Raw genomic sequence first — 57671 nt, 5'->3', positions numbered from 1 at the left:
TTGATTCTTTTTTGTGCATCATATGACATTTTGAATACAGTTTACTACACTCATCTGAGTAGATAAATGTATTTTTTATTTAATATTACATGTGTCAACAGCAAAAAGAAAGAAAATTCCAATTTTCAGAAAATCTTGGGAAAATCTAAAGTCAGAAGAAAAGGATCTTCGAATGAGATCACTAGAGGTTGTTTCAGAAGCACGTACTACAAAAAAGTCACTGACAAAGATTGCAAGACAAAACAAACTCTCAGTAAAAATGGTTCTCAATCATACCAATGCTTTCAAAAAAATAAACAGAAGATGGGTTGCAAAGAAATTTGACAAGATTTCACGCTCCATGATAATTAATGAAAAAGGGAAAAAAATTTCAATCGAGATTAATGATTCAAGACATGCCAGTACCGTTGGAAAATATCATAACGCTGTAAAGGAATTCAAAAAGGGCAACAAGAAAAAATTATCAGAGTTTTCCAAAAAGAAAATCAGAGACAGCAATGGAAAGTTGCACTCTTTTGAAACTAGACCTAAAAAAATAATTTCTGTTGAAGAGAGAGTAGAAGAACCTGAATTTGTGGATGTGTATGAATTTGAATAGTGATGTAGTTTTACCATTATCTGTTTTCTCAAATGAAAGAATTATGAAATTACTTGATATTACAAAATCAGAAATCTACAGTGCTCAAAAATGGATTGATGATTTATTCCATCAAACTAAACGTGAATCAAAAATCAAAAAACAAAGATGCGAGATTTGTAATTCAAAAGAGGATCTTTGTGATTTAGAACTTCATCATGTCTCAGGAAGAAAGCATGACTATCGAACAATAACCGTATGCCTTGTTTGTCACCGATGGCTATCAGACAGACAGAAAACATGGGACAAAAGATGGCTGAAAAAGAATCAGACAGAATTTGTCATACAGGCATTTTTTCTTTTGGGATTGCAAAACATTTTGGAATTAAAGACAATCAAGACAGGAAACAGTATTTACTCAAAATTAGCCTATTCGTATAATGAAAAGATAAACGTGCTTTTGGAAAGATGGCAATGACCAGATTACCTCTCTATTTCAGATGCTACACTGAGAAAAAAGGCAAAAAAAGAGACAAACCGCGCCTAAAACTCGAGGTAAATCAAAACCTCGTTTTAGTTTTGGACACTGAGACAAGATCTGATGAGTTTCAGGGGTTGGTCTTTGGCTCTTGCGGTGTATGGTCGTTTGGAAAACTGCGCCATTTTTGTATATTTTATGACGACAATTTATCAAAACAGGACATTGAGAAAATCACAAAAATTGCATCAAAGCGTAAATGTGAATTACTCTCAAGGAAAGACTTTGTCGAGCAGGTATTCATTCCAAATGTCTATCGTGTAAGGGCAATTTGCGTTGGATTTAATCTCCCCTTTGACTTGTCGCGACTTGCAACATATTGTGGAAAATCAAAACTGCAACACAACGGATTCTCATTAAAATTATCTGAGAACAAAAGCAATCCTAGAATTGTAATTAAAAGCCTTGATGGAAAATCAGCATTCATCCAGTTTGCATCTCCATCTAAAACAGAGACTGAGAAAAAATCTGGAACCTATCGCGGTTGCTTTGTTGATCTCAAGACGTTTATTTTCTCGCTTACAAACGAATCGTACAATCTAAAAAACGCTCTAATTGACTTTGGATCTCCATATAGGAAATTAGAAACAGACGAACACGGAGTCATCTCCAAAGAATATGTTGATTACAACATCAATGATACTCTAGCTACACATGACCTGTACTTGCAAGCAATGAAGAGATACATAACTTATCATATCCGCAAGCATGAAAGTGAATTGTACTCTCCGGCATCAATTGGAAAATCGTATCTGGAGCAAATTGGAATAGTACCTTTCTTAAAACAAAACCCAAGTTTTTCAAGGGAGCTGTTAGGTTATGTCATGATGACGTATTTGGGGGGCAGAACTGATTGTATGATTAGAAAGACTCCGACCAAAACATCCTACATTGATTTTACAAGCATGTATCCTACAATCTACGTCTTGTTACAGATGGACAAATTCCTAAAAGCAAAAAAGATAATCCATCATAAATCCACAAAGAAAACTCAAAGACTACTTGACACTATAACCAAACAAGATGTGGCAAACAAAGAATTCTGGGGAGAATCTGTAACCATTTGCAAGGTAGTTCCAGATGACGACATACTGCCTGCCAGAGCAAAATACAACACACAAAATACAACCAATATAGGCATAAACTATCAAAAATCCCTTGATGGCACTGCCATTTGGATTACACTGCATGACTTGATAGGCTCAAAATTCTTATCTGGAAAAACTCCACAGATTCTAGAATCAATCACTTTTGCTCCAGAAGGAATACAGGAGAATCTCAAGGAAATTGAGATCTTTGAAGGGATTATCGTAAAACCTGATGAAGATTTTATTCAGAAAATAATTGAAAAGAGACTGGAGATAAAAAATAACATCATCTCATTAGATGATTCCATCTCAAAGTTAATTCAGAATCATCTCAAGATAGTTGCAAATTCTTCATCCTATGGAATTTTTATTCAGCAAGATATCGAGCATCCAGACAAAAACAACGACGTTTCTGTGTATGGCTCTGATGAGTCATTTGAAACTAGTGTGGAGAGAATAGAGAAGAACGGTACTTTTTTCAATCCAGTAATGGGTGTTTTTCTGACATCTGGCGCCAGACTAATCTTGGCAACAGCCGAGTCACTTGTTTTAGAGAATAACGGATACATGGCATACTGTGACACTGATGCAGTTTTCATTTCGCCAAAGCATGTGCAACTGATTCAGGATTTTTTCAAACTATTAAACCCGTACAAGCATGACGTAGAGATGTTCAAGATTGAAGACTATGAAGATGAAAACAAGGAAAAACATCTTGCAGACAATGTCTGGTTTTACGGAATTTCAGCAAAGAGATACGTCCTTTATGGATTTGAAGATGGTGAGATTGTAATCTACAAGTATTCTTCACATGGATTAGGACATTTGGAAGGAGTAGACCATGAGCAATGGTGGAAAGACATTCTAGAAGTTCACTATCATCCAGAAAGAAAAGACGAGATTATTTCAAAATACAAAAACAGACCTGCAATTTCTACACTACGAGTAAGCACTTTTCCAATCTATGAAAGATTTTCAAAACTAAACAAGGGAAAATCCTACTCGGATTCGATAAAGCCGTTTAACTTTTTCAATATGGGAACTGCTACGCAAAAAGATCCTCAAACTGGAGAACCAATCATACCTATGATTCCCAAAGTCGATTCATCAAAACACAGCCAAGTACCATACATGGAATTCCTTGATCATAAAACAGGCAAGATCTATCCGCATGAAGGCTCACTTGATTCAAAGGAATACTGGAAAATGCTTGATCATGTCTTTGAGGATTACATCAATCATCCTGAGGCAAAATCAAACGGGGATATCGGAGTTTTAGAGCGCAAACACATAGAGATTGACAAGAATTCCATCAAGTACATCGGAAAAGAGGCAAACAATATCGAATTTTCAATGGTAAGAGGCGTCTTTGCAGAAGACAACAGTGAGTATGTGAATGAACAAAAGAAACTGCGAGAGATCATTGCTAGTTTGACTCTGGAAAATGCACTTGAAATTGGACTGGATAGAAGGGAGTTTTACAGGTTGAAAAAGAAACTAGAAAGCGATAAGATGATTGTGCTTAGAATGAAAATATTAGAAAAATTGTTCAAGAAGGATTTCTCGAAGAATTAACTTCAAATTGTGTAATTGTTTGTTGTAAAATAATTTTCAAACAATACCACTGATATACAAAACTAGTTTCTGATTCGATAAAAATCCATTAAATATACGATAAACCATCATGATTTAGAAAAAGTAATGACCCTTCAACAAGAACGAATAAAGAAAATTATGGAATTAGACAAAGACTTGACTCTTACTTATGATAAAGTACTAAATGGTGTTGAAAATGACAAACAATGTCAAAAATTCGAATATTTTCAAGACGAGCCAATCAAATTAATTAAAGAACAAAAATTAGGCATTGAGTTTTTCACTCTTCTGGGATTCATCTTTACTTTTTATTATGATTTTAAATTGTGGATTTCAATATTAAGAAATTATTTTAAATATCTAAAAAATAAAAACGATAAGCCTAAACTTAGCGGAGTTACTGTCACTCGAAAAACATATAGATTTATTTTAAAATATTTTATTCAGACACATATTCGTCGACAATTAGTTAAACTTCATAAAATTTACTTAAGAGAGATATACACACAAACTCTTAATGAACAATCATCCTATGAAGTTGATGAACTTAGAAAAAGAAGTACAGATATAAAAAATTATTATGAAACATTACCAAGTGCCAAACGTAGTATAATTCCAACAATTGCAATTAGTTCTTTAATTATAGGTTTATTGCAAATGCCTTTGATTTATGATACCGTGGTAATTCCTTTAGAATTAGTTCCCATATCTTATGCTTTACCTCTAGTCATAATAGTTGGAATAAGTGTTACATTTTTTATCACACTTCCACTAATGAAAGCATTTAGAATTAAAAGATCTTTATTTCTTAATACTAAATCATTCTATCATTACGCTGATCTATATTTAGGAGATGTCGATATAATTTATAAAAAAAGTATTTACAAAAAAGAGAATGATTTGTACGCATCTTTAGAATACGAGAATCATAAGCCTAGAGAAATTCCTATTGACAAAATTCTTTTAATAGTTATTGGAAGTGCAATTTTCATCATGATGACTTCTGCTATGATATCTGTTATACAGGATGATCTGAAAAATTCAGCAATTATTTGGTATGAACATTTAGGAACTTGGATGATGTCTCTTGTTTTGGGAATATTTGCATTTGCGTTGTTTTTACTACCAATATTAGAACATAAAAAACGAATGCAACTGAATTTGATTTAGGATCCATTTAACAATAATTTTTATAAAAAATTTATTGAGTTTCTCTTTCTTGCATTTAATTTACGATGTTTTTAAAGAGATCATCTAATGGTGTATCAAGTTCATGGGACATTTTCTCTCTGTTAAGGGTTAGGAACATAGTTAATTGATTGAATATTACAAATTATTCATGGACGAATATCAAACTCAGGTAATTGGACTATTGAAAGAAATAGTATCCAAACTAGACGATATTAACACTACAATTATGGTTTGGTCTGATTAATCAGACCCGATTTTTTCTTCAATTCGAATACATGATTATCCTGTACCAATTGTCACTCCATTTGTACTAAAAACATGAATGAGTATTCCAATCAATAACGGAATGGTAATTATGCCTGTAAGAAATGTAATTTGAGACCATTTCAATATTCTACCTTTATCATCTATTTGTTGTTCTGTATTTTTGATACTTGCCAAATATTCTTCAATCATTCTTTTATCAAAAACATCTGTTTTCGCATTGGAAAATTTCTCTATGTTTGTTGTGTTGGGATTCCCATCTTTTAAGAAAAATGGGTTAGTTCCCATAGGGTATGTTTGGTCTCTTATTTTGTATGCTAAAATATTGAGTACCACTGTTGTTATCATCAATACAACACCACTCAGCAAAATTATCAATAAACATGAAAACCCAGAATACGATGAATCCACAGTTTTTAGAAGAAAAGCCCCTATTCCTAACAATAATGTCGATATCATACCAGACATTGTTATCATATTACTTGTCTTGGTATCAAGTCGATCTTTAGAAGTAATTAATCTAGTAAACTGAGATTTTAATTCGTCAAGAAATTCTTTTTCAGGCAATATTCAATCAAATAATATTCTTAAATAAAAGGTCTCATATTTTATGATACTATGTCTAGTGAAAATGACGACATTGATTTGGAATTACCTAAGACTAGAAAAGTAATCAAAGAATCATATTTCTCAGAACCTGATGATTCTGACAGTTCTGATGATTCAGATACTGATGATTAAAATTTAGACGCGTTATGAATTAACGTATCCCCTTATCTTTTTCTTTAATCTTAATCTTACAGACATCGACAGGGGTCTTGTCGTCTAGTTCCATGTGCGGTCTAACGTAATTATGATAAATTTGATAGCCATCAATGATCGAAGTATCATCGCCTCTACAAGAGAATATTTCTCAGATAGGAAAAATTAGGGAATATGTCAGGAAAGCGACTTTGAATGCAGATAGAAAAATGAATTTGGTTAGAAAATATGTGGTCTATTTCAGAAAAAAACAGCAGGAAATTTAGTGTTAATTTCTATGACTTTCCTTAACGAAGATAAAATATGATTAAATAATTGTCACATATTAACTGAGTATTGAGACAACAACCTCGCAAAAAAGTTTGTTATGTCATAATGCCTTTTTCAACACATATGAAAATCTCTTCTAATAAATGGAATGAGATTTATGAACATTTTTTTAAATCTGCTATCGAATCGGCAGGATATGGTTACAGATGCATTCGATCCGAAATAACAACTGGATCATTTACTAAGGAAATTATTGAAAATTTGAAGAATGCTCATCTAGTTTTGGCAGATATTACGGGGTTTAATGGAAATGTTATGTGGGAATTAGGTGTAAGACATGCTTTATCAACAAGAACAATAATTGTTACCAACAAAGATATTAAAGCAAAAAAATTCATTTCAGATTTAAGCATATATGGAGTTGTAGAATATTCTATCAAAAGCCCAAAACAAATCATAGAGTTCAACAATAACATCAAAAAGATATTAAAGAAAATTAAAGAAAACCCTGAAAAAGCAGATAATCCTGTTTTCGATTTTCTAAAAATTGAAGATCTTGTGATGAAAACTTTTGAGAAAAAACAAATCAGGAACAAATTAACAGGTTTACTTTCAGAACTATTTGAAAATCTACGAGTAGCTGAAATTCATATAGATGGAGAAAACCCAATAACTAAGGACTTTGTAGGATTTTATAGATTTAATAAAAATGCAATTGATGAATTAACATCTACAAATTATATCTATACAGAAGGCTTGAATGAGGAAATGTCTGTATTGGCAAATTGGATTCATCATGCAAATACAGCAATGCAAACATTAAGTGATTTTATGGATGCAAAGCGTAGTGATGAAGACAGACAAAAAATAGCAGATCAAACCATAATGTATTGTAAAGAAATTAAAAAACGTGTTGAAAAATATATCCCTAGAGTTAATAAAATTCTAGACACATATGAAAACATAGAGTTGGATGTAACACCAAATGTTTTAATCAGTAAAGAAGAACATCGAAAGTTACTAAAATAATTTAATCGATTTTTATTGTCTCCCGACAATTCATAACTTCCATATCATTCTCTAGTCAATACCAAAAATAGCAGTGAGTTACGCATAGTTTGAGGCTTTACCTTTTTACTGATTATCGATAAGTTCTTTTTACATTGTACAAATCTATTTTTTTCTAAACTGAGAGTTTTTGTGACATTTCTAAGCCTCTGTCTATATTCCCAAAAATGTAATGCTCCCATCGGGATTTGAACCCGAGTCTTTGGCTTGAGAAGCCAAAATGCTTAACCGGACTACACTATAGGAGCTTGATACAAAACCAATTAAATCTCAATTTAAAGGAAATGTTTTGACTTTGCATGAATTTGTAAAACTTTGTGAGTTGGTTCCTTTATAGAAAAATCAAAAGCATTGAATTCATGGATGTTAAAAAATTCCTTTCTGAACATGAATTGACTAGTTTTCCAGTTGGTTTGGGTGGATGCAGAACATCTGAAATTAATGATGATTCATGTGACTATGATGTTTTTGTCTTTGATGAAAAATCCGGACAAGAAATCGTGCCATATGAAAATGAATTTGTTATGATTCATCATGCGTCATTTTCTGAAACGCAGTCAAAACAGCTTCTTCAATATGATAAACTTCAGATCATTCAGGACGATTCCTGGGAACTCAGGATGCTTCTATCAAAGATTAATGAAAAGCGTTCTTCACTTTATGCTGATTCTGCCAAAAATTCTTTGATTGAATCATTATTTTGTTGTCAAAAAACAAAAGAATCGATTCAATCTTCTGATGTTTTTGGTCCTTGTTGGCAAAAATGTGCTACTTTTAATTTGGCAGATGCAATCACTTCATTGAATCATCTGCGAATTAGTCCTTCTCATATGCTTGATCTTCTAAGAAGACTGGAAAAAAATCAAATCAATGAGCATATCTCGATTGTTACTCAAACTGTGGGAATTGAGCGAGCTACTCCCCCATTACTAGAAAGAATGCTAAAATCTACTATCGGGTTCTCCGATTTAATTGAAAAAAATAATCATTCCCAAATTATTAAACAAAAATACGAATTCTTTGTAAAAAACTCAAGGCTCTCTGACTGTTATTTTTATCTGGGGTGGATTAACAAAGAAAATTTCTTAAAAATCAAGAATGCCTTGAATCGAGGACAAGATCATATTCATATCTTAAAAGTTGCATTTGATCTGGAGGCTGATATGAATTTAGTTGAGCAACAAGCCAATCTCATACAAAAATCATGTAATGACATCCTTGGGATTCTTTGAAAAGGGAGTAATTTCTCGTCTTTTGTACTAACCTTTTAAAATAAGTAAAATTACAGAATTAGCATGGTAGATCAAGCATGTGGATGCGAAGCTGATAGCGGAGATCCAGAATATGAATGCGATTGTGCAATGCAAGGTCATTGTATTTGCAGTCATGACTGCAAATGCTCAACTAGCGTTTGCAAAGAAGCTGTCGGACAACTATAATTCGATAGTATCTTAAAATCTATTTTTTCTTTTTAATTAATCTTCATCTTCCTCAAAGCCCCAAGACTTTACTAGTTCTTTTTGGAACTTGTCAGCTTGTTTCTCATCTAAACCAAATCCACAATTCTTGTGAGTTGGAACAACTGTCATGCCATCTAGTTTGAATTCAACTTCGAACAAGTGCACTTTGGAACATTCGCACATTTCTGGAATTACTGCACATTTTCCTCTATATTTGCTTATTTGAATAACCTTTAACTATCCGTTTTGCCAATTTTTTTTAGATTTGAAAGGTTTGTTGTTAATTATTCCAATGTTTGCCGCTTTATTGTTAGGTTCAGTATCAATTCCATTCGCATTTGCGCAATTCCAAGCTGGCGGTGTGGATAAAGAAGGATCCTGGTATGCAGGCGAAGGTCTCAAACAAGGAGACTTCTTTTCATATTCAATGTGTCATGTGGACTACAAAGAATGTGCTAAATTTGAAATGGATCTGTGGATAAAAGGTGACAAACAAGTCGGAAGCGAAACCAAATGGTTAGCTGAAGTTGTCGTTTATGATGGCAACAAACGAATTGTAGGTGAAATGGAATTAGGAAAAATTGCGCCAGAACCTACAGGAGGCAGTGATGAATTAGGCGTTTACAGAGGTGCTTTCAAGTCTTCCGTGGTATGGCTTTCTGCATTTGCAACATCTGATTCCAGTTCTGGTGGAAAAGGTCCAAAAGAATTCAAAGCAACATCATGGGGTAAGATTGGAAACATTGGAGGCGAACAAGTACTTCCAAAAGCAATTGAAACAATTACTGTTCCAGCAGGTACTTGGGAAACTGTTCAAATGTATTGGAAGACTGGTGGCGTTGGAAGCAAAGTATGGATTGTAGATGATTTTCCATTTCCAATAAAAGCTAAAACTTACACACATGTGTCTGAAGGAATTCCGCCTACAGAATACGAATTCTCGTTGTTAGAATATAAAGAAAATGTACAAACTAGTCCTTTTGAAGGCATTGTGTCCACTTTGGATGAACTTGAAGCAGCAGGATGTGAAACTGATTTTGAAAAGACAGTTAGCATAAAAAAACCTACAAAGAACTTTGATTACCAAGTGCATATCTTCTATGGTCCTGAAGATCCAGTTGTGGGCTGTGAAATGGATTGGCTAATTAGTTTCATTAGTAAATATGATGATACTGAATACTTGAACCAAGTTCAATTTGACTTTCTAACTGTAGATGAAAATTTGAAACCTCTAAGATCAATTGCACAGGAAGAAGGCAGGAAGTTTCTCTATTCTCCATCAGGTCAACAAACTATTAGCATGATTGTAAAAGAAGATCCTGGCATTGCTCGTTATGTTATTTGGATTTATGGATTATCTCCTGAAGGAATTGCCCCGTCTGGAGCAGCTGATTATTTGGAGATTGAAGTTCCAATATTTGCAGCTGACGGTACAATTCCCGTACAAAAAATTCCTGATTGGATTAAAAACAATGCCGGTTGGTGGGCTGACGGTTCCATAGATGACAATTCCTTTGTACAAGGAATTCAATTCTTAATAAAAGAAGGCATCATGAAGATTCCTCCCACAGTTCAAGGCTCTGGCGGAAGCGCAAATAACATTCCATCATGGATTAAAAACAATGCCGGTTGGTGGGCTGACGGTTCCATAGATGACAATTCCTTTGTACAAGGAATTCAATTCTTAATAAAAGAAGGCATCATGAAGATTCCTCAATCTGTTTCAACACAAAAGCCAAGCGGATATCAACCAGAATCCTTGTTTGATTAAACGCTATCTAATGTCCTACATTCAAATTACGAAAACCCTGAAAAATAACACATCGACATGGTAGGGCTTTTCAAACATCCAAAACGCCGTCTAAAAAAATTACTAAAAGACGGTGAATACAGTGATGCAATAAAGCTTGGAAAAAGATTGGAATCCGAATTTTTGGATGATCATGATTTTATGTTCATTATGGGAAGTGTTTATCTAATTGTAGATGATGCAAAAAAAGCATTGCCTTATTTTGACAAAGCATTTGAACTTGACAACACAGATGTAGAAAATCTTACTTTGAAAACAAATGTTCATTTGGCATTGGAACAAAAAGATGAGGCAATTGATTGTTGTAAGCGTATTTTAAAATTGCAACCAGAAAATTCTGAAGCACAAGATTTGCTTGAAGAACTAGAAAGTCTCTGATTTGTAAAGTTTACTTGTTTTTCATCTTGTAAGCATTCTCCATTAACCAATTGCAAAACGCTGTAACATTTTCGTTAAATTCAGTCCAGATGTGTACTGAATGAGGTAGGATGTCTATCTTCCAATTATCTGTAAATACTCTTACCCCTTCTTTATTTTCATACATGTATGCGTCTTCTGTTTGAACATCTCCTAGAATCTCTTTTGCTTTTTGTTTAATTATTTCTCTATCTATTGGAAATCTCTTTAGATCATAATCTACAATTAAACTCAAGTCTCTTTTGCCATACATGTCAAATTCATCAATCATTCCTTTTTTTGGAAAATTCACGATTAGCTTGATATTGTATTTTTTTCCAACCTCTTTTCCAATTTCTACGATTCTTGCATATCCTAATGCAGGATTTTTCTTTAACAGAAATCTAATTTGTGCCAGATCTTTTTTTAATTGATTTTGAAGATCAGTAACTATTTCAGAAAATATCATTATTTTCTTAAACAAAATTCCTATTATAATCATTAATTTATCTCAAGATTGGTTTTTTTAGAACTAAGATTAATTCTATTCATGGCCATGCCTATGGATTTTGATGGATTGCGTACTGATGATGCATCAGAGAGAACCGACAATGTTGATGAATACCGAAGAACATGCATTGATTTTATTGAGGATATTTCCCATGATTATGAAGCGTGGGTAGACTATTACAAACTACCCGAAGATGAAGACAAGAGAAGGCGAGCAGGTATTCGTGCAACCATTACTAGAACTAATGAATGGATCGCAAAGGTTGCTCAATCAATCAAGGCAATAGATGTGGTGATGAATGATGGTATACAAAAGATGGCCGAATCCACAGCAGGTAAGCCCCTTGAAATAGGAGTCTTTGTTAATCGTAAATCTGGTTACACCGAAACACGCCCTGGTATTGTTGACGTAAATGTAAAGGGACATGGAAGAGATGGAAGGAAAATGAAATTGGGTTTTCATTTTAAAGATGATCGGTTTAGAATAGAGTCCACTTGTGATGCATACATTGATGAGAATGATTTGCCAACACAAGAGTTTGAAATGATGGATATACATTTGAAGCTTCATGCAGAAAATGCAAAACCACGTGATGTTATTTCATTTACTGTAACAATTAGCGAGGTTGAAAACGATGTTGAATTTGACAGACGCGGTGTTTCAACGATAGTCCATCTGGTGTAGTTTAGTTCATCGAACCAAGTCTTCGTTGAGATATTCTATGAACTTTCCAGTGTTTTCGAATTTTATCGAATTGATTTCTTTTAGATCCTCAAAGTTATTCATCTTTAGGTATTCATCTGATACTGTATACAATACGTCATCAATGTAGAATGTTCTGGCGCTTCCCATCCCGTAATATCTCGAGTCTTCTGATGAATGAGATATCGTTCCCATAATACTGAGTCCATCTATTTTATCTAAATCAAATACATAGAATCCACTCCAGCGATTATACTCTGGTGCTATCATCTTTGCACTAGAAACTTCATCTAAACTTTTTACATCGCTAGTAATTGGAAGTGAAAGGATGTCTCTTTTTTTATCAAAAAAGAATGCTTTGTGATTGTTTAGTGCTTCAGAATATGTGGAACTGTCTCCAATGACTATGTCGTCTACAACCTTTGGGTTCTTCACATCTGCTACGTTGAATAATGCAATTTTGATTCCTAGCTGCTGGACTCTGCCATTTTCAATTTCTTTGGTGTCTCTACCTACTCCAATAATGTGTTCATTATCGTATGGGTGCAAATAGTTTGAAAATCCTGGGATCTTCAATTCCCCGAGAATCTTTGGTTTGTCTGACGACAAATCAATTACAAAGAAGGGATCGATTTGCTGGAACGTTACCAAGTATAATCTGTCGCCCATAAATCTGGCTGAGAAAATACTCTCGTCAGGCGCAATATTGTCCAATCCTCCAACGATGTTTAGATTATCATCTAAGATATAGACTGAATTTGAGCGAACTGTCCCTTGATATTGAGAATAATGCTCTGATGTGGTTGCAACTCTGAATCTATCTCCGCTTTCATCCATGGAAAACTGGTTTAGTAATCTGCCTGGGACTGTGCCTTTTGCAATATGTTCTATTTTATCCTCGTCAATTGAAATCTTGTGAATTATTGTCTTGTTTGCTTCCTCTTGAATTTTTTTGTCGTATTTGATCAAGGCCTCTTTTATTTTCTCAAATAATTTTTCTTTGTCATTTTTATCCATTTCATTGTATGAATTTTGCATCAATTCTGAAATTTTTAGCCATTTAGTTGATGCACTAATTGAGGAATCGTTTTGGATTTGTTTGATTTTTTCTTGAATATCATTTGGCAATAATGGTACTATGACATCAAAGAATCTGTCTCTAGCCGAGTCTTCATAAAATCCGTATGGCATGTTTTGCTGATAAGTCAAGTAAAAATTGTTCTCAGAAACATATGTGGAGCCAGAATATCCCATAAGGAATGTTTCTGAATTTACTGTGTCTCCAAATATGTCGATTGCAGTTAATGTGTTAAAGTTTGAAAACTGTTCTACGTTATCAAAGTAAAATGCATCAGGTGTCAAAATTGGAACAGACCTTTCTAAAATTACGGGCAACCTTGGATATTGATAATCTATGTTGCTATTTGTTACAAAGTATGCATAGTCTCCGATCATTCGTGCATCAGTAAAATATCCATCAACGGAATAGTCTTTGAGAATAGTTGGATTCTCTTTATCTGAAACATCTACAATTAATGCATGTGTAACTTGACTGTACGAACGTCTTGGTACAAAGTCATAGAGTGGAATTATCTCATCATCGCTTTGCCCGTTGTAAAATATTACTAGCCTTTCTCCATTTAGAAACATGTTTTGAATATGTTGAGATTCAATGTCTAGTGCGATTTTGAGAATTATCTTCGCAGATTCTGCTGGATATGCATCGATAATAGTAAGAGTGTTTTGAGATACGATGTATACATATTTTGAATCATTTTTTAGATAGTCTGGCTCATCTACATTTTCAACTTGAACATTTGTAGTGGAATAGTCTGTGCCTCCAGATTCTGATTTTGTTACGGCGCCTGTAGGAATTGATGGTGCCGGTGTTGGCGCGCCTGTAAATCCCTCTGATTCCATTATTGCATCATCCGCCATCGCTCTTGTGGAAAATACTCTGTTGTCAAAAAACCCCCCTCCGAAAACCGCAGATTCCTCGAGAATCTTTTTTAGATCTTCTTGTGATGAAATCTTCTTGATATTTTGTGATCCTTCAAAATAGTCTGATTTCTCAACATAGACTATTTCAGGACCTGATACTTGTGAGATTTGGGGCTGTTCAAAATCTATTGAATACGTAATGCCTGCTGTGACTATGACCGAAATGACGATTGCTATTGGGATTGTTATTTTTGAATTCATTTTTTCTTCACTCTTTCCAGACTCTTTTTTTGAGCACTGTCTTTTAGTGATTGCTACTATTTTGTAGTTTGGGATAAAAGGTTTAGTGAAATTTCAATTTTACCAAACAACTTACATATGCTGGATTTACAGTATCCACTCTGATGTCTTCCGATGAAACTCCTGATGATGGCTTTACAGAAAAGATCAAAATTCTTGCAACAGATGACAAAAAAATAAAGTTATTTGGAGAGTTATTTACCAACGATTCTAGCCGAGAAATACTCCAACTACTCTTCAACGACGAACTAACTGCAAACCAGATTGCCCAAAAAACTCAGATTTCTCTTCAACTAGTAAAGTATCACCTAAACAAACTTCAGGATTTAGGTGTGGTCAAAATTTCAAAGATTGAAAAAAACTCAAAGTCCCAAGACATGAAAGTTTACTCTGCAACAAAATTCAGTATTGTTATTGTCCCTCCCACACTTTCAGAAAAAACCAAAGAAAGCAAATTACTCGTCCGCTCCTTTAGGCATATTTACAAAGTTGTAGGATTTGGAATTGCAACTGGACTATCAGGATTGCTTTCATTGTCACAGTTACATGCAAAACAAATTCCTATGAATGAAATTTCAAGTAAGGGAACTGCAGAATTTTCTGCTAAAAATACTGAGTCATTTAGAATGGATGAATCCTCCGAATCTGTTTCAGCGTCTGCTCCTGTTACTGCCGAATCAGAACCTCTAATGGAATTTGCAAAAAGCGTCGAGCCTCAGGATTTTGCCGAAGAAAATCTGGATATTGCAGAAACTGTGATTGATTCTGGTGTTGTTTCTTCATATGATCTGTTTTTGCCATTTGTCATAATGACAGCAGTTCTTGGCGGGTTGACTGTGTACTATTTGTACAAATACTTGAAAAAATCAAAATAATTATGCAGAATCAAATGTGACCTCTATCGTCACTCTTTTCTCTTTTGCCCTTTTTTCACCTGGGTATTTTAATTCTGAAATTTTCTCACTAAATTCTTCGTCGGTGATTAGCTTTGCATGTCCAGAAAAAATCCTGTCCTTGTATTTTATTTTGACTTGCGGATTTGCTATGGCGTTTTTGAACCAATCTCCATCCGGCATATGTCTGGAAAAGTAAATTTTACCATTAAAGTTGACTGCTAGAAGCATCACTGAATGTGGATTCCCTGTATTTCTCCCCTTTGTGATTAGGATTGGCTTGAATAACTCTTCCTTAATTTCCATGCGTGCTTTTTTCTGTCAAGTAATTTAACCTCATTGATAGAAATTTCTGATATCTGGTATGATAAGCAAATCTGCTGATATCATTCCATGTCCGTAAAACTAGAAGGAATGCCTACAAACATTGCAACTGCAGATTCGTTTACTGGAAAAAAAGTGATAGACCGCGAGGGAATTCGATATGGTAAAGTCAAACATATCCACATTCATCCTGATACTCTTACCGTATCTGGAGTGACAATCCATCAGGGATTCAACAAGGATTATTTTCTTTCCGAGGATTTCATTGACAAATTTTCTGAGGAAACTCTACTTCTTAGCAGACCTCCTGTAAGAACCGGAGTTACAGTGGTTGACATTGATGGCCATAAAATTGGCAAAGTCAAACGGCTACATAGAAATCCTGAAACCAACGAACTTGAATCAATTGAAGTTACTGATGGTTTGATGCATTCTAAAATATTGTCCAAATCTGAAATTTGGGGAATTGGCGAAAAAGTCATTCTGAGAATGAGTAAAGAAGAATTCAAAAAAACTGAATAATTTCTTTTTTTCTTTTTTAAAAGCCACCTAGTTCGCTTTTTTAGAACATACTTGACAAACAGGAATTCCTTCCTGTATTGTTATCTCTACATTTGATGAGTGGCATTTTTGACATAATCCTATCATACAACAAATCATCTTGCTACTCTTTAAATTTTTTATGTGGTTTCAAATCAATACTTAGCAATTTATAATTGCATGATGCGATCAAAGCATTGCATTCTATTGAAACAAAATCTCTGACAAAATCATTTGGAGACGTAATCGCTGTAAATGATATCTCTTTCTCAGTTGAAAGTGGAGAAATATTTGGATTCTTGGGACCAAATGGTGCAGGAAAAAGTACTACTATGATGATTCTGACTACATTACTAAAACCCACATCTGGCAAAGCTCTGATTTCTGGATTTGACGTAACAGCTGATCCAAAAAAAGTTCGTGAGAATATTGGATATGTTCAACAAGAAACTACCGTTGACGAATACCTTACTGGACGAGAGAATCTTTTGTTGCAAGCAAAACTCAATCATATTCCAAAAAATGAAATAAATGTCAGAATTGATGCTGTTTTAGAATTAATTGAACTCTCTGACAAGCAGCATGACTCTGTAGTTACTTACTCTGGTGGAATGAGAAAAAGACTTGATATTGCAGGAGGTCTTTTACACCGGCCAAAAGTTCTGTTTCTTGACGAGCCTACCGTTGGTTTGGATATCCAAACACGAAGAAAAATTTGGAAATATTTGAAAAAAATTCACGATGAATTTGAGATGACTATCTTTCTTACCACTCACTATATGGAAGAAGCTGATCAACTTTGCGACAGAGTTGGGATTATTGATGGTGGTAAGATTCAGATAATTGATTCTCCCAAAAACATGAAAAATGCAATGGGTAACGAAGTAATTTCTATAATTTTAGAAGACGGAGCAAGTCCGGATTCATTCTTATCTGAACTTAGAAAGATAGAATTTGTAAACAAGATTAATGTTGATGGCACCAATCTTACTTTGTTTGCATCAAATGGGACAGAAGTTATTCCAAAAATTTTCCAAATTTCATCTATGTTAAAAATTAAAATCATCTCAATTGCCCTGACTCAACCAACACTTGATGATGTTTTCCTATCCTACACTGGTCATGAAATACGGGATGATGATTCAAAGTTTAATCGAAAACGAGAACATGCCAAGATGAAGGGGTTACGTGCATGAATACTTTGATGTATGATACCTATACGATTTTTTGGCGAGAACTAAAAAGATACAAAAAATCTAGAAGTGGCGTTTTGATTCGTTTGATTCAACCAGCAATTTGGATAATTGTTATTGGAAATACTTTTTCGGGAACTCAACCACTCATTCAGTCAGTAGGTTTTGAAGGTGAATACATTGAGTTTATGGCGCCTGGCGTCATTATTCTTACTGCAATTTTTACAAGTATTTTTGGTGGCGTTAATACTCTTTGGGATAGACGTTATGGTTTTATGAATAAGGCTCTTACTTCTCCAATCTCTCGTTCTGCAATTGCCCTTGGAAAAATGTCTGCAATTTCATTGATTGCAGCAATGCAAGCTAGTTTAATTTTGGGAATTGCTTTGGCAATCGGTGTTACTTTTCCAAATCCAATAATGATTGCACCTATCATGGCAATAGTGATTTTGTTTTCATTGGGTTTTTCAGGAATCTCAGTAATTGTTGCAGCGACAGCAAAATCTCAGGAAACTTTTTGGGGTGTGATCAATTTTCTTGGCATGCCTTTATTCATGCTAAGCCCTGCATTATTTCCATTAGAATTACTGCCCAATTGGCTTGCAATGATAGCAAAACTCAATCCTGTTACCTATACTGTATTGCTGGTTAGGGAGCTGATGACAGGCGTCTCTGAAGGTGGGATCTCAATAGCTTTGAGCCTTGGAGTTATCTCTGTGTTTGTTCTTGTAATGGTGGGTCTTGCAAGCTATGTGTTCACGCGTGAGGTAAACAAGCCGTTCTGACATAAAGTTGACAAAAAATGGAATAATTGTTAACTTTGATGATCTTTGCCAAATTTTAGCAAAAGTAACTGTTGTCAAAGTTTGTCCTGCTTGTCATGGTTTTTTCAATATTCTTAGCGTTTAGTGCATTTGTCCCATCTTCATTTGCCCTAGGAGATTATGATTTGGTATCTGAGTGGGGTCAGTTTGGAATATCAAAACCTGGGCATTTTTCGTATCCTGAATTTATTGCAGTTGATGAAGATGGAAATTCATACATAAGTGATTTGGGCAATAAGCGAATTCAAAAATTCTCTAGTGATGGTCAATATCTTACTCATTGGGGGCAAAGTGGAACATTGCCTGGAGAATTTCACTATCCTTCTGGAATTGCAGTGAGTAGTAATTTTATTTTTGTTGCAGATCATGACTTGCATAAAATTCAAAAATTCTATCTTAATGGAACGTTTGCTGATCAATGGGGCAGTAAAGGAATACATGACGGGGAATTCAAATATCCAAATGGCATTGCAGTTGATTCTGATAACTTTGTTTATGTTGTAGATACTGGTAATCAAAGAATTCAAAAATTTACTTCTGACGGCGAATTTGTTTTATCATTTGGTACAAGTGGAATGGGTTCAGGTCAATTTCTTACTGCAATTGGAATTGATGTTGATGAACAAGGATATGTGTATGTGACTGATAAAGGAAATCGCAAAATCGAAAAATTTGATTCGGATGGCTCATTCATAAAGTCATTTCAATTTCGTGGATTGAATTATGTTTTTTCACCCTCGGGAATTGAAGTTGATCCTAACGGAGCAATTTATGTTATAAATTCAGATAATGGTAGAATTTTACATCTTGAACAAGACATTGGTTTGACTCTTAATATTTTTGAAAAAAATGGGCCATATCCTCGAATGTTTAGTTCTCCAACTGATATTACATTGGGCATTAATGGTGAGTTACTTGTTGTAGATTCTGCAGGACACAAAATTTACTCTCTTGAAACTCCGTTTTATGTTGAACCAGAAGTTTCTGAAATAGTTGAAATAATCGAACCTGAAATCCGCGAGGATTATTCTTCTGATAAAATTGAACCCACAATCATGGCCCCAAGCAACATGATTCTGGATGCAACTGGATTATTGACTTTCGTAGATATTGGTCAGGCATTAGCTGCTGATACTGAAAGTGGAGTCAAAGTAATTTTGAATAATGCTCCTGAAGAATTCTCTCTAGGTGTAAGTAAGGTTACTTGGATTGCATTTGACAATGCTGGCAATACTGCAGAAACATACCAGACCATCACCATTAATGCCTGCGGACATGTTTACTCTGATTATAACATGATAGTAGGAACTGATGGTGATGACTTTATTCAAGGCACATCTGCAGATGATCTGATCTTTGGGTTGGCCGGTGTTGATATCATTAACGGCAATGATGGGAATGATTGTATTTTTGGTGGTGACGGTGATGATGTAATTTATGGAAATAATGGAAATGATACCATAATGGGCAATTCGGGAAATGATGTGTTAAAAGGTGATTCAGGATATGATATTCTTTATTCAAATTCTGGATCTGATGTGATGGATGGCGGAGATGACTCTGATGGGTGTTACTCTCCAATAGATTCTCAAACTGATCTGCTGATAAATTGCGAATCATAAATAATCTATATAGTCAATAGGATGATCTTGTTTTTTCGTAATCTATTATTGATATTTGTAAATAAATTTCTAAACACGTTAGTTCAATGAGAGCAAAAATAACATCAATACTTTTGATCGCAACACTTGTTGCTATCTTGCCACCATTAAGCGCAAACGCTTCTTCAATGCCCGATGTACCCAACCCAAACGTTGAATTCAATTTGACAGGGGCAGGTGCAACGTTTCCATTCCCTCTGATTGATTTGTGGAGAGTTGAGTACAAAAATGCATACGACAATGTAAATCTTAACTACCAATCGATTGGAAGTGGCGGTGGAATTAAACAACACATTGAAAAAACCGTAAACTTTGCAGCATCCGATGCACCTATGAAGGAATCTGAAAGAGAATTAGCTCCGGGAACCCTACACATCCCCGAATCAATCGGCGGCGTAGTAGTTGCTTACAACATCCCTGAAGTTCCAAACAAAGGACTAAAACTAACAGCAGATGTTGTCTCTAAAATATTCTTGGGAGAAATTACAAAATGGAATGACCCTGCAATCACTGCAGAAAATCCTGGATTGAATCTTCCTGCTAAAGATATTGTTACAGCACATAGATCTGATGGTTCTGGGACAACTTTCGTCTTTACAGATTACCTATCTACTGTAAGTCCAACTTGGGATGAGAAGATAGGTGCAGGAAAATCGGTTCCATGGCCTTCAGGTCTTGCATCCGCAGGAAATGAAGGTGTTGCTGGAATTGTAAAATCCACTGAATACGCAATTGGTTACATTGAACTTGCATATGCATTCCAAACAGGAATGAGCTATGCATCAATTCAAAATGCTGACAAAACTGCATTCATCGAACCTACATTAGACAGCATTTCTGCTGCATCTAGTGGGGTGGCAGATACTTTGCCAGCATCTGAAGATAATTGGGCTCATGTAACAATTGTTAATGCCCCCGGTCCAGATTCATATCCGATTGCAAGCTTCACATATCTTCTTGTATATGATGATCTGAAACAAGTAACTAAAAACAAAGATCAAGCAAAAGCTGTAATCCACATGATTCATTGGATGATAACTGATGGTCAAGAATTCTCCTCAAGTTTACTATATGTTCCACTTGCCGATAAGGTTGTAGAACTAGGAAAACAGGGATTATCCAAAGTAACGTATGATGGCGAAAAGCTTTGGGATTACAAAGCAACAAGCACTGGATCGCTAGAGATTCCAAAATGGATCAGAGACAATGCAAAATGGTGGTCAGAAGGACTGATATCTGATCAAGACTACATCAACGGACTACAATTCCTAATTAAACAAGGAATTCTCAAAGTCTAAACTCTTTTCTTTTTAATTTTATTTTTTTAATTTAGTTTGTTCTTAAATTTTATTTTAATTTCTTGAAACAAATTTTTAGAATTAAAAATTCTCTATATAGTATTACGAGTACTATCTACACATATGTTCCACTCGGATAAAATGAGGATCCAGCTTATAGGTTGTATTTCTTTTTTGTTTCTCAATGACTTACAAAAACGTAAAGAACATTGCAATTTTTAGCATTGTTGCATTATTTGCCGTAACCTCTTTTGACCTTTCAAACGCATATGCAGAAGAAAGTGAAGGATACAAAATGATTGGCGATGTAATGCCGGTATTGACATTTCAATTCAGAGATGGAACTGAAACATATGAATTCCCTGTTTTTAAAATGGGCGAAAACATGATTGATGATGCTGGCGTTTCATTTTCAGTGGAAGGCACAGTAACAGATTCTCCATTATTGCACAAGGCAATGGATGAGGCGTATATCTACCGTTCTTCAAACGCAGCATTTGATCATCAGTTCAAATACTTTGATGTTGATGCTAATTTTGTAAAAAACGGTGAAAATGTAATCTCCCTTGCTTATACCAATTGTCGAGTTGACAACTATCAAGTCGAAACACTTGACTCAAATGACTATGAAAGTTATTTTGCTGGTGTCGGATTTGCAATAGTTGATAAAATTGACTTTGTATGTAGTGGACTAAATTCCAATAATGATTCCGCAAGAATTACTCCTGGGACCATTATAGATCATGGTGAATCTGCATTCAAATATGCAAACGATGTGAAAACTTCAGTAACCTTCTCCTTTAATGAAGGAAAGGAAAGAATTGAATTCCCATCATTTAATCTAGATTCAGGATATGGTGAAACTGGACGAAATGCTAAGGCTGAATTCACAGTAGAAGGAGTTTTGGATAATTATCCAATGTTGCAAAGCAAAATTGATAATGCTAGAAAAGTATCTGGACTAACTGCACAATCTAATGATGATTTTGATGCACTAGTGGAATTTACTAATGGTGATAAAACATTGAGAGGCTTCGATTTCAGAAGTTGTCATGTGGAGAGTGCAAAAATTACGACTCTTACAGATAAAGAAGAAGGATTTACAAAAAAGAGTGGATTTGTAACCGCATATCAATTAGGATTTGAATGTTCAGGTCTAAAACCATTGAATGTGAATTATGGTGCTCTTCAAGGAGATACTACTTGGAAAACAACTAAGGTTGTAAATGAGTATGAGGAACCACTTCAAAACACCGATAAGGATTTGAGTGCTTTTGTCACATTTACTTTTGACTATGGCGTGGAAACTGCAGAGTTTTCCATGTTCAAACAAAGTAATGTGCTTACAGCAACAGAGGATGTTGGAACCGAATTTACAAGAAAGACAGCATATCCAACTGTTGAGTTGAGAGGAATTGTAGGTGATTATCCATTGCTATACAAGCATGTTGATGACGGATTAAAAGTTCAAGGAATAATTGGAACTCAAAACCGTGATCTCGTTGACATTGATGTCAAGATAGTATCTGGAGAAAAAGAAATTCGCGGTTTCAACTATTCAAGCTGTAGGGCAACAGATTACGATGTTTCTACAAATCCAAACTCTGAAGAGAGTTATGTTAAAAATAAATTCGCACTAGAAAATATTTTTGACTTTGAATGTCAAGGATACCGTCCAAACAATCCCGCATATGATGCAATGTTCAATATTGAAAAAGCAAAAACTTCCAGCACCAGTGATTTAAGAAAGACTGATGACTGGGCTCAAGGATTCTACGTAGAGTAGACTTTTTTCTTTTTATTTTTCTTTTATTTTTTTAATTATCATTCTTCAGTAATGATATTTTGAATATTCTCATCTATTGCGACTTCGGCAATATCGCTTGAATACTCTGCAATTCTTCTCAAGTCTTCTAACACAAATCTGATTATTGTGGAATTTTTTTCTGTTTCTTTGATTTTACTCATAATTTGTTTTTCCTCCTCAATCACTTGGTTGACTTTTTCTGCCACCCTTTCTCCTTTTTCAAAATCATGCTCTTGAACCGCTGTAATTGATTTCTCAAATACCTCAAGTGATTTCTCTGAGAGTTTTTTTATTTTTACAAAAATTTTTGAATCTATTTTACCTTCAATGAATTTTGTTCTTTTTGCAATTAGTGACGCATGATCTGCAATTCTTTCAATTCTGCTAACTATGGCCCTATGTCCTAGACAGTCAGATGGTTTTCTCAGTCCCATGTCTTGTAGAAAATTTTCATTTCCTACTGCTAAAACTAAATTACGTCTCATATACAGGCCAAATCTATCTACTTCATCATCCATATTTACAACTTCATCTGCATGACTCATATCTACCTCTTCTAGTGATTCTATTGCTTCAAGCACCATGTTATTTGCCATCAAATACATTCTCTTCAATGCAGTATCAAATGACAATTCTGGAAGTCTGGTGAGGATTTGGATAATGATGTTTTCAGAACTTGACTCTACAATTTCCGTTCCAATCATAGTAGACCTGACCAATTCTCTGATGCTCCTAGAATGTTCTGCTGGAATTCTCATCCCTTTTGTTGTAATTTTGATGGTTTTGTAACCTGAAAGATATGCTGCAATAATTTTCCTCTTTATTGATTCCCCCGAATCTTTTTGATTGGATAGTACAACTGCTGTACTTTTTTTTGTTTGATTTTCCCCCTCTTTAGGGATAAGTGTTAATGATTTGTTAGAATTTTTAATAATCGTGACATTTTCCCCTACTTTGATCTTTAACTCTTCAATCCAATTCTTTGGAAGAGAAATAATGTATGTGGAGCCTCCACTAAGCTGCATTCGTCTTGTTTGTTTGGAGCTTTCTAACGTTTCCAACTAAAATCTATTGAGAAATTTTACTTATTTACAATTTAGATGAGGATCTATATAGAACTATGACATTCTCATAAAATATGATCAAATCTTAGATAACTCCATTTTCATGCCTGAATTATGTGGAACGGATTAATCTAAATCCTGAAAAGCATGGTAAACGCCAAATTTCAGATAAAATTTTCAAGATTGGCGCAACTGTAGCAGGCGTTTATGTTTTAGTCATGATTGCATTGTTGGTTTTTCAATTGGTCTCTGAATCATATCCAATTTGGGAGGAAGATGGATTGTCATTTATCACTGGTACTGATTGGAATGCAGTTGAAGGTAGGGAATCTTTTGGTGCATTACCCTACATTTTTGGTACACTAGTTACTGCCTCACTTGCAATGTTGATTGGCGTTCCGTTAAGTATTGGAATTGCAATGTTCATCTCTGATGCTCCCGCAAAAATAGGTGGTCCTTTGGGTTTTATTGTTGAACTTTTAGCTGCTGTTCCAAGTGTGATTTATGGACTATGGGGACTTTTTGTTTTTAGAATTTACTTTAAGGACTGGGTTGAAGAACCACTGCACGATTTATTTGGTGATTCCATATTTTTATTCTCGGGAACTCCTTTTGGCCTTGACATAATTACTGCAAGTGTAATTTTAGCTATAATGATTATTCCAACCGTTTCAGCAGTATCTCGTGAAGTAATGAAAGCAGTACCTCAACAACAAAGAGAAGCTGCATACATGTTAGGTGCAACAAAATGGGAAATGTTCAAGCTAGCTGTATTTCCGTACTCTAAAACTGGCTTGATTGGTGCGTCGATTCTTGGACTCGGAAGAGCTGTTGGTGAAACAATGGCAGTGACAATGTTGATTGGCAATGCAACTGGTATAGCTGCAATCCCTTCGTCTCTATTCAAACCAAGTCAAACAATGTCTAGTATCATCGCAAATGAATTTGTTGAAGCATCCCCTGCATCATTGCATCTTCCTGCTTTGATTGGAGTTGCGTTAGTTCTTTTACTCATTGCAATTGCAATCAATGTAGTTGCACACTTGCTGGTTACTAGAATGATGAAAGTAAAGGAGGGTGCAATTAACAATTGAGTACTACTAATGAAAAAAGGCAAGAGTATAGGGCTCTATTCAAAAATAATGTTGAGAAAAGACTTGTTGTTGATAAAATAGTTCGAATCATAGTTTTTGCATGTGTAATAATTGCAATTATTCCTCTTGGAAGCATTCTAGTCGAAGTATTCAAAAATGGATTTGCTGCAATAAGCTATGAATTTTTAACCGAAGTACCTGGCTCTATTGGTTCTGGTGAAGGTGGCATTGGACCTGCAATTCAGGGCACTTTGATAATAATTGGGCTCTCAAGCTTAATTGGAGTTCCGATAGGTGTCATGTCTGGAATTTATCTATCTGAATATGGCGACAATAGGCTTGCACGAAATATAAGATTCTTCAATGATGTGTTCATGGAATTCCCATCTATTGTTCTTGGTATCTTTGCATTTTTAGTAATTGTGTTACTTCTTGGTCATTTTTCAGTATGGGCAGGTGCATTTGCATTATCTTTAATCATGTTCCCCATTGTTGCAAGAACTACTGAAGAATCTCTGAAAATGGTTCCTGTGACTTATCGTGAAGCTGGAACTGCTCTGGGTTTGAAAAAATGGGTAATTACTTTTAGAATTGTAATTTCTGCTGCAAAAAGCGGAATGATTACTGGAATTTTATTGTCTGTATCGAGAATTGGTGGTGAAACCGCTCCGTTAATTATGACTATTCTTGGAAGCAGCCAATTCTTTAGCAGCATGGATGTTCCAATGGATGCACTGCCTTTGAGAATTTGGAGATTGTCTTTACTGCCTTATGACAGTGCGCAATTACAGGGTTGGGGTTCTGCTCTAGTTTTAATTATAATAATTCTGGGAATTAATCTGGCAGTTAGATACTTTTTTGCAAATAGGAAGGGAAAGCAAGGAATTTTCGGACAATTAATTAAGAAAGGAATGCATGCTAAAAATTGACTGCATTGAGTATTAAACCTGCAAACACCGAAGAACAAATCCCATCAACTCCATCATCTGTTGTTGATTCTGAAAAATACAAAATGGTTGCAGAAAATGTCACAATTAGATATGATGGGATTCCTGCAGTCAAAAACGTTACAATGAAGTTTAAAGAAAAATCTGTTACGGCCCTTATTGGTCCATCCGGATGTGGCAAAACTACCTTCCTGCGATGTCTTAACAGAATGCATGATATGACAAAAAATGCCAAAGTTGAAGGGAAAGTTATGATTGATAACATTGATCTTTATGATAAATCCATAGATCCTATTTATCACCGAAGAAAAGTTGGGATGGTCTTTCAAAAACCAAACCCATTCCCAACAATGTCCATTTATGATAATGTTACAGCAGGTTTGAAACTAAACGGCGTGCGTGATAAAAAAATTCTAAATGAAATAGTAGAAGATTCGCTAAAAATGGCTTATTTGTGGGATGAAGTAAAAAATGACTTGAACAAATCTGCTATTGAGTTGTCTGGAGGCCAACAACAACGTCTATGTATTGCGCGGGCGTTGGCAATACAACCTGAAGTTTTATTGATGGACGAACCAGCATCCGCACTCGATCCTATTGCAACTCAAAAAATTGAAGAAACAATTACCGAATTAAAAAAAGAGTATACCATAATCATTGTAACACATAACATGCAACAGGCAGTCAGAGTGTCTGATTACACTGGTTTCATGTATTTGGGTGACCTAATTGAATTTAGAGAAACAAAAAAACTCTTTACAGATCCAAAAAATGATTTGACTGCAAAATATGTACAGGGGCATTTCGGATAAATGACTCGATTAATTGATCCTTCTCTTCAAAAACTCTCTTTTATCATGGGGGAGATGGGTGATATGGTAGTCGAATCAATATCTCTTGCAATTGACTCTTATCTTGATGGAACAAACACAATAGATAAAGTTCATTCATTGTCTAATTCCATTCGTTCAAAATACTATGAAGTTGAAGATTTAACCTTTGACATGCTTTTAAAATACCAGCCAGTTGCAGATGATTTTAGATTCATAAGATCTTCCACTGAAATATCTTATGCTTTTTCTAGATTTGGAAGATATGCTTATGATATAACCCAAGTTAGAGATTTGTTTGGTGATGTCTCAAAATGTACCAATGCTTCACTTATTGAATCCACAAAAAAAGTAAAACACATGATAAAAGAAGCTGTGTTGTCTTTTGCAGAACTTGATGTTCGCAAAGCAATCAAAATCAGAGAAGATGAAAAAGTAATTGATAGGATATACAAAGAACGATTGCCAAAACTAATTGAATCAAATAATACAAAATGTGCTTTGGCAGAGGCACTATTGCTTAGATATTTGGAACGAATTGGTGATCATGCCGTATTCATGAGTGATGCAATAAATTACATAGTTACTGGAAAACACCGCCCTAGTGAAGAACGAATAGCATCACATACAAAACAAGACTGAATCATACATTAATTTTTATTCTGGCCAAAATTTTTTGAAATATTACAATGGATATTTTACAATTAATTCAATCTAACCTCCTTACTCCAATTATCCTATTCTTTTTGTTTGGAATCATTGCAGCTAGAATAAAATCTGATTTGAAAATACCTGAAGCAATTTCTGAATTCTTGCCAATCTATCTTTTAGCCGCAATTGGTCTTCATGGTGGAATTGAAATGAGGAATACTGGATTTGAGAATATGCTGATTCCAATGTTGGCCGCAATTGGACTTTCGCTTTTGTTTACGTTAAACCATTACCAAATTTTGAGAAGATTGGGAAAATTCAATATCTTTGATTCGTATGCTTTAGCATCTACATATGGCGCAGTAGGTGCTGTAACTTTTTCAGTTGGATTATCTTTTCTTAAAAACCAAGGTGTTTCATCAGAAGGGTATCTTGCAGCTATTTTAGCTGTACTGGAACCCCTTGCATTTATCCTGGCAATATTTTTGACTAACATGGCAGTTTCAAAACAAATCAAAGTAAAGAAAAAACCTTTTACAACAGATGATGCCTCTGACATTGAAATTGGAATACAAAGCAGCAAAACAAAACTGTCTCAAGTTTTACATGAATCAATCACTGGCAAAGCTATCGTCATTCTGCTTGGAAGCATCATTATAGGATACATTATTGGGGAAAATGGATTTAGTTCAATCAAAATTGTTTTTGATGAAATGTTTACTGGTGCTATAGTGATCTTCATGATTGAAATGGGAATAATTGCAGGTCAAAGATTAGATGATATGAAAAAAGTGGGCGTTTTTTTGACTGCGTTTGCAGTAATCATGCCTACTTTTAATGGAATTGTTGGAGTTTTAGTTGCAACCGCACTGGGATTGAGTCTTGGTGGTGCAGTAATGTTTGGTTTGTTATTGGCTAGTGCTTCGTTTATTGCAGCGCCTGCAGTATTGCGTCATACAATCCCTCAAGCAAAACCTAGTCTTTACATTACATCTGCATTGGGAATTACATTTCCTTACAACATCATTGTATTATTGCCAATAATGTTTGCAATCTCATCCATTGTTCACACCGGAGAAGGATCGATAGACTTATTCAATTATATCATAAAGGACTGGATATGAAACTCTACAATGTAAAATTACTTACGATTGTATGTGAAATTCTTGCTCAAAAAAATATTCTTGAAATTTTAAAAAATCATGAAATAACAGGATATACGACTTATGAGGTTGATGGAAATGGTGCACGTGGATTACGTGGTCAGGGTTTTAAAAATGAAAAAAATGTTAAAGTTGAAGTAATTATGCGTGAAGAGAAATTATCTGATGTTGTTGAGGAAATATCCCGAACGCTGTTTGCGAATTTTGCTATTGTACTTTATGTTAGTGATGTTGGTGTTGTTAGGACTGAAAAGTTTTAACAACAAGAATCCTCAGAACACAAAACCGGAATTTTTTTACTTGCATTTGTAACACTTGATATTAACACTGATAATTGATTATTTGAAATTGAATACATTGCCTTTTTTCCTTCATCTCTTGATTTGACAATACCGCATTTTTTCAATGTCTTTAGATGGTGGGATACTAGCGGTTGATCTTTTTTTAATTTCTCGACAAAATCATTTACACACAATTCTTTGTTTTTCTGCAATAACTCTAGAATTCCAAACCTTGTTTCATCACAAATACATTTTAAAAGACTAATTCCATTCATATCAATTTAAATTTATATGAACCAATATTTATTTGATTTTATGGCTAAGCCGAAAAAAGTTCTTTTTGTGTGCGTAGAAAACGCTGGCCGAAGCCAGATGGCAGAAGGATTTCTTCGAGAGTTTGCTCCCCATTTTGATGTGATAAGTGCTGGAACTCAACCCAAATCTGAACTTAATCCACTAGTAGTTCAAACAATGAAAGAGATTGGAATAGACATTGCAAAACAAAAACCAAAAGTGTTGACAAATGAAATGATTGATCAATCAATTACCGTGAATATGGGTTGTATGGATCAAGAATCATGCCCTGCACTTTTTGTCAAAGATATAATTAATTGGGATATAACTGATCCAAAAAACAAAGACATTGAACAGGTAAGAGAAATTCGTGATCAGATTAAAAATGAAGTTTTGAATCTCATAAAAAAATTAGATGTATGATCATGGCTTATTCTAATCTTCAAATATTTGCAGTTGAGTTGATTGGAACATTTATTCTTGTAATATTTGCAACTGGCTCCATAGTCTATGACGTTCAAATTGGAGGTTACTATGGAATTTGGTTTGCTGCAGTTACTCCATTTATTGCGTTAATTATAGGGGTCTATTCTTTTGGGAAAATATCTCTTGCCCATTTTAATCCTGCAGTCACAATAGGATATTACATTACAGGACACATATCAAAAATTCAAATTATGTGGTACTTTGCAGCAGAAATAATCGGCGCAATTCTTGGTTCTTTATTTGTAATGACGTTTATTGGAAAAGAAGCAAACCTTGGTGCAAATGCTCCCAACTATGACTATTCACTATTTTTAATATTTCCCGTTGAAGTGTTGGCTTCTGCATTATTGATGGCAGTTATTTTTACTGTAGTGTACACGAAAGGATTGAAGGGGTTTAGTGGAGTTGCAATAGGTGGTATTGTTGGTTTGGATATCTTTTTCTTGGCATCTATTTCTGGTGCGTCAATGAATCCTGCAAGGGCATTGGCTCCTGCATTGTTATCTGGAGTGCTGGAAAATCTTTGGCTATATTGGAGTGCGCCTTATGTTGGAACAATTATCGTTGCATTTTTGTTTAGGAAAAAATTTCAAATGCAAAGAAAACGAGAATTATAGCCATACTGTCAACTACATAGACTACGGAGTTTTATCGAATCTAATTACTTACTGCTTTAGTCTTTGTTCTGCTAATACTAGTTATGATATCATCTGATTTTAAACAAAGTTTAGCCATTTCACGCCTATGTGAAGATATCTTGGAGTCCAATGAGCGGATATTTTTTGTATCTTCAATTAACTACAATGGGCGAGTCTTTGAATCCAGATTTCGTAATGATAGTATTCTTACAAAACTGTCTAAATCTGAAACTGAGATGTTTTTCATGCAAAGAACCCTTCAAACATCACTTAGTAAAGAATTTGATGATATAGTTGGACCACTCAATTTCATAATTGTACAAAGAGAAACTTTCTTAGAATTAATTTTCCCATATACTGAAGGATTAATTTTAGTTGTATGTGATTTAGATGTAATTCCTAATTATCTTGCAAAGAGAATTTTATTTGTACTAAGAGATTTTGATTGGGTATCAAAGAATTCTCAAATATATAATGCCTGATGAATGTTGTAGAACATGTGGTTGGTTTATAAAAAATCATCTAAAGTGCCAGCACTGTAATTTTTTGTTTCAAGATGTCTGTCATAATTGTAATGGAAAATCATTGCCGAAATTTCATGATTGTAAACAAGAATATGGTTTTAATTCGTCAACTATGTAAATTGTTTCTATTTACATATTTACCATAAATCCTTTAGGTTATTTTTTTAGATCTAAAATAAAATACCTAGTCTAATGCAAAAAATACAATGTGAAAAATGTGGAAATAATGAAACCGAGATTTTAAGACGTGGAAAGTTTGCAGACGATATATTATTTTGTCCAAACTGTGACGATATTTGTAACAAGCTTGGATGAACTTTTTTCTATATAGATTACAAACTTTTAGTTTGTTATGGAAAATAATTACAATCATGTTTTAACAAATTTTGTATATGTATGATTAATGTGCGCTACTCCCTTCCTTGAGCATGACAATTCCTCATTTTCAAAACTCCTATTGTCAAAAGAAGTAGCGGACATCATCAAACAGGCTGTACGTGAATCCACGCAAGTGAATCATCTTGGTTGCAATGATGGGAAGAACATTAAAGGAGAGTTTGATGACTGAAAAGTCGAGAAATTGTAGTCCGAATTGTTGGTGCAAACAAGAAAAATCTGATGATCCTTTAATTGGATATTCCATACCTAAAAAACTCTAAAAATCATATCTTTTACGAATAATAATGACCTTGTTTAGTCTATTTTGATGACTAATTCAAAACTATTCTCAGATTCAAAGAAAGTCATCCCGTCAGGAGTGAATAGCCCTGTTAGGTATTTTGAACCATATCCATTCTTTACAAAAAAATCAAGCGGTGCATATCTTTGGGATGTCGAGAACAAAAAGTATATTGATTTTTGTAATGGATATGGTGCTTTACTGTTGGGGCATAAAAGAAAAGAGATTATCAATGCGGTTTCAAATCAACTTTCTAAAGGAACTCTTTATTGTACTCCAACAGAAGCTGAAATTGAATTATCAAAATTAATCATTGGAAACTTTCCATCGATTGACAAAGTTCGATTAGTGAACACTGGAGGAGAAGCAACAATGACTGCAATTAGATTGGCACGTGGTTTTACAAAAAAGAAAAAGATAATCAAATTTGAAGGATGTTATCATGGCGCACATGATTCTGTATTAGTAAAAGCAGGATCTGGCTCGGCACATAATGGCATTTCTGTTTCAGATGGTGGCTTAGATGAAGTTTCAAAAAATACTTTGGTTGTACAGTACAACAACATTGAAGATTTTCAAAAGACAATTAAACAAAATAAAGACATTGCAGGAGTCATCGTGGAACCAATTTTAGCTAACATGGGTTTGATTCTGCCTGAAAAAAATTTTCTCTATGATTTGCGAAAAATTACTAAAGAAAACAACATCCCGCTAATTTTTGATGAAGTAGTTACAGGATTTAGGGTAGCTCCTGGTGGAGCTCAAGAGCATTTTGGAATTAAACCTGATATTACTACTATGGCCAAAGCTCTCAGCAATGGCTTTACAATTGCTGCAGTTGGTGGAAGAAAAGAAATAATTGATTTGTTGTCACCTGGGGGTAAAGTCTATCAGGCAAGTACTTTTGCTGGAAATCCTATATCTGTTAGTGCTGCAATTAGCTCAATTAAGACAATAAACAAATTGAAAAACAAACTCTACTCTAAACTTGAGAGATTCAATCTTTTATTTACCACTGCATTGGATGATATGGCCACTGACATGCATATTGCGCATCAAATTAACTTTACCGCATCGATGTTTCAGATTTTCTTTACAAACAAACCCGTGATTAATTACGAAACTTCAAAAAAAGCAGATTCTAAGAAATTTCAAAAAATGTTCAGAGCATTATTGAAAAAGGGAATATTCATTGCGCCATCGCAGTTTGAAGTAGTTTTTCTATCTGACGCTCACACTGAAAATGATCTAAACAAGACACTTGATGCATATGATGCAGCATTAAAATCGGTGAAACATTGAAGTACAAAGTTGGTGCTAGAGGAAGTCAATTATCAGTAGCTCAGACAAATTGGGTGATATCCGAACTAAAAAAAGTGAATCCTGGATGTGAATATGAAATTAAATCCATCACTACAAAAGGCGATACTGATTCAAGGCCATTATTTACAATAAACCAAAAAGGGATATTTGAAAAAGAAGTAGATAGAGCAGTATCGCAAAAAGAAGTAGACTTTGCAGTTCATAGTCTAAAAGACGTTCCATCGGAGCTAGATGAAAGTCTCATGATCGCGTGTATTCCAAAACGTGAAGCAGTAAATGATGTCTTTATTTCATCCGATGGCTCATCTTTGGAAAATATCAAAAAAGGTGCAGTTATTGGAACCAGCTCACTTAGACGCGCAGTTCAAGTTTCAAGAAAAAGACCTGATGTTACAGTAAAACCAATACGCGGAAATATTGAAACAAGAATAAAAAAAACATCTGGAGAAAATTTTGACGCTATCGTTCTTGCACAAGCTGGAATTTCAAGATTAGGTGTTGATATAAAGTTCTCACCATTATCGATACATGATTTTTCTCCATCTCCTGGGCAAGGTGCAATAGCAATTGTTGCCAGATCTGATGATATAGACACAATCTCTATGTTAAAAAAAATTGAAGATTCAGACTCTAGATTAGAAATTGAAGCAGAGCGAGCATTATCCAACTATGTAGATTCTGGATGTAGATTTCCTCTTGGTGCGTATGCAAAATCCAGTGGAACTGAAATGACTCTTACAGTTACTGCATTTTCTGTTGATGGAAAACAATCATTACATGTAACCAAAACTGGTAGCAAAAATGATCCTGCGTCTCTTGGCAAAAATGTGGGCGAAGAATTACGTAAAAAAGGAGTAAATGATCTTGCATTAAATTGGAGAGAAAAAGTGGAGGAATGGAATACTACATGACTGGAAAAGTGTATCTTGTTGGCGCAGGACCTGGAGATCATAAATTAATTACATTACGTGCTGTTGAGTTACTCAAAAAAGCAGATGTTGTTTTGTATGATAGATTGGTAAGCAAAAAAATTATTTCAATGATTCCAAAATCTACCAAAAAAGTTTACGTTGGCAGAGCAGTAGGGGATGATACTGCTCATCAAAATACTACTAATGACTTGATGGTAAAATACACGAAATCTAAAAAACATGTTGTTAGACTAAAAGGTGGTGATCCTATTATCTTTGGTCGCGGTGGTGAAGAGGCAGAATTTCTAAAAGAAAATAAAGTAAAATATGAAATTGTCCCGGGAATTACTTCTGGAATTGGTTCTGCAACATATGCTGGAATTCCTCTTACTCACAGAAAATATGCGTCATCGGTAGTTTTTGTAACTGGTCATGAAGATCCTGAAAAGAAAAAAGAGATTGTCAAATGGAAAAGATTGGCAAAGTCTGTTGATACTATAGTAATTATGATGGGGCTTTCAAGAATTGATGTTATTTGCAAGCAACTTATTGCTGGAGGAATGAATAAGAAAACCCCCGTAGCTGTAATTCAAAATGGTACTACTCCTAATCAAAAAATGATTAAAGGAACAGTTACAAATATTGCAAAAAAAGTTAAAGAAAATAAAATCACCCCTCCCACAAATATTATTATTGGAAATGTAGTTGATTTGTCAGAAAGTATTGGGTGGAAATAATGCTTGATGGGAAAACTATCGCAATCACTCGTTCAAAAGATGATGCATTTGAATTCATTGCCCTTGCCGAAGAAAACCATGCAAAGGCACTTCCATTACCTACAATTGAGCTTGTAAGTAAGGGAGAGAAAATTGTTGATGAATTTTTGGAATCTGTTGAGAAATACTGTCCTGATTATTCTGTTTTTATGAGCTCAAAAGCAGTAAAACTGCTATTTGATACTGCAAAACATGTTGGTAAATTAGACAAATTGCAACTGGCTGTAGCAAATACCATAGTGATGTCTGTTGGTCCAAAAACTACAACCGCCCTTGAATCTGAAGGAATTAAAGTAAACCTTCAACCTACAACTTTTTCATCTGTTGGTGTTGGTGAGGAATTTACACAAATCAATGCAGTTGGAAAAAAGGTCATTGTTCCTCGCAGTGGTGCCTCAACTCCATTTTTAAAAGAACTATTAAACAAAATCGGAATTGATGTGTTAGAAATTCATCTTTATGATGTATGTGCATTTAGAGACACTACTCAGTGGAATGAGTTTCGAGAATTATTTTTTCAAGATAGAGTTGATGGTATTGTTTTTACTAGTGCGTCTTCTGTTCGTGGCTTTTTTGAGATAATGCAAAAAGACTTTGATGAATCAAAACTACTTGAAAATTTACAAAAATTATCCGTGGTTGCTATCGGTCCTTTTACAGCTGATGAACTTAAAAAATTTAATGTGAAAAATACTATATCTCAAGTTCATACTGTTTTGGGCTCTTTTAACACTATGAAACAAATTCTTTCAAACTGTTAGAGTTTATTAATTTCTATGATGTATTTTTTTTAAAGAACCCTTTTTTTCTAATAGTTAAAAATACAAAAATAATTTTTGTATGTGTTAGTAAATTACTATGATGAATCTTTTTTGAATTTTTAATAATTTGAATTGGAATGTATCATCTAATTTGGAATTTTCCCAGTTCTATCTTGAACTTGTCCTTCTTTGGAATCTCATATGGGCCTATGATTCTGATTGTTGTGATGCCTTTCAATGCGTATTTCATGTACTGAGAATAATTGATCTCAATTTATTGCTAAGACCTAATTTTAGCTCAAGCTATTTAGCTATGCCTATTTTTCCTCATGTATTTATAATATAACGGGGTTATGATGAGCATGGCAACTGAAAACCTCGATATGGATTATTCAAAATATGATTTTAAAGACTCTACAGAACTTTATGTTCATCTTAGCAAGAAAGGACTGTCTAAGGAAACTGTGATTAGCATCAGTAAGATGAAAGATGAACCACAATGGATGCTTGATTTTAGATTACGATCTTATGAAATTTTTATGAAAAAACCAATGCCTACTTGGGGTGGAGATCTCAGTGTTATTGATTTCCAAAATATCTACTATTATGCAAAAGCGTCTGACAAAGTAGAGAAGAACTGGGATGACGTTCCAGATAGTGTCAAAAAAACATTTGATAAACTTGGAATTCCAGAAGCTGAAAAGAAATTCTTAGCAGGTGTTGGCGCACAATATGAATCTGAAGTTGTTTATCACAGTCTAAGAGAAGATTTGGCAAAACAAGGTGTATTATTCTTAGATACTGACGCGGCTCTTAAAGAATATCCAGAAATTTTCAAGAAATACTTTGGTAAAATTATTCCTCCTGAGGATAACAAATTTGCAGCACTCAACAGTGCAGTTTGGAGTGGTGGTTCGTTTATCTACATTCCACCTGGCGTCAAAGTTGATATGCCACTACAAGCATATTTTAGAATTAATGCTGAGAACATTGGTCAATTCGAAAGAACATTGATCATTGCTGATGAAGGTTCAGAAGTTCATTATATTGAAGGATGTACTGCTCCTGTTTATTCTTCAGAATCTCTACACTCTGCAGTTGTAGAACTAGTAGCACACAAAGATGCTAAACTAAGATACACCACAATCCAAAACTGGAGCAGTGATGTATACAATTTAGTTACAAAACGTGCTTATGCATATGAGGGTGCAACAGTTGAATGGATTGATGGAAACATTGGAAGTAAATTGACAATGAAATACCCTGGAATCTATCTCATGGGTGAGCGAGCATATGGTGAAACCCTCTCTATCGCATTTGCAGGAAAGGGACAGCATCAAGATACAGGTGCTAAAATGGTTCATCTTGCACCAAATACCACTTCTAAAATTACATCAAAGTCAGTAAGCAGACTTGATGGACGTTCAACTTACAGAGGATTACTAAATGTAGCAAAAGGTGCTACAAATGTAAAAGCCACTGTAAGATGTGATGCATTACTCTTAGATGATACATCCAAGACTGATACTTATCCATACATGGAAATCAATCAAGAAGATGCCACAATTACACACGAAGCAACAGTTGGAAAAATCGGTGATGAGCAAATCTTCTATTTAATGACTAGAGGCTTTACAGAGGAAGAAGCACTTTCATTAATTGTTAATGGTTTCATGGAACCCTTTACAAAAGAACTTCCAATGGAATATGCAGTGGAGCTAAATAGACTAATCAAGCTAGAGATGGATGACTCTGTGGGATAAATTCCCAATTTTACTTTGATTAAAAATGTCTCAAGAATCACTCTCAAAACTCAACACTAGTCATATTGATGAAATTTCATTATCCAGGAATGAACCTGAATGGCTCAAAGATTACAGAAAAAATTCATTGTCTATCTATGACAGTCTCCCAATTGAAATGTCTCCACTTTACAACAAATACACTGATGCTAAAAAAATGGATCCTGAGAAAGTATTACTTTCAACATCCACTACTGAAACAGTTCCAAGTTTCTTAAACAAAAGACTAACCGAGTTGGGAAGTGAAACTTGTATTATTCAAATTGGTACAAACGTTCACAAAATCAATATCTCTGATGATTTAAAATCAAAAGGACTTGTTATCTCTTCAATATCTGATGCAATTCAAAACCATTTTGAGCTGGTAAAAAAAGCACTAGAGGCTTCAAACTCAAATGATGATAAATTTACTGCACTAAACAATGCCGCGTTTAATTCTGGAGTCTTTATCCACATCCCCTCGAATCTCATCCTGGAGAAACCAATTCATTTTTTGGCATGTTTGTCTGAAGATGGCAATTCAACCATTGCTCGAAATATTATCTTTGCAGATGAAAATAGCAAAGCTGCCATTGTCCAAGAAATCTATTCTCCTAAAACCGACAAACAACCTGCATATCTTGAATTACTAAATGCCAGTGTTGCTGCAAATGCACAATTAGATGTTACCACTTTGCAACTAATGGATCAGCATACCGTTAACTTTTCTACAAGACGTACTGATTTGGCACAAGATGCTAAAGTAAATTGGTACTCTGGATTGTTTGGTTCCATTTTATCAAGGTACAAGATTGAGTATTTTCTTAATGGTAGTGGTGCATCTGCTAATGATTCTGAAGTAATATTTGGAAATGATGAACAATCATTTGATATACAAACTAATGTTAATCATGAAAGCCCATCTACTGAAGCTAGAGTCGTTGAAAAATCAATTCTTAGAAACAAATCAAAATCTCTTTTCAAAGGAATGATTAGAATTAAAGAACATGCAGCAAAATCAAATTCATTTTTGTCTGGACGTTCTATCCTTTTAGATAAAGATGCAAAATCTGACGCAATTCCGGGATTGGAGATCTTTACAAATGATGTAAAAGCCACACACTCTGCTTCTGTAGCACAAATTGACGAAGAACAAATATTTTATCTTCAAACTAGATGCCTTACTCATGAAGAGGCAGAAAGAACTATTGTTGAAGGATTCTTAGAGCCCCTTTCCAGGAAAATGTCATTCCAAGTAAGAGCATGGATTGCATATCTAATTGAATCTAAATGGGAAAACCGTGAACTCACAATTAACACTGATGCAGAATTAGCCAAGTTTGTTGAAATAGAGGAGACACGTTATAATGAAGACGCAGAGATTGAACAACACTACAAGTATCGGTGATAATTTTGTCAGAATGGGTAAAAGCTTGTAATTTGGAACAGGTGAAAGAAGGACAACTTTTCAGGTTTGTCCATGGTGATAAAAAATTACTACTCGCTAATCTTAAAGGAAAAATTCATGCAACTGATTTAATCTGTACTCATGCTGATGCAGATCTTTCAACAGGTTTTCTTAGTGACGAAGGTGTTCGATGTCCATTACATCTCTCTGTTTTTAATTTGGAGAATGGAAAACCACAAAATCTTCCTGCCGAAATCCCTCTCAAAGTATACAATGTTAAAATAGATGCCAGCGAAATTTACGTGGAGCTTTAAGATATGCAAAGTACTGAATCTTTATTTGAAAATATAAGGAAAGATTTTCCAATACTTGAAAGGACTGTTAGAGATAACAAACAACTTGTTTATCTTGACAATGCTTCAACTACACAAAAACCAAATCAGGTAATTGATGCAATTACTGATTATTACCAGCATCATAACGCAAATATTCACAGAGCAGTTTATGCACTAGCTGAAGAAGCCACTGAGGCCTATGAGGCAACTAGAGATAAAATTGCAAATTTTATCAATATTAAAGATCGTCAAGAAATTATTTTTGTTAGAGGTACTACTGAAGCAATTAATCTTGTTGCTTATTCATGGGGGCGGCCTCATATCAAAGAAGGTGACATTATTGTTACTACTGAATATGAGCATCATAGCAATATCGTTCCATGGCAACTTCTTACACAAGAAAAACATGCCAAATTAGAATACATTGGAATGGATGATAATGGGGAATTGATCTTGGATGATCTTGATAAATATCTTGCAACAGGTAAAGTCAAACTTGTAACATTTAGTTTGATGTCAAATGTTCTTGGAACTATTACTAACTCTGAAAAGATAATTGAAAAATGCAAGGCTGCAGGTGTTCTTACCTTAATTGATGGTGCCCAGGCAGTGCCTCACATGAAAGTTGATATTGAAAAATTAGGATGTGACTTTTTTGCGTTTTCTGGGCATAAGATGCTAGGTCCAACAGGAATTGGTGTTTTATGGGTTAGAAAATCTGTCTTGGAAACAATGATTCCATTCCATGGAGGTGGCGATATGATCAGAGAAGTTCACAAGTATGAAACTACTTGGAATGATTTGCCATACAAATTTGAAGCGGGAACTCCAAACATTGCAGATGTAATTGGGTTTGGAGCTGCAATTGATTATCTTACAAAAATTGGAATGGACAACATACGAGAACATGAAATTGAGTTAACAAAATATGCTCTAGAAAAATTATCTGCAGTTAAAGGACTTCATATCTATGGTACACAAGACATGTCAAAACGTGGTGGTGTTATTTCCTTTAATTTTGCAGATGTTCACCCGCATGATGTAGCTCAAATTATTGATGAGGAGGGAATCGCAGTTCGTTCTGGACATCACTGTGCCCAAGTGTTAATGGAGCGCCTAAACGTTGCAGCTACATCGAGGGCAAGTTTTTACATTTACAATACTAAGGAGGATGTTGACATTCTTGTAAATTCATTAAATATTGTAGCGAAGGTGTTCAAATTATGAGTGGCAATGCAGACATTTATCATGAAATGATTGTGGATTACTCTAGAAATCCGATCAACTATGGAGAAATTGAAAATCCTGATGTCACTTTTCATGATTCAAATCCACTATGTGGTGATAGCATAGACATTGACATGAAAATTGATGAGAACAAAATCAGCGATATCAAATTTCATGGAAAAGGATGTGCAATTTGCATGGCCTGCTCTTCGGTATTAACTGAAATTACAAAAGGTAAAACTCTTGATGAAGCAAGAGCAATTGAGAAAAATGATGTCTTGAGTGAACTTGGTCTTGAACATCTCCAGGCTGTTCGTATAAAATGTGCCTTGCTTTCTCTTAAGGTACTAAAATCTGCCCTTTACACATACATTGGAAAACATCTGGAAGATACTTCTGATGTAGATAAACTAAAAGAAGAGGCAGCAAATCTGTACTAGTATGAGTGATTTTACTCCCACCATCCCAATCTCATTACAAATTCGAAAAATAATTTTTGAAAAATTCAATGATCCTGATGGTAAATTTACAAACGATGAAATTTTTGAAATCATAAAAGAAAATGGTGATCTTGATCCTTCTTGGATAGTTGATGATACTGAATCTTTTTTTAATGAACTTTGTGATTCAGGTCTTGTAAGAAATATTGCTCAGAATTTTACCACAATATGGATGAAGCTATTTGATCCTGTAGAAAAGTTTCATTGTAATTCGTGTAACCATGATGTTCATCTTGGAATATCTGAAGAAAGAATCTGTCCAAACACTTCTTGTAAATCTTCTATTTAGATCTGTATTTTGTTGCTGCATCTTCAAGAGCTTTGATCATTGGTAATTTTTCTCCTGTGAGATAAAGCACTAATGCACCACCTGCAGTACTTATATGATCAATTTTTTCCGCCAATCCTAATTTTTTTAGAACTGAAGTTAAATGTCCTCCACTCACAATTGTAGTTGCCATTGAGTTTGCAACTGAATCAAGTAATGCTTTTGTTCCATAACTGAAATTTTCTTTTTCAAAAAATCCTGCAGGTCCACTGATAAAGACAGTTCCTGCGCCTGCAATCAATTTTGAATAATACTCTACTGTTTTTGGACCCAAATCATAAATTTTATCTGTTTTGGCAATCTCTCTTACATCCATCTCCACTCTTGCACCATCCTTGTCAATTGCAATATCTACTGGAGTGGCAAACACATCTGGATATTCACCTATTAACGCATGAGCTTTTGATACGACTTCGTCTTCTCTTTTAATTCCTAGGGGAGATTTGATTCTGGCCTGAGCGCGCATAAACACATTAGCAATTACTCCTGTTAGCAAAACATGATCTGCTCTTCCGTTCTGAATCAATAATTTGATCGCCTCTAATCTGTCTGGAACTTTGGAGCCTCCAAGAACTATAACATGCGGTGCCTTGGCTACGGTCATAATTTCATCTAGATTTTTTACTTCTCTTTCTACTATTCTTCCTGCACATGCAGGTAAAACTTGTGGAAATCCCACAATTGATGGGTGTGATCTGTGAGCACTGGGAAATGAATCTAAAACACAAAGATCAAACAATTTAGATAAACGCGTAACCATGATTGTCTTTGCAGCATTTTCTGGTGTAAATTCGTAATTTTCCTCTGCACATAATCTTAGATTATCTAACAATAGGATTTCTCCATCGTGTAAATTTCTAATTGCATTTTGTGCAGCTTCTCCAATCGTGTCTTCCACATATTTTATTTTTTTACCCATTAATTTCTCAAGAACTTTTGCATGTTTGTCCATCCCTGTATAATCATCGTTTCCGACTCTACCTTGATGTGATGCAACAACCACTTTGGCTTCTTTGAGTGATTGCAAAGTTTCAATTGCTTCTTCAATTCTTTTGGTACCTGAAATTTCCATTGAATCTGGATCTATTGGGCAATTCATGTCGACTCTCAAAAAAACAGTCTTGCCTTTTAAGTCAAAATCATCTAGTGTGAGTACCTTCACGACTTTTCTATTATGCACTTGGTTAAATTCTTTGAGCCGATCATAATTATTTTGGCTAATTTATTTACAATCTGTGATTTACACTTCTAAAGATTTTCTGTCGATAAAAATTAAAAGCAACATACTCGAGGTCTAGTTAATTGCAAAATTGGATTTTTGATATTAGGTCACGTTCCTTTGTGCTGTTTACACTATTGTTTCTTATTCTTACTGGTTTAGTTTATTCTGGAATTACTGAAATCTTTGATCAAGAAGTTGTTTTATTTTTCTCCGAACATGTCGGAGATTCGACCCTTGACATCATTATGCAATACATTACAGAAAGTGGAGAGGTTTTTTGGATGTTGGGATTTGGAATTCTAATGTTATTAATTCCAAAAACTCGTAGGATTGGGATTACTCTGATGATCCTGATTGTTATTTCCACCCTTCTTACAGGATATATCAAATGTGGGGTGGATAGAGATAGGCCTGATTTTGAGTATGAGGGGGCCCCGTTTCCAGTACCAATCAGTAAAGATACTTTTGCATTATTCTGTGAGGGTGGATTTGATGCATCATATCCCTCTGGACATGCTGCAAGATCTATGATTTTCGCGATAATATTGGGGTATGCACTTTCAGAGAGGTTTCCACGTGGAGCATATCTGATGTTCTTGTATCCAGCTATGATCTCCATTAGTAGAATCTATGTTTTGCAACACTATCCAATGGATGTACTTGGCGGTATTGTTATCGGAGTAATGCTTGCTGGAGTTATGGCAAAAAGAACAAAACTTTACAAAATTTTTGATAAATCAAAAACCTAACTCTGTCAATGCAGCATTACTGATCAAAACTATTGCATAATGTTCATCATCGTGATGATATGTCCAATATCTGATGTCTCGAATTTCATTTTTTTGTCTGAGTCCATGTGTTACTCCCGTTGTTACTGTATATCCAATTCTTTTAGCAATTTTTGATTCTTTTGGCATGAGAACTTTGAACCCTTCTTTCCTTTTTTTAAATCCGATTTTTATCATATCTTCAACTGCCTCTATAGCATTTTTTTCATCTTTTAGATCATATGTCTTTGATATCGGTAAGTCTTTTGGATGAAAATCCATACTTTTACTTAATTCTCTTAACTAATATTTTTTAAAAAATGGCTTTTGCGATCAAAGTTAGTTAATTTTCTTAACTGGTAAGTCAAATCCTGATTATATTAACAACTTAACCGACTCTTTTTGTTTGATTTTATCATTGGCATCATTAGAAAAATTAGTAATTCAATTGCAAAAAAAGAAACAAGAAGCAACCAAGCTAAGAAAACAAGCTGAAAAACAATTAAAAGAAAATCGTTCTACTGAAAAACGATCTTCTTCTGGTCTACACACAATTGATAAAAAAATTGAATCTGAACGAGAAGATGTTTCTGATGTATCTACAGTACTTACACAAAAAACCTCTCAGTTGGAGAGTATTGACAGACTAGTGACTGCAGCACAGGAAAAACTGTCTAGCGAAAAAGAGGCACTTGAATTGGTTCAACAGGAAATCGAATTTGCTGAAAATCCTGAAGAAAAACAGAATGCTGAGACCAGATTGCGCTCATTAAATGATCATATTCAAGAATTAGAAACTGAGATTAAAAATAGACAAAAAACAGCTAAAAAAATCTCTGATGAAGTTGCCAATTATTCTGATGTAAAATCAAAAATTGACTCTAAAATTAAAAAACAATTCCAATCAAAACCAACATTACGTGAAACCATGACTGCAAGTCGTAAGGCTGCTCAAAAACTCGAAAAAGAATTAGAAAGACGAATCAAAACAGAAGAATCTGCCAAAAATGCATTAGAAAAGACATCTTCAAAATTACGTGAACTTTTGGCAAAAAAACGCCTCTCTTCTAAAAAGAAACCAGCAAGAAAGATTGCAGCTAAAAAGAAACCAGCAAGAAAGACTGCAGCTAAAAAGAAACCAGCAAGAAAGACTGCAGCTAAAAAGAAACCAGCAAGAAAGACTGCAGCTAAAAAGAAACCAGCAAGAAAGATTGCAGCTAAAAAGAAACCAGCAAGAAAGACTGCAGCTAAAAAGAAACCAGCAAGAAAGATTGCAGCTAAAAAGAAACCAGCAAGAAAGATTGCAGCTAAAAAGAAACCAGCAAGAAAGATTGCAGCTAAAAAGAAACCAGCAAAGAAATCTAAACGATAAATTCCTTATTACAATTTTTTAAAACAAAAATTTGTTTGTTTTATCATGTGCTTCTAAAAAAACTCGGATCCGTTATTTCTGTAATTGCATTGATTTACTTTTAGGACCTTGAATACTCCTGTTAGATAATTAGGCATGAATTAGGGCTAACATCCATAGAATTTTATCCTCTTTCTAAGATGAATCATACAATCTTGTATTAGTTCATTTTTCTCAAATTCTGACAAAAGAACAAACGATTCATAATCCTTGTTAGACCAACTCAAAAACAAGTCTAATGTTTTCTTGTATGTTTGGAAAGTTCTTTTTGATTTGCAAAAATTTTCAAAAAGAATGTAACATCTAGGGGTAGAATCCATGTATTTTCTTTTCTGATATGTGTGAAAAGTTATCACCATTTTCTATAGACATACCTAGAATCTATAATTCTAGGAATTTATTATGAAAAAATGTAAAATTATTGAGGATTTATTTCCATTTGACCAAATTTGCCTTTGGTTAGGGATACTTCACCTTTAAACTCATTTGTATATCCGTTTGTGATAACAACAGTATCTCCAACATTGACTGCCTTGATATCGTCTCCCCACAAAGTGAGCTTCATTTGGTCATCTTCTGTTTCACCGTTAGCAATTATTGCATCACAGACATCCACTGTTCCTCCACTTTTGAGATTTACAGTTCTTGGATCTCCTTTGCTTTTTACTTGGGCGTTTACATTAACTCCACTTCGCATTTTTTTTGCTTGTGAAATTGGTATGAATTCTGTCATGTAATTTTGAATCGAATTAGCACGATTATAAGCTTTCTCAAAAAATAATGAAAATTCAGATCACTGTTCTGTTTTTCTATAATAGTAATCGAGAAATATTGGTGTTTACTCAATCTCAGTGCAGAGGTATCGAAGCCCGGTCAACCGAGAGGGACTCAAGATCTTCATAATAGGAAATCCCTTCTCTCAGGAGTTCGTGGGTTCAAATCCCACCCTCTGCATTTCATTAATTCATGAATATTGTCAGAAAAATTATGCAACTAGTGCTTTAACTTTGGTTGTAGAATGTCTTGATATTTTTTTATGCATTTCAGCTAATTCTTCGTCCTTGAAAGATAGGTTGCATCTAAAACATTTCCAAACCATCTCGGACATATACAGTGTAGTCACAAATTGCTTATAAAGATATTGCATGATTGATCCAAATTGTTAGAAAACATGATCATTGTTTTGAAAAACTTGTAATTCTTTTAATTTTTTAGATCATTATAAAATTTTTTTATGACTAAGTGCTGATCCAAGGGTTTAGAAACAAAAAAAGAGATAGAATTTTTGAAAGAACTTGGATATTTTTGAAATTTTTAGTGAATATTCATATTTTGGAATTTTTCTTGTGTTGATTGGAGTAAATACTGCTCCTATTCTGATGCCTCCGAGTTGGATTGTTTTGACCTCATTTTATCTTCTAGACCCCAGCTTGAATGTTTTTTTTCTTGCAATGGTGGGTGCTTCTGGTGCCACTCTTGGTAGATTTTTTCTCAAAAAAATCAGTGGGTTATTCCGAAAATTTGTTGGAGAAGAGCAGAAAACCAATCTTGACATAATTGGTGATTACTTGAATCGAAAAAAATACGGCTATGTGATTGCATCTTTTCTATTTGGAGCCACACCTCTTCCAAGCAATATGCTGTTCATCGCCTATGGGTTAATGCGTGCCAAGAGCATAAGTATCTATGCAGGGTTCTGGTTTGGTAGAACAATTTCTTATGTCCTAATGATTTATTTTGGTGATGCTGTTTTGAGACCCTTTTTTGAAATCTTTGAAGATCGTCTAACTGGAATTCTGTTAATTGATGGTGCAGGAATTGGGGCCATCATTTTATTTGCGTCTATTAATTGGACTGTTTTAATAACTCAGAAAAAAATAAAATTTGTAAAACCAAAAATTTGGAGAATCTAAATGTCCGTACTTGATTTATTAAAAGATGAAGTAAAACAAAGAATTGAAAATGATTCTGCACATGATTTTGATCACATTATGAGAGTTTACAAAAATGCTCAAAAAATCTGCAAAAAAGAAAAAGCAAATGAAAAACTTGTTTTAAGTGCCGCTTTATTACATGATTTGATATCTTATCCAAAATCTGACAAGCGTTCTAAAATGTCTTCGATTGCGAGTGCAAAAAAATCTAAAACTATTTTAAAAAAATATGGTTTCTCAACTGAAGAAATTGCAATAATTTCTAATGCAATCAGAGATCATAGTTTCTCGCAAAATAAAATTCCATCTAGCATTGAAGGAAAAATTCTTCAAGATGCAGATAGATTAGATGCGTTGGGTGCAATTGGACTTGCTCGAGTTTTTGCAACTGGCGGTTCCTTAAAACGTCCATTTTATAATCCAAATGATCCTTTTTGTAAACAAAGAATACCTGATGATTCAATATGGACCATAGATCATTTCTTTAAAAAATTATTCAAACTGGAATCTTTAATGAATACAAAATCAGGCAAAATAGAAGCAAAGAAGAGGACTATTATCTTAAAGGATTTTTTAAAACAACTAAAACATGAGATTTAGCCATAATCCACATATCTATCATATCTAGTTTCAACTTCTTTGTTTTCTCCTGATTTTATCTTCTCATATTCTTGATTTTTTCTAAATTCTATGTATTTGATAATGTCTAGAAATCCCTCTTCTTTTGGATAAGATTCAAAAACTGGTTCTATTTTTCTTAAAAATTCTAGTGTCTTTTCTCTGTATTCGTCTCTTGTAGGCTTTTTGATTCCTTTCATTCTGAACCATATTACTGCCCAACTCGAGCCTATAACATGTGGCAATAAATCAAATGCTCTTTGAATCTCAAAACGCTCGTCGTTTCTCATGCCTCTTGAAGAAATCTTGCAGCAGATTTTGCAAAATATGTTACTATCATGTCTGCTCCTGCTCTTTTAATTGAGTATAGTATTTCCTCTGTGATGTCTTTTTCATTCACATATCCTAGTTGTGATGCAGCTTTTACCAAAGCATATTCTCCAGAAACACTGTATGCAGCAACTGGGATGTTGAATTTTTTTCTAGTTTCTGCTATTAAATCTAAATAGGATAATGCTGGTTTTATCATCACAATATCTACTCCTTCATTGATGTCTGTCTCAACTTCCATCATTGCTTCTCTTGCATTTGTATATGGAACTTGGTATGTTTTTCTGTCTCCGAATTTTGGTGCACATTCTGCTGCATCTCTAAATGGTGAATAAAAGTTTGAACGATGTTTAGCTGAATGAGACATTATTGAAACATCTGTAAATCCTTCATCATCAAGCGCTTTTCTAATTGCAGCAACTTGACCGTCCATCATTGCTGATGGTGATACTGTATCTACACCTGCTTTTGCTTGGCTAACAGCTATTTTTACAAGTGTATCTAAACTGGTGTCGTTATCAATTTTGTCTCCTTGAATAATTCCACAATGTCCAGTAGATGTGAATTGGCATAGACAAACATCTGACATTATCACTATTTTATCGCCAAAATTTTTCCTAATCTGAGATATTGCCTTTTGAACAATTCCATTATCGTCAAATGCTGAAGTGCCTGCTTCATCTTTTTGAGTTGGGATGCCGAAAAGCATGATTGCAGGAATCCCTAAATCGCTAATTGTTCCTACCTCATCGTTTATGTCTTTTAATGGAAGCCTTTCGATTTCTGACATTGATTCTACATTTACTCTTGTTTTTAGTTCTTCTTGAACAAATACTGGGCAAATGAAATCTTTTGGAGATAATGTGGTCTGTTGAATCAATTCTCTCATCTTTTCAGATGTTCTTAGTCTGCGAAGGCGTCTTGCAGGAAATGACATGATGAAATTCTCTTTGGCTAAAATATAATTCTAGTCTGCCTGGTTTTGTTTTTTATAGTCAAATAACTTGCTTGCCAATTCTAAAACATCTGGTTTTCCTTGCTCAGATGCTTTTCTAATGTTATTCATAGGTATTGACACAATACTTTCTACTACTGCTTTTGTTAATTCTTCAATAATCTTGATTTTTTTCTCGTCCTTTTCATCAAGCATTTGAAGAGCTTTTTGGAACTCTTTTTCTCGTAGATTCTCTATGTTCTTGAATACGTCTTTCACTAGTGGTTCTGCATCTAATCTTTTCATTGAGGCTTCTAATACGGAAACTTCCTCATTAATTATATTTTCAACTGTTTTTACTTTGTTTAATCGTGCATTCATATTTTTTTCAACCATTTCTGCAATTTGATCTAGATTCATCAATTTAATCCCTCCAATTGTTGCAACTTTTTCATCAACTGTTCTTGGATTTGATAAATCTAAAATCATTATTCCTCCTTTCTTGTTTTTCATTGCTTCAGTTATTCTTTCGTTTGTTACAAGAAAATATGGTGCTGTTGTTGCAACAAAAATCACATCATAATTATAAAATCCTAAAAGAACCTCTTCAAACTTTATTGGATTTCCACCCATTGTTTCACAAAATGTCTCTGATCTTCCAAGTGTTCTACTAGTCACATCAAATGTATATCCTCTTCTCTGTAATGATTTTGCAACAAGCGTAGATACTTCCCCTGTTCCAATTAACAAAACTTTTTTTGTTTTTAATTCATCAATATTCTCTTCTGCAAGTTTTACCGCCATGGATCCAACCGATATTCCGCCTGCACCAATTCCACTTGTATTTCTAATTCTTGTACCTATTCTTATTGCCTTATCAAATAGTGTGTTAAGATGCTGACCTGATGCTTTTGTTTCTCTAGCTGAAGTAATGGAGTTTTTTATTTGACCTAAGATCTGCTCTTCGCCTAATACCATTGAATCTAATCCTGATGTTAATTTTAACAAATGATGTAAAGCTTCCTTGTTTTCAACGCATTCCATATTTTCATCAAATGCTTCTTCCTCAATCCCCGTAATTGCTGCCCACGTTTTCTTGATTTTGTCTATGTCATATGTTTTTGATTTACCAAATAACTCTATTCTGTTACATGTTTGAATAATTACACATTCATCTAATCCTGAATGTTTTTTGAATTGATCATATGCACTTTCCATGTTTTTTATTGTAAATCGTTCAAGAATGTGAATTGGTGAATTACGAAAAGTAACACGTGCATTGATTATATTTTGATTCATTTCCAATTTCTCAATATTGTAATTGCTCGCTTTTCAGCTTTTTTTATTTGCCCGTCTTTTATTAACTGATCAATCTCATTATCATTCATGATTTTATGTAAGCACTCTTTTCTCTGTGTTGGGATGGAAATTGATTCCTTTGCAATTTTTCTTACGATCTTTTGAATTTTTATATGAGATATGTCTTCTTTTGTAATTATATTTTTTAATGCTTTTTCTAATTTGTCTTTAATTTTCTTTGACATTGCAGGACTTTGCCCTCCTGTAAATATTGCAATCTGAACCATCTTATTAAAATCAATAATTGCCGGGTTTGAAAAGTCACTCTCATCTGGATTATCGGAACTATATGCAATGATTTTTTTCTTTTTTGCTTCATTGATTATTTTTTGATTTACTTTTTTGTCATTTGTTGTTGTAATAATCATATGTGGATTAAGAGTCGAAATAAATTTTATGTCTTGAATTTTTTGTTTTTTTAATTTTATTTTATTGTCTTTTGCCAGTTTCCTAATTTTCGAATTTACAGTATCGCTAATTACTAGTATGTTGCAATTTTGTTTTAATAATGAATTGATTCTTTTTTCAGCCTCATTTCCTCCTCCTATAACAATTATTCTTTTATTTTGTATATTAAGATCAACTATCATCGATCAAAGGGACTTGAGTTTCTATTTATGTATTAAAAATCATTGAATTCCTTCTAGCTACATTTTTAATTGAATGAGCAAAATATTGACTTGATGACCTCGATGAACGAATCTGATAAAGAACTTTTAAATGAGATTCAATGGACTTTTCCACTTGTTACAAGACCTTTTGATGCAATTGCTAAAAAATTTAACACCACACCGAAACTCATCAAAGAGCGTCTAAACCATCTAAAGGAAATTGGTGTTCTGAGACAACTAAGTGCAATTTTTGATACTCGAAAACTTGGATATACCAGTTCTTTGGTTGCAATGGAAATTGAAGATGATAAACTAGAATATGTTGCAAGTCAAATTAATCGCCATCCTGGCGTCAGTCATAACTATGAACGCGATCATGAGTTTAACCTTTGGTTCACTTTGGCAGTTCCTCCTGGTTCTGACTTGAAAGAAGAGCTTGATAAATTCAATGTCCTTAAAGGAATCAAAAAAGTAAGAATGCTTCCTACATTACAATTGTTTAAGATTGGTGTAAAGCTAGACATGGTTGATGATAAAAAACATGAAGTTGCACCAACAGAAGAGAAAAAAGAAATTAAAAATATCAAATTCAATCCTACTGAAGAAGATAAAAATTTTATTCGTGAATTACAAAAAGATATGGAAATCATTGATGAACCCTTTGTAAAATCTGCCAAAAATCTTGGAATTACTGAAGCAGAATTATTTGAAAAAATGAAATACTATGAAGAGATTGGTGTGATGAGAAGATTTGCAGCAATCTTAAGACATAGGCAAGTTGGATTTACTGCAAATGGTATGATTGTTTGGAAAGTACCTGAAGATAAAATTTCAAAAGTTGGAGAAACTTTGGGATCATTTCCTCAGGTAAGTCATTGTTATGAACGTCCCACATATTCTGATTGGCCTTATAATGTATTTTCAATGATTCATTGTAAAACCCATGATGAGGCAAACGAAATGGCAAAAACAATTCAGAAACAAATTCATGTTGATGATTACAAAATTCTCTTCAGCTCTCGTGAATTCAAAAAAACACGTGTAGAATACTTTGTCGAAAATTCATTTAGTTTGGCAGAAAAAGTGCCTGCTTCCTAAATCTCATTTTCATCGTGTCCAACTATGTGAATAGTGCAAAAATACTGATCATTCATGTTGCAATAATATTCTGAATTTTCACCGCATGAATTACAGGGAGGAGTTTCATCTAGTTCTGAGAGTTTTGTATGATAAATTCTACTTCTGCTAGAAATGCTGGAATCCTTATAGATTCTAGTTAAATTTGAATAGTATTCTAATTCTCCGGGATTTAAGGGCTCCTCATTTTTGATTTTTTTAATTATTGGTTTCCATTTTTTATATTGCCCAATTTTGCCAAGTCTCATCTTTTCTATTGTTTCTAAAGTTTTTTTTGAATCGATTGGAATGTCCATATGTTAATTAGTTTGCTTGGGGTGTTGCCTTTAATTCATAAGATGGCCACGAATTATACAACTCTTCGATCTCTTTCATGTCTGATGCCGGAATGTAGCCTCCTTTTGTCATTTCTACATAATTCACTATCTCTTCTTCACTAACTACTGTTGGAAAGACAGATGCAAACCCTTTCTTTGACATGATAAACTTCATAGATAGTTCTGTAATTGTTAGTCCATTTCTTTCTGCAATGGGTCGTAAGATCTCCACTTTTTCTAGCGATGCTTTAATCCATTCTCCTTTTCTTACGGATCTGTGGTCTTTCTCATTGATTTTAGTATCTGCATTTACTTTACCTGTAAGAATTCCTGATGCTTCTGGTACTCTCACGAGAATCCCTACGTTTTTTTCTTCTGCTTTTCTCATCAATTCATTTCCTGGTGTTTGTTCTAAAATATTGTAAACTGTTTGAACTGCACTTACATTTGGCCTCTCCATTGCTTCTAGACCTTCTTGTGTCCATCCAATTGCAGGACCCAGTGCAACTTGGTATGTCTTTATCGTTTCATTTTCTATGAAACTATCTAATACATTAAAAATTGAATCATCTCTAATGTGTTTTAATTTTGGATTATGTAGACCATACATGTCGAGATGATCTGTTTGTAATCTTTCTAAACTATCTCTTAATGCTTTTCGAGTAAAATCTTCATCAAATCTCTGAGGAAGCTCACTATGTCCGATCTGTTCTACCTCTGAAAAATCATATCCGTATTTCGTAGAAATTACAATTTCATCTCTCATGTCCTTGAAAACTTCTCCAATTAGTCTCTCACTTTTTCCTTTACCATACATGTCTCCCGTTTCAAAGAAGTTAATCCCTAAATCATATGCCTTTTTGAGCATCCTTTTTGCTTCGTCTTCTTCAATTTTTTTACCCCACCAATCTAGTGCTATGGACCATGCGCCAAATCCTAACTCTGATACTTTGATGTCTGTTTTTCCTAGTTTATTGTAATTCAATTTTTACCCACTCTAGTTTTGAGTTTGATATTATATATTTCAAAACCATTTCCTCGTTTGAAATTTCATCATTTATGTTTATCCAAGATTTGCAGAGGTGATATCTTGATTTTTAAACGGAAATTTACTTGTATTGTGAAAAATTCCTTCAAATGGTTAACCCAAACTTGAGATTAATGGCACAATGTCTTTTTTAACACATACTATCATGGGGATGTCATTTTTAACATATGTGGACACCTGAGTCTCTCTTAACTCCATAATGAGATCCTGAAAATCTCTAATGTTGTCTACTTCAAAGGCTAACATGAAATCTTCATCATGTATTCCAAACGAATATGTTGTGTTGAGAATTACTTGGGGGAATTTCTTGCTGACTTCTATATGTTCATTCATTATTTCCTGACGTTTCTCTTTTGGAAGTAGATACCATTCTCTGGTCTTTGTAAATGGATAAACAATAACATGTTTTTTCGGTTCATTTCCTGTAACAAATCCATGTGTTTTTTGTTCTTGTACATAAATTGATGGTCTTGTGCATGACAAATATGTTCTAGATGGAAGAATATATTTTCCAAAAACAGTCTTGTAAATTTTTTCAATTACCATCTGGATTTCTTCAACTGATTTTGCTGCAAACCAAAACAAAAAGTCTGCATCATCTCTTAATCCTAAATTAGAATATGATCTAAACATTATGCCTGAATTATTAATTACATTTTCAACTTCTTTTGCAGATTCTTCTTTTGCCAAATCGGCCATCCATCTCCATTTAGGATCAACTTTGAAAAATGAGAAATTAAAATAATATTGATTATGTTCTTCTGACATGTTTTTTACAATTTTGAAACCCTATTTAAACAAAAACTAGATTATCTATTGTAGAATCTCGATAATTTTCTCTTGTGATTTGTGGCCTGATTTGATTTGAACTAGACTTGTGGATATGCCAAAATGTTTTGCAATTTTTTTGATTATCTCTTTGTTTGCTTCACCCTTGAATGGTTTTGATTTTATCCCTATTTTGATTTGATTTTCATTTATTTCTAAAAATTCTTTAGAAAATGTAACATGTACTTTGTAAATCAATATGTCTTTGATAAAATTTATAGGTTAAATTTGATTATGCAGGTTGTTCTAATACCCAATCATATCCCTCTGCTTCTAGTTTGTCTGCAAGGGATGCATCACCTGTTTTTAGAACTTGACCTCTGGCAAAAACATGAACAAAATCTAGTTTATCTAAGAATTTCAATATTCTGGCGTAGTGAGTAATTACAATTACTGTTGCATCTTTTCCTGAAACTTTGCTTATTGCTTGTGCTACTGCTTGAACTGCATCAATATCTAATCCTGAATCTGGTTCATCTAAAATTGAAATTTTTGGCTTTAGTACTGCCATTTGTAAAACCTCTGCACGTTTTTTCTCTCCGCCAGAGAATCCTTCATTGAGATATCTTGATAGAAATTCTTCTTTTAATCCAACTTTTTCTAGGTTCTCTTTTAGATATTTTTGAAATTCTCTAACTGTGATGAATACTTCTCTGTCGTCACCTTCGAGTGCTTTGCTCAAAGAATTGTATGCTGTTCTTAGAAAATGAGAAAATCCTACACCCGAAACTTCGGTTGGATACTGGAATCCTAAGAATAATCCTTTCTTTGCTCTTTCATCTGCTGATAATTCTAAAATGCTCTCACCATCTAACAAAATGTCTCCTTTAGTCACTTCATATTTTGGATGTGCAAGTAATGTGTAAGCTAGCGTACTTTTACCAGAACCATTTGGCCCCATAATGGCATGTACTTCTCCTGGTCCTGTCTTTAGATTCACACCTTTGAGAATTTCTTTTCCTTCTCGTGAAACATGAAGATCTTTGATTTCTAATACTGCCATGACGCACATTCCTCTGATTCTCTATATAATACCGACGAAATTTAGCTGATCCTAATAGGATTTTTTAATAAAATGAAAAGAGGGGGGGGGGTTTAATATTTGGCCAGAGATGGTCTTAAAGTAATTTTGAGTTTGTAGCATGTTAGAATTTCTTTACATCTATTTCTGATAGTGACTTCTGTTACTCCTGCAATACTTGAAACGTCTCTTTGTAGAACATTTTGTCCAAGTAATACCGATGCAACATATAGATATGCTGCCGCAATTCCATTTGGAGCTTTTCCATCTGCAATGCTGCTATCTTTTGTTTTTTCTGCAATTTCCAAGGCTAGCCTTTCAACTCTAACCTCCGTTTGTGTCATGTTTGCTATCTTTGAGATGTATTTGTCCATGGTTACAACTGGGGCTGTTAAATGCCCCATTTCCATTACCATGGTTCTATAGTATCTTGCTGCAAGTTTTGTTTTAGATTTTACATCTTTTGGTGGACAAACTCCGCGACAAATTTCTTCTAGTGATCTTACTACATCACATTGTTTGCATGCCATGTAAATTGTAGCTGCCGTTATGCTAACTACTGATTTTCCCTTCACATCAACATGTCCGTCCAAGTTTCTGTATATCATAGAAGCAGTTTCCAACACATTTTTTGAAAGATTAAGACTGTCGCATGTTTCTCCCATTTTTGTTAATACATTTGCAAGTCTTCTCTCTTTTGGTGAGGAAACTCTAACTCTTTGTTGCCACTTTCTGAGATTGTGCATTTGATTTGCAACTTCACGGTTGATTGTTTTTCCGCTAAAGTCTTTTGCACTGATTGAAATCTCAGTAGTTATTCCCAAATCATGTTGGGAATAAGTTGTTTGTCCCGTAGCTCTTGCTAATTTCATTTTGTCTTCGAAATTTGAGCTAATAGTTTCTGGACCATAATCTGATATCTGATCATCGACTACTACGCCGCAACCAGAACAGATGATTTCACCATTCTGCATGTCGTCTACTAATGTAGATTTACATTCAGGACAGTTTTGTTTTTCTAGTATGTTCATTATTTTCTTCTCCTAAATTTTTTTGGTTTATTGACAGGAGATTGCTCTGTTGCGTAAACGCTTTTACCAATGTATTTTTTTATACTATTCGTTAATGGCGTAGCTGATGCATATGGCCTACTTACTGGACCAATCATTTCGTTTACTTTTGCAACTCTAGTTCCTTTCTCGTCACAGAGTATTTGTCCTTCAACTAATTCTTTAGATAGTTGAATGATTACCCTGCCACTACCGGCTAGGTGCATTATTTCGCCTACCTCCTGCAATTAAGAATAGTAATTATCATATTCTTATCATAGACTTCTGTCAACTTTACTTTAGCTAAGAGCTAGATTTGATTTTATCTTGTTTGTTTGCTTCTTTTTGACACTAGTTTTTCTGAAATTTTGTTTAAAATTTTTGTCTTAGAAGATTCTTTTGGTAAAATAACATACCCTGATCTGACAAATGGCCGTTTAGGAAATCTCACTTTGTCGTTAGACTCTGTAATTTCAAATCCTGCATCTTTTGTTGCATCCATCAATTCTTTTAGTGAAGGATCAAAAACACATTTTTCCAATCCCACCCGTCTGCCTTTTGATTTTTTTAAATTCTTGTTGAAATAATCCAACCAGATTACGATGTGTTCGTAATCTTTCATTTTATTCCTTTAGTAAAATTGCGTTAACTATTCCTGTTTGCCCTGGTTTTGAAACAACTTTACATTTTCCTTCTTGTGTTTCAAGTATTGCACCTTTTGTAATGATGCCTCGTCTTTTGTAATCATTGTTTGTAGTATTATCTAATACTTTGATAATTTTTGTTTTCTTTACTTTAGCATCCCCTGTTGCTAGATTGACAAAATCAACTGATTTCAATGCTGTTTTTCTATTATTTCCACGAACTCTTCTTGTAATAGATATTTGAGCTGCATTGATAGGTTCATTTGGATATCTGTCAATTTCATATTTTCTTCTAATTCTTAATGGATGTCTTCTTCCTCCAGTAATTTTACTTGTTGCTAAATTCTCTACGGATTTTCTCACAAAAACTTGACTAAATTACTCTAATTTATACAAAACGCAAAAAACTAGCCGTGATCACTTTTTCTTAAATTAGTTTTGTACTATTTGGGGTGTGGGATTTGTATGACTCATACTTGCCGTTTTTCTAACTTTGGAAAACAGTCTTTGTTTAAGATCTTCTACATCTCCTTGAATGCCAAAATATTTTTGGAATTTCTCTGTTGTACTGTAAATTTTTAATCGCCCAACATTTTGATGGTTGATGTAATCTAACTGTCGTAGTTCCTTTAGATGTGAATAAACACCCGAACCTCTTGTTTCAACAAGTTGTTTTGATGAGATTGGTTGCATATATGCAATATATGATAATGTTTTCAGTGTTGCATTTGGAAGTACTGGTTTTGATGCATATCTTTTAACCGTTGAACTATACTCTGGTTTTAGTTGCATTACATATGATCCGTCTGGAAGAATTACTACTTCAAGTGCTTTGAATGTGTTCTTTGTTTTTTTCATAATAGTATCGAGCAATTCTAGTGTTTTTGTCCTAGATTCCGTGCCTGATGCTTTGATTATATCTTCTACTCTTAGTGGTCTTCCTGATGAATATAATGCAGCCTCTATTCTTGCAGTTGCCTCATTCATATCTTCAATTTTGGTCAATCCCACATTATCTCCTCTAAAATATAGTTAAAGAACTCTTTTCTCCATTTTTGATTAGTTTGTTAATTCTTCTTTTATTATGATGATTTTTATATCATCGCCAATTTGCTCAAGATCTACTTTTTGGTCTCTTGCCAGAAACAATATTGCAAAGAAGCATCTGATTGAATCGACTTGATCTAACTCTGAAATGATGTCTTGCAGTAATCCAAATCCTGTCAATGAAATTTTTTTCATAACCAAGTCTTCGTATTTTCCTATTATGCTTTCAAGTGAAATGAAATATTCTTGAAAATCAGGAGCTACGATTGGCTCAATATCTAATTGTCTGTTTCTTCTTGATTGAGGATTTGCAATTGTTCCTATCAAATTTTGTAGTAATCCTAACAAGTCATCTAATGAAACTGGATAAGTCGATTCA

General features: G+C 34.1%; 70 protein-coding genes and 2 tRNA genes (1 of these 72 running past the window's edge). 45 read left to right on the top strand and 27 right to left on the bottom strand.

What is annotated here, in order from left to right:
- Positions 1–91: 91 nt before the first annotated feature.
- From K5783_RS10180 to K5783_RS10165, 4 genes are all read left to right on the top strand, one after another.
- Positions 92–598, top strand: a complete 507-nt coding sequence (locus K5783_RS10180) for a hypothetical protein (RefSeq protein WP_297474159.1) — start codon at positions 92–94, stop codon at positions 596–598.
- Positions 585–1055, top strand: a complete 471-nt coding sequence (locus tag K5783_RS10175) for a hypothetical protein (protein WP_297474157.1) — start codon at positions 585–587, stop codon at positions 1053–1055. The genes K5783_RS10180 and K5783_RS10175 overlap by 14 nt, the downstream gene beginning before the upstream one ends.
- Positions 1046–3778 (top strand): hypothetical protein, encoded by a 2733-nt coding sequence (locus K5783_RS10170; RefSeq protein ID WP_297474156.1) that lies wholly within the window; start codon positions 1046–1048, stop codon positions 3776–3778. The genes K5783_RS10175 and K5783_RS10170 overlap by 10 nt, the downstream gene beginning before the upstream one ends.
- 126 nt (positions 3779–3904) lie before the next feature.
- Positions 3905–4969 (top strand): hypothetical protein, encoded by a 1065-nt coding sequence (locus K5783_RS10165; RefSeq protein WP_297474154.1) that lies wholly within the window; start codon positions 3905–3907, stop codon positions 4967–4969.
- Between the two features lie 300 nt (positions 4970–5269).
- On the opposite strand, the gene K5783_RS10160 is transcribed toward K5783_RS10165, so the two are convergent.
- The gene (locus K5783_RS10160; RefSeq protein WP_297474152.1) at positions 5270–5821 is read right to left on the bottom strand and encodes a hypothetical protein; all 552 of its coding nucleotides are present in this window, start codon (positions 5819–5821) and stop codon (positions 5270–5272) included.
- Between the two features lie 51 nt (positions 5822–5872).
- Here K5783_RS10160 and K5783_RS10155 point away from each other — a divergent pair, with 51 nt between their 5' ends.
- Both K5783_RS10155 and K5783_RS10150 read left to right on the top strand, forming a co-directional pair.
- Complete coding sequence (locus tag K5783_RS10155) at positions 5873–5995, top strand: hypothetical protein (RefSeq protein WP_297474150.1); 123 nt, start codon at positions 5873–5875, stop codon at positions 5993–5995.
- Between the two features lie 414 nt (positions 5996–6409).
- Positions 6410–7315, top strand: coding sequence for a hypothetical protein (locus K5783_RS10150; protein WP_297474149.1), 906 nt, complete (start codon positions 6410–6412; stop codon positions 7313–7315).
- Positions 7316–7527: 212 nt separating this feature from the next.
- Here K5783_RS10150 and K5783_RS10145 read toward each other — a convergent pair.
- Positions 7528–7602 (bottom strand) — tRNA-Glu (locus K5783_RS10145).
- Positions 7603–7671: 69 nt separating this feature from the next.
- On the opposite strand from K5783_RS10145, the gene K5783_RS10140 reads away from it, so the two are divergent.
- The gene (locus K5783_RS10140) at positions 7672–8586 is read left to right on the top strand and encodes a hypothetical protein (RefSeq protein ID WP_366939188.1); all 915 of its coding nucleotides are present in this window, start codon (positions 7672–7674) and stop codon (positions 8584–8586) included.
- Positions 8587–8649: 63 nt separating this feature from the next.
- Positions 8650–8793: a hypothetical protein gene (locus tag K5783_RS10135; protein ID WP_297474148.1), complete on the top strand. Its 144-nt coding sequence runs from the start codon at positions 8650–8652 to the stop codon at positions 8791–8793.
- Between the two features lie 36 nt (positions 8794–8829).
- Here K5783_RS10135 and K5783_RS10130 read toward each other — a convergent pair whose 3' ends face one another.
- Positions 8830–8997: a hypothetical protein gene (locus tag K5783_RS10130; protein WP_200829030.1), complete on the bottom strand. Its 168-nt coding sequence runs from the start codon at positions 8995–8997 to the stop codon at positions 8830–8832.
- 109 nt (positions 8998–9106) lie between these two features.
- Here K5783_RS10130 and K5783_RS10125 point away from each other — a divergent pair, with 109 nt between their 5' ends.
- Positions 9107–10585 carry a peptidase gene (locus K5783_RS10125; RefSeq protein WP_297474294.1) on the top strand — a complete coding sequence of 493 codons (1479 nt, stop codon included), beginning with the start codon at positions 9107–9109 and terminating at the stop codon, positions 10583–10585.
- 57 nt (positions 10586–10642) lie between these two features.
- On the top strand, positions 10643–11002 hold the full coding sequence (locus K5783_RS10120; protein WP_297474147.1) for a tetratricopeptide repeat protein: 360 nt from the start codon (positions 10643–10645) through the stop codon (positions 11000–11002).
- Positions 11003–11012: 10 nt separating this feature from the next.
- On the opposite strand, the gene K5783_RS10115 is transcribed toward K5783_RS10120, so the two are convergent.
- Complete coding sequence (locus K5783_RS10115) at positions 11013–11489, bottom strand: hypothetical protein (RefSeq protein WP_109876305.1); 477 nt, start codon at positions 11487–11489, stop codon at positions 11013–11015.
- 81 nt (positions 11490–11570) lie between these two features.
- Between K5783_RS10115 and K5783_RS10110 the strand changes: the two genes are divergently transcribed.
- Positions 11571–12215, top strand: coding sequence for a hypothetical protein (locus tag K5783_RS10110; protein ID WP_297474145.1), 645 nt, complete (start codon positions 11571–11573; stop codon positions 12213–12215).
- A 6-nt stretch (positions 12216–12221) separates the two neighbouring features.
- Here the strand turns inward: K5783_RS10110 and K5783_RS10105 are convergent, their stop codons facing one another.
- Positions 12222–14435: a beta-propeller domain-containing protein gene (locus K5783_RS10105; RefSeq protein ID WP_297474144.1), complete on the bottom strand. Its 2214-nt coding sequence runs from the start codon at positions 14433–14435 to the stop codon at positions 12222–12224.
- A gap of 143 nt (positions 14436–14578) precedes the next feature.
- Between K5783_RS10105 and K5783_RS10100 the strand changes: the two genes are divergently transcribed.
- The gene (locus K5783_RS10100; RefSeq protein ID WP_297474143.1) at positions 14579–15349 is read left to right on the top strand and encodes a winged helix-turn-helix domain-containing protein; all 771 of its coding nucleotides are present in this window, start codon (positions 14579–14581) and stop codon (positions 15347–15349) included.
- Here K5783_RS10100 and K5783_RS10095 read toward each other — a convergent pair whose 3' ends face one another.
- A complete protein-coding gene (locus K5783_RS10095) occupies positions 15350–15673 on the bottom strand; it encodes a nitroreductase/quinone reductase family protein (RefSeq protein ID WP_297474142.1) in 324 nt (107 codons plus the stop codon).
- Positions 15674–15760: 87 nt separating this feature from the next.
- On the opposite strand from K5783_RS10095, the gene K5783_RS10090 reads away from it, so the two are divergent.
- The 6 genes from K5783_RS10090 to K5783_RS10065 all read left to right on the top strand — a co-directional run bounded on the left by K5783_RS10090 (position 15761) and on the right by K5783_RS10065 (position 22993).
- Positions 15761–16213, top strand: coding sequence for a PRC-barrel domain-containing protein (locus K5783_RS10090; RefSeq protein WP_297474140.1), 453 nt, complete (start codon positions 15761–15763; stop codon positions 16211–16213).
- Between the two features lie 215 nt (positions 16214–16428).
- The gene (locus K5783_RS10085) at positions 16429–17427 is read left to right on the top strand and encodes an ATP-binding cassette domain-containing protein (protein WP_297474139.1); all 999 of its coding nucleotides are present in this window, start codon (positions 16429–16431) and stop codon (positions 17425–17427) included.
- Positions 17424–18209: an ABC transporter permease gene (locus K5783_RS10080; protein ID WP_297474138.1), complete on the top strand. Its 786-nt coding sequence runs from the start codon at positions 17424–17426 to the stop codon at positions 18207–18209. The genes K5783_RS10085 and K5783_RS10080 overlap by 4 nt, the downstream gene beginning before the upstream one ends.
- A gap of 95 nt (positions 18210–18304) precedes the next feature.
- Positions 18305–19870 (top strand): 6-bladed beta-propeller, encoded by a 1566-nt coding sequence (locus K5783_RS10075; protein WP_297474137.1) that lies wholly within the window; start codon positions 18305–18307, stop codon positions 19868–19870.
- Positions 19871–19956: 86 nt separating this feature from the next.
- Positions 19957–21207: a phosphate ABC transporter substrate-binding protein PstS gene (pstS, locus tag K5783_RS10070; protein WP_297474136.1), complete on the top strand. Its 1251-nt coding sequence runs from the start codon at positions 19957–19959 to the stop codon at positions 21205–21207.
- Between the two features lie 184 nt (positions 21208–21391).
- Positions 21392–22993, top strand: a complete 1602-nt coding sequence (locus K5783_RS10065) for a hypothetical protein (protein WP_297474135.1) — start codon at positions 21392–21394, stop codon at positions 22991–22993.
- 38 nt (positions 22994–23031) lie between these two features.
- On the opposite strand, the gene K5783_RS10060 is transcribed toward K5783_RS10065, so the two are convergent.
- Positions 23032–24075 carry a phosphate uptake regulator PhoU gene (locus K5783_RS10060; RefSeq protein WP_297474134.1) on the bottom strand — a complete coding sequence of 348 codons (1044 nt, stop codon included), beginning with the start codon at positions 24073–24075 and terminating at the stop codon, positions 23032–23034.
- Positions 24076–24194: 119 nt separating this feature from the next.
- On the opposite strand from K5783_RS10060, the gene pstC reads away from it, so the two are divergent.
- The 6 genes from pstC (at position 24195) to K5783_RS10030 (ending at position 29023) form a co-directional block, all read left to right on the top strand.
- Entirely contained in the window at positions 24195–25172 is a 978-nt protein-coding gene (pstC, locus tag K5783_RS10055) for a phosphate ABC transporter permease subunit PstC (protein ID WP_297474132.1), read from the top strand.
- Positions 25169–26101 carry a phosphate ABC transporter permease PstA gene (pstA, locus tag K5783_RS10050; RefSeq protein ID WP_297474130.1) on the top strand — a complete coding sequence of 311 codons (933 nt, stop codon included), beginning with the start codon at positions 25169–25171 and terminating at the stop codon, positions 26099–26101. The genes pstC and pstA overlap by 4 nt, the downstream gene beginning before the upstream one ends.
- Positions 26102–26184: 83 nt before the next feature.
- Positions 26185–26931: a phosphate ABC transporter ATP-binding protein PstB gene (gene pstB, locus K5783_RS10045; RefSeq protein ID WP_366939191.1), complete on the top strand. Its 747-nt coding sequence runs from the start codon at positions 26185–26187 to the stop codon at positions 26929–26931.
- The gene (locus K5783_RS10040; protein WP_297474127.1) at positions 26932–27591 is read left to right on the top strand and encodes a PhoU domain-containing protein; all 660 of its coding nucleotides are present in this window, start codon (positions 26932–26934) and stop codon (positions 27589–27591) included. It begins immediately after the preceding gene.
- A gap of 47 nt (positions 27592–27638) precedes the next feature.
- Positions 27639–28724: a sodium-dependent bicarbonate transport family permease gene (locus K5783_RS10035; RefSeq protein ID WP_297474125.1), complete on the top strand. Its 1086-nt coding sequence runs from the start codon at positions 27639–27641 to the stop codon at positions 28722–28724.
- On the top strand, positions 28721–29023 hold the full coding sequence (locus tag K5783_RS10030) for a P-II family nitrogen regulator (RefSeq protein ID WP_278975555.1): 303 nt from the start codon (positions 28721–28723) through the stop codon (positions 29021–29023). The genes K5783_RS10035 and K5783_RS10030 overlap by 4 nt, the downstream gene beginning before the upstream one ends.
- On the opposite strand, the gene K5783_RS10025 is transcribed toward K5783_RS10030, so the two are convergent.
- Positions 29020–29319, bottom strand: coding sequence for a metalloregulator ArsR/SmtB family transcription factor (locus K5783_RS10025; protein ID WP_297474123.1), 300 nt, complete (start codon positions 29317–29319; stop codon positions 29020–29022). The genes K5783_RS10030 and K5783_RS10025 overlap by 4 nt on opposite strands.
- Positions 29320–29359: 40 nt before the next feature.
- On the opposite strand from K5783_RS10025, the gene K5783_RS10020 reads away from it, so the two are divergent.
- The 15 genes from K5783_RS10020 to K5783_RS09950 all read left to right on the top strand — a co-directional run bounded on the left by K5783_RS10020 (position 29360) and on the right by K5783_RS09950 (position 40976).
- Entirely contained in the window at positions 29360–29761 is a 402-nt protein-coding gene (locus K5783_RS10020; RefSeq protein WP_297474122.1) for an arsenate reductase ArsC, read from the top strand.
- Between the two features lie 2 nt (positions 29762–29763).
- Positions 29764–30441 (top strand): aquaporin, encoded by a 678-nt coding sequence (locus tag K5783_RS10015; protein WP_297474121.1) that lies wholly within the window; start codon positions 29764–29766, stop codon positions 30439–30441.
- Positions 30442–30707: 266 nt separating this feature from the next.
- Positions 30708–30944: a hypothetical protein gene (locus tag K5783_RS10010; protein WP_297474118.1), complete on the top strand. Its 237-nt coding sequence runs from the start codon at positions 30708–30710 to the stop codon at positions 30942–30944.
- Between the two features lie 234 nt (positions 30945–31178).
- Positions 31179–31301 carry a hypothetical protein gene (locus tag K5783_RS10005; RefSeq protein ID WP_297474116.1) on the top strand — a complete coding sequence of 41 codons (123 nt, stop codon included), beginning with the start codon at positions 31179–31181 and terminating at the stop codon, positions 31299–31301.
- Positions 31302–31389: 88 nt separating this feature from the next.
- Positions 31390–31554, top strand: a complete 165-nt coding sequence (locus K5783_RS10000) for a hypothetical protein (protein ID WP_297474115.1) — start codon at positions 31390–31392, stop codon at positions 31552–31554.
- Positions 31555–31689: 135 nt separating this feature from the next.
- Complete coding sequence (hemL, locus tag K5783_RS09995; protein WP_366939187.1) at positions 31690–32967, top strand: glutamate-1-semialdehyde 2,1-aminomutase; 1278 nt, start codon at positions 31690–31692, stop codon at positions 32965–32967.
- Positions 32964–33899 (top strand): hydroxymethylbilane synthase, encoded by a 936-nt coding sequence (hemC, locus tag K5783_RS09990; protein WP_297474112.1) that lies wholly within the window; start codon positions 32964–32966, stop codon positions 33897–33899. Before hemL ends, hemC begins: the two co-directional genes overlap by 4 nt.
- Positions 33896–34636 carry a uroporphyrinogen-III C-methyltransferase gene (gene cobA / locus K5783_RS09985; protein ID WP_297474111.1) on the top strand — a complete coding sequence of 247 codons (741 nt, stop codon included), beginning with the start codon at positions 33896–33898 and terminating at the stop codon, positions 34634–34636. Before hemC ends, cobA begins: the two co-directional genes overlap by 4 nt.
- Positions 34636–35436: a uroporphyrinogen-III synthase gene (locus K5783_RS09980; RefSeq protein ID WP_297474109.1), complete on the top strand. Its 801-nt coding sequence runs from the start codon at positions 34636–34638 to the stop codon at positions 35434–35436. Before cobA ends, K5783_RS09980 begins: the two co-directional genes overlap by 1 nt.
- A gap of 362 nt (positions 35437–35798) precedes the next feature.
- The gene (gene sufB / locus K5783_RS09975; protein ID WP_297474108.1) at positions 35799–37199 is read left to right on the top strand and encodes a Fe-S cluster assembly protein SufB; all 1401 of its coding nucleotides are present in this window, start codon (positions 35799–35801) and stop codon (positions 37197–37199) included.
- Positions 37200–37224: 25 nt separating this feature from the next.
- The gene (gene sufD, locus K5783_RS09970) at positions 37225–38625 is read left to right on the top strand and encodes a Fe-S cluster assembly protein SufD (protein WP_297474106.1); all 1401 of its coding nucleotides are present in this window, start codon (positions 37225–37227) and stop codon (positions 38623–38625) included.
- Positions 38626–38630: 5 nt separating this feature from the next.
- On the top strand, positions 38631–38939 hold the full coding sequence (locus K5783_RS09965) for a non-heme iron oxygenase ferredoxin subunit (RefSeq protein ID WP_366939186.1): 309 nt from the start codon (positions 38631–38633) through the stop codon (positions 38937–38939).
- Positions 38940–38942: 3 nt separating this feature from the next.
- Positions 38943–40187, top strand: a complete 1245-nt coding sequence (locus K5783_RS09960; RefSeq protein ID WP_297474103.1) for a cysteine desulfurase — start codon at positions 38943–38945, stop codon at positions 40185–40187.
- Positions 40184–40627, top strand: a complete 444-nt coding sequence (locus tag K5783_RS09955; protein ID WP_109876282.1) for an iron-sulfur cluster assembly scaffold protein — start codon at positions 40184–40186, stop codon at positions 40625–40627. Before K5783_RS09960 ends, K5783_RS09955 begins: the two co-directional genes overlap by 4 nt.
- Before the next feature lies 1 nt (position 40628).
- On the top strand, positions 40629–40976 hold the full coding sequence (locus tag K5783_RS09950) for a hypothetical protein (RefSeq protein ID WP_297474100.1): 348 nt from the start codon (positions 40629–40631) through the stop codon (positions 40974–40976).
- Here the strand turns inward: K5783_RS09950 and pgk are convergent.
- Entirely contained in the window at positions 40969–42177 is a 1209-nt protein-coding gene (gene pgk / locus K5783_RS09945) for a phosphoglycerate kinase (RefSeq protein WP_297474099.1), read from the bottom strand. The genes K5783_RS09950 and pgk overlap by 8 nt on opposite strands.
- Before the next feature lie 140 nt (positions 42178–42317).
- Between pgk and K5783_RS09940 the strand changes: the two genes are divergently transcribed.
- Complete coding sequence (locus K5783_RS09940) at positions 42318–42986, top strand: phosphatase PAP2 family protein (RefSeq protein WP_297474098.1); 669 nt, start codon at positions 42318–42320, stop codon at positions 42984–42986.
- Here K5783_RS09940 and K5783_RS09935 read toward each other — a convergent pair.
- Complete coding sequence (locus tag K5783_RS09935) at positions 42975–43286, bottom strand: hypothetical protein (RefSeq protein ID WP_297474095.1); 312 nt, start codon at positions 43284–43286, stop codon at positions 42975–42977. The genes K5783_RS09940 and K5783_RS09935 overlap by 12 nt on opposite strands.
- Before the next feature lie 124 nt (positions 43287–43410).
- Here K5783_RS09935 and K5783_RS09930 point away from each other — a divergent pair, with 124 nt between their 5' ends.
- Positions 43411–44376, top strand: coding sequence for an ATPase V (locus K5783_RS09930; RefSeq protein WP_297474094.1), 966 nt, complete (start codon positions 43411–43413; stop codon positions 44374–44376).
- A gap of 457 nt (positions 44377–44833) precedes the next feature.
- On the opposite strand, the gene K5783_RS09925 is transcribed toward K5783_RS09930, so the two are convergent.
- Positions 44834–45148, bottom strand: a complete 315-nt coding sequence (locus K5783_RS09925; RefSeq protein ID WP_109876240.1) for a DNA-binding protein — start codon at positions 45146–45148, stop codon at positions 44834–44836.
- A 120-nt stretch (positions 45149–45268) separates the two neighbouring features.
- Here K5783_RS09925 and K5783_RS09920 point away from each other — a divergent pair.
- Positions 45269–45369: transfer RNA gene (locus K5783_RS09920), tRNA-Leu, on the top strand.
- A 31-nt stretch (positions 45370–45400) separates the two neighbouring features.
- Here the strand turns inward: K5783_RS09920 and K5783_RS09915 are convergent.
- Positions 45401–45523: a hypothetical protein gene (locus K5783_RS09915; RefSeq protein ID WP_297474093.1), complete on the bottom strand. Its 123-nt coding sequence runs from the start codon at positions 45521–45523 to the stop codon at positions 45401–45403.
- A gap of 187 nt (positions 45524–45710) precedes the next feature.
- Here K5783_RS09915 and K5783_RS09910 point away from each other — a divergent pair, with 187 nt between their 5' ends.
- Positions 45711–46328, top strand: coding sequence for a hypothetical protein (locus K5783_RS09910; protein WP_297474091.1), 618 nt, complete (start codon positions 45711–45713; stop codon positions 46326–46328).
- Positions 46329–46949 carry an HD domain-containing protein gene (locus K5783_RS09905; RefSeq protein ID WP_297474090.1) on the top strand — a complete coding sequence of 207 codons (621 nt, stop codon included), beginning with the start codon at positions 46329–46331 and terminating at the stop codon, positions 46947–46949.
- Here the strand turns inward: K5783_RS09905 and K5783_RS09900 are convergent.
- Genes K5783_RS09900 through K5783_RS09885 form a run of 4 tightly spaced genes read right to left on the bottom strand, consistent with a single transcriptional unit; the run spans position 46946 to position 50180 of the window.
- Complete coding sequence (locus tag K5783_RS09900) at positions 46946–47257, bottom strand: hypothetical protein (RefSeq protein ID WP_297474088.1); 312 nt, start codon at positions 47255–47257, stop codon at positions 46946–46948. The two genes, K5783_RS09905 and K5783_RS09900, sit on opposite strands and share 4 nt — an antisense overlap.
- Complete coding sequence (gene hemB, locus K5783_RS09895; RefSeq protein WP_297474087.1) at positions 47254–48234, bottom strand: porphobilinogen synthase; 981 nt, start codon at positions 48232–48234, stop codon at positions 47254–47256. Before hemB ends, K5783_RS09900 begins: the two co-directional genes overlap by 4 nt.
- Before the next feature lie 30 nt (positions 48235–48264).
- The gene (gene hemA / locus K5783_RS09890; RefSeq protein WP_297474085.1) at positions 48265–49530 is read right to left on the bottom strand and encodes a glutamyl-tRNA reductase; all 1266 of its coding nucleotides are present in this window, start codon (positions 49528–49530) and stop codon (positions 48265–48267) included.
- A complete protein-coding gene (locus tag K5783_RS09885) occupies positions 49527–50180 on the bottom strand; it encodes a bifunctional precorrin-2 dehydrogenase/sirohydrochlorin ferrochelatase (RefSeq protein ID WP_297474083.1) in 654 nt (217 codons plus the stop codon). Before K5783_RS09885 ends, hemA begins: the two co-directional genes overlap by 4 nt.
- Before the next feature lie 102 nt (positions 50181–50282).
- On the opposite strand from K5783_RS09885, the gene K5783_RS09880 reads away from it, so the two are divergent.
- Positions 50283–51299 (top strand): Lrp/AsnC family transcriptional regulator, encoded by a 1017-nt coding sequence (locus K5783_RS09880; protein ID WP_297474082.1) that lies wholly within the window; start codon positions 50283–50285, stop codon positions 51297–51299.
- Here the strand turns inward: K5783_RS09880 and K5783_RS09875 are convergent.
- The 11 genes from K5783_RS09875 to K5783_RS09825 form a co-directional block, all read right to left on the bottom strand.
- Positions 51296–51634, bottom strand: coding sequence for a hypothetical protein (locus tag K5783_RS09875; RefSeq protein ID WP_297474081.1), 339 nt, complete (start codon positions 51632–51634; stop codon positions 51296–51298). The two genes, K5783_RS09880 and K5783_RS09875, sit on opposite strands and share 4 nt — an antisense overlap.
- Positions 51635–51641: 7 nt before the next feature.
- Positions 51642–52640 carry an aldo/keto reductase gene (locus K5783_RS09870; RefSeq protein ID WP_297474079.1) on the bottom strand — a complete coding sequence of 333 codons (999 nt, stop codon included), beginning with the start codon at positions 52638–52640 and terminating at the stop codon, positions 51642–51644.
- A 156-nt stretch (positions 52641–52796) separates the two neighbouring features.
- Entirely contained in the window at positions 52797–53471 is a 675-nt protein-coding gene (locus K5783_RS09865; RefSeq protein WP_297474077.1) for a chlorite dismutase family protein, read from the bottom strand.
- Positions 53472–53516: 45 nt separating this feature from the next.
- Positions 53517–53729 (bottom strand): DUF167 domain-containing protein, encoded by a 213-nt coding sequence (locus tag K5783_RS09860; RefSeq protein WP_297474075.1) that lies wholly within the window; start codon positions 53727–53729, stop codon positions 53517–53519.
- A 34-nt stretch (positions 53730–53763) separates the two neighbouring features.
- A complete protein-coding gene (sufC, locus tag K5783_RS09855) occupies positions 53764–54534 on the bottom strand; it encodes a Fe-S cluster assembly ATPase SufC (RefSeq protein WP_297474074.1) in 771 nt (256 codons plus the stop codon).
- 92 nt (positions 54535–54626) lie between these two features.
- Positions 54627–55583 (bottom strand): TFIIB-type zinc ribbon-containing protein, encoded by a 957-nt coding sequence (locus K5783_RS09850; protein WP_109876227.1) that lies wholly within the window; start codon positions 55581–55583, stop codon positions 54627–54629.
- A complete protein-coding gene (locus K5783_RS09845; protein WP_082051999.1) occupies positions 55583–55849 on the bottom strand; it encodes an H/ACA ribonucleoprotein complex subunit GAR1 in 267 nt (88 codons plus the stop codon). Before K5783_RS09845 ends, K5783_RS09850 begins: the two co-directional genes overlap by 1 nt.
- 74 nt (positions 55850–55923) lie before the next feature.
- Complete coding sequence (locus K5783_RS09840; RefSeq protein ID WP_109876225.1) at positions 55924–56223, bottom strand: signal recognition particle subunit SRP19/SEC65 family protein; 300 nt, start codon at positions 56221–56223, stop codon at positions 55924–55926.
- Between the two features lies 1 nt (position 56224).
- A complete protein-coding gene (locus K5783_RS09835) occupies positions 56225–56608 on the bottom strand; it encodes a 30S ribosomal protein S8e (RefSeq protein ID WP_297474072.1) in 384 nt (127 codons plus the stop codon).
- Between the two features lie 69 nt (positions 56609–56677).
- Positions 56678–57250, bottom strand: a complete 573-nt coding sequence (locus K5783_RS09830) for an SMC-Scp complex subunit ScpB (protein ID WP_366939190.1) — start codon at positions 57248–57250, stop codon at positions 56678–56680.
- Positions 57251–57304: 54 nt separating this feature from the next.
- Positions 57305–57671 carry the 3' portion of a chromosome segregation protein ScpA gene (locus K5783_RS09825; RefSeq protein ID WP_297474069.1) on the bottom strand. The gene runs 311 nt beyond the window's last position, so 367 of the gene's 678 nt are visible here — the last part of the coding sequence; its start codon lies beyond the right edge, outside the window; the stop codon is at positions 57305–57307.

This window comes from Nitrosopumilus sp. (genome assembly GCF_025699125.1).
GTDB lineage: Archaea > Thermoproteota > Nitrososphaeria > Nitrososphaerales > Nitrosopumilaceae > Nitrosopumilus.
This window is presented reverse-complemented; position numbering and strand designations above follow the sequence as displayed.

Bases quoted from the DNA above. Each gene is read 5' to 3' on its own strand.
- K5783_RS10175 (WP_297474157.1), top strand. From the start codon at position 585: ATGAATTTGAATAGTGATGTAGTTTTACCATTATCTGTTTTCTCAAAT.
- K5783_RS10170 (WP_297474156.1), top strand. From the start codon at position 1,046: ATGGCAATGACCAGATTACCTCTCTATTTCAGATGCTACACTGAGAAA.
- K5783_RS10165 (WP_297474154.1), top strand. From the start codon at position 3,905: ATGACCCTTCAACAAGAACGAATAAAGAAAATTATGGAATTAGACAAA.
- K5783_RS10155 (WP_297474150.1), top strand. From the start codon at position 5,873: ATGTCTAGTGAAAATGACGACATTGATTTGGAATTACCTAAGACTAGA.
- K5783_RS10150 (WP_297474149.1), top strand. From the start codon at position 6,410: ATGAAAATCTCTTCTAATAAATGGAATGAGATTTATGAACATTTTTTT.
- K5783_RS10135 (WP_297474148.1), top strand. From the start codon at position 8,650: ATGGTAGATCAAGCATGTGGATGCGAAGCTGATAGCGGAGATCCAGAA.
- K5783_RS10130 (WP_200829030.1), bottom strand. From the start codon at position 8,997: ATGTGCGAATGTTCCAAAGTGCACTTGTTCGAAGTTGAATTCAAACTA.
- K5783_RS10125 (WP_297474294.1), top strand. From the start codon at position 9,107: ATGTTTGCCGCTTTATTGTTAGGTTCAGTATCAATTCCATTCGCATTT.
- K5783_RS10120 (WP_297474147.1), top strand. From the start codon at position 10,643: ATGGTAGGGCTTTTCAAACATCCAAAACGCCGTCTAAAAAAATTACTA.
- K5783_RS10115 (WP_109876305.1), bottom strand. From the start codon at position 11,489: ATGATATTTTCTGAAATAGTTACTGATCTTCAAAATCAATTAAAAAAA.
- K5783_RS10110 (WP_297474145.1), top strand. From the start codon at position 11,571: ATGGCCATGCCTATGGATTTTGATGGATTGCGTACTGATGATGCATCA.
- K5783_RS10105 (WP_297474144.1), bottom strand. From the start codon at position 14,435: ATGAATTCAAAAATAACAATCCCAATAGCAATCGTCATTTCGGTCATA.
- K5783_RS10100 (WP_297474143.1), top strand. From the start codon at position 14,579: ATGTCTTCCGATGAAACTCCTGATGATGGCTTTACAGAAAAGATCAAA.
- K5783_RS10095 (WP_297474142.1), bottom strand. From the start codon at position 15,673: ATGGAAATTAAGGAAGAGTTATTCAAGCCAATCCTAATCACAAAGGGG.
- K5783_RS10090 (WP_297474140.1), top strand. From the start codon at position 15,761: ATGTCCGTAAAACTAGAAGGAATGCCTACAAACATTGCAACTGCAGAT.
- K5783_RS10080 (WP_297474138.1), top strand. From the start codon at position 17,424: ATGAATACTTTGATGTATGATACCTATACGATTTTTTGGCGAGAACTA.
- K5783_RS10075 (WP_297474137.1), top strand. From the start codon at position 18,305: ATGGTTTTTTCAATATTCTTAGCGTTTAGTGCATTTGTCCCATCTTCA.
- pstS (WP_297474136.1), top strand. From the start codon at position 19,957: ATGAGAGCAAAAATAACATCAATACTTTTGATCGCAACACTTGTTGCT.
- K5783_RS10065 (WP_297474135.1), top strand. From the start codon at position 21,392: ATGACTTACAAAAACGTAAAGAACATTGCAATTTTTAGCATTGTTGCA.
- pstB (WP_366939191.1), top strand. From the start codon at position 26,185: ATGGTTGCAGAAAATGTCACAATTAGATATGATGGGATTCCTGCAGTC.
- K5783_RS10040 (WP_297474127.1), top strand. From the start codon at position 26,932: ATGACTCGATTAATTGATCCTTCTCTTCAAAAACTCTCTTTTATCATG.
- K5783_RS10035 (WP_297474125.1), top strand. From the start codon at position 27,639: ATGGATATTTTACAATTAATTCAATCTAACCTCCTTACTCCAATTATC.
- K5783_RS10030 (WP_278975555.1), top strand. From the start codon at position 28,721: ATGAAACTCTACAATGTAAAATTACTTACGATTGTATGTGAAATTCTT.
- K5783_RS10025 (WP_297474123.1), bottom strand. From the start codon at position 29,319: ATGAATGGAATTAGTCTTTTAAAATGTATTTGTGATGAAACAAGGTTT.
- K5783_RS10020 (WP_297474122.1), top strand. From the start codon at position 29,360: ATGGCTAAGCCGAAAAAAGTTCTTTTTGTGTGCGTAGAAAACGCTGGC.
- K5783_RS10015 (WP_297474121.1), top strand. From the start codon at position 29,764: ATGGCTTATTCTAATCTTCAAATATTTGCAGTTGAGTTGATTGGAACA.
- K5783_RS10010 (WP_297474118.1), top strand. From the start codon at position 30,708: ATGCAAAGAACCCTTCAAACATCACTTAGTAAAGAATTTGATGATATA.
- K5783_RS10005 (WP_297474116.1), top strand. From the start codon at position 31,179: ATGCAAAAAATACAATGTGAAAAATGTGGAAATAATGAAACCGAGATT.
- K5783_RS10000 (WP_297474115.1), top strand. From the start codon at position 31,390: ATGTGCGCTACTCCCTTCCTTGAGCATGACAATTCCTCATTTTCAAAA.
- cobA (WP_297474111.1), top strand. From the start codon at position 33,896: ATGACTGGAAAAGTGTATCTTGTTGGCGCAGGACCTGGAGATCATAAA.
- K5783_RS09980 (WP_297474109.1), top strand. From the start codon at position 34,636: ATGCTTGATGGGAAAACTATCGCAATCACTCGTTCAAAAGATGATGCA.
- sufB (WP_297474108.1), top strand. From the start codon at position 35,799: ATGGCAACTGAAAACCTCGATATGGATTATTCAAAATATGATTTTAAA.
- sufD (WP_297474106.1), top strand. From the start codon at position 37,225: ATGTCTCAAGAATCACTCTCAAAACTCAACACTAGTCATATTGATGAA.
- K5783_RS09960 (WP_297474103.1), top strand. From the start codon at position 38,943: ATGCAAAGTACTGAATCTTTATTTGAAAATATAAGGAAAGATTTTCCA.
- K5783_RS09955 (WP_109876282.1), top strand. From the start codon at position 40,184: ATGAGTGGCAATGCAGACATTTATCATGAAATGATTGTGGATTACTCT.
- K5783_RS09950 (WP_297474100.1), top strand. From the start codon at position 40,629: ATGAGTGATTTTACTCCCACCATCCCAATCTCATTACAAATTCGAAAA.
- K5783_RS09935 (WP_297474095.1), bottom strand. From the start codon at position 43,286: ATGGATTTTCATCCAAAAGACTTACCGATATCAAAGACATATGATCTA.
- K5783_RS09925 (WP_109876240.1), bottom strand. From the start codon at position 45,148: ATGACAGAATTCATACCAATTTCACAAGCAAAAAAAATGCGAAGTGGA.
- K5783_RS09915 (WP_297474093.1), bottom strand. From the start codon at position 45,523: ATGTCCGAGATGGTTTGGAAATGTTTTAGATGCAACCTATCTTTCAAG.
- K5783_RS09905 (WP_297474090.1), top strand. From the start codon at position 46,329: ATGTCCGTACTTGATTTATTAAAAGATGAAGTAAAACAAAGAATTGAA.
- K5783_RS09900 (WP_297474088.1), bottom strand. From the start codon at position 47,257: ATGAGAAACGACGAGCGTTTTGAGATTCAAAGAGCATTTGATTTATTG.
- hemB (WP_297474087.1), bottom strand. From the start codon at position 48,234: ATGTCATTTCCTGCAAGACGCCTTCGCAGACTAAGAACATCTGAAAAG.
- hemA (WP_297474085.1), bottom strand. From the start codon at position 49,530: ATGAATCAAAATATAATCAATGCACGTGTTACTTTTCGTAATTCACCA.
- K5783_RS09885 (WP_297474083.1), bottom strand. From the start codon at position 50,180: ATGATAGTTGATCTTAATATACAAAATAAAAGAATAATTGTTATAGGA.
- K5783_RS09880 (WP_297474082.1), top strand. From the start codon at position 50,283: ATGAACGAATCTGATAAAGAACTTTTAAATGAGATTCAATGGACTTTT.
- K5783_RS09875 (WP_297474081.1), bottom strand. From the start codon at position 51,634: ATGGACATTCCAATCGATTCAAAAAAAACTTTAGAAACAATAGAAAAG.
- K5783_RS09865 (WP_297474077.1), bottom strand. From the start codon at position 53,471: ATGTCAGAAGAACATAATCAATATTATTTTAATTTCTCATTTTTCAAA.
- sufC (WP_297474074.1), bottom strand. From the start codon at position 54,534: ATGGCAGTATTAGAAATCAAAGATCTTCATGTTTCACGAGAAGGAAAA.
- K5783_RS09850 (WP_109876227.1), bottom strand. From the start codon at position 55,583: ATGAACATACTAGAAAAACAAAACTGTCCTGAATGTAAATCTACATTA.
- K5783_RS09840 (WP_109876225.1), bottom strand. From the start codon at position 56,223: ATGAAAGATTACGAACACATCGTAATCTGGTTGGATTATTTCAACAAG.